The sequence below is a fragment of the Labrys sp. HAY1-8F genome, assembly GCF_056754975.1.
In genome coordinates this window covers 3,909,102-3,966,058 of sequence record NZ_JBPGWZ010000002.1, presented here as the reverse complement: position 1 = coordinate 3,966,058, position 56,957 = coordinate 3,909,102, and the positions used below count along the sequence as shown (strand labels likewise).

General features: G+C 64.0%; 52 protein-coding genes and 1 tRNA gene (2 of these 53 cut by a window edge). 26 read left to right on the top strand and 27 right to left on the bottom strand.

All coding sequences use genetic code 11. The features are described from left to right. The 5 genes from ACR9ZN_RS27360 to ACR9ZN_RS27340 form a co-directional block, all read left to right on the top strand. Positions 1-858, top strand: partial view of a glutamine synthetase beta-grasp domain-containing protein gene (locus tag ACR9ZN_RS27360; RefSeq protein ID WP_481273678.1) — the 3' portion only. 177 nt of this gene lie to the left of the window's left edge; only the last 858 of its 1,035 coding nucleotides appear in the window; its start codon lies off the left edge, out of view; its stop codon occupies positions 856-858. A 158-nt stretch (positions 859-1,016) separates the two neighbouring features. Then, positions 1,017-2,306: a dual-specificity RNA methyltransferase RlmN gene (gene rlmN / locus ACR9ZN_RS27355; protein ID WP_481273677.1), complete on the top strand. Its 1,290-nt coding sequence runs from the start codon at positions 1,017-1,019 to the stop codon at positions 2,304-2,306. Between the two features lie 5 nt (positions 2,307-2,311). After that, positions 2,312-2,821 (top strand): hypothetical protein, encoded by a 510-nt coding sequence (locus tag ACR9ZN_RS27350; RefSeq protein WP_454812432.1) that lies wholly within the window; start codon positions 2,312-2,314, stop codon positions 2,819-2,821. Between the two features lie 96 nt (positions 2,822-2,917). Continuing rightward, entirely contained in the window at positions 2,918-3,415 is a 498-nt protein-coding gene (locus ACR9ZN_RS27345) for a hypothetical protein (RefSeq protein WP_481273676.1), read from the top strand. A gap of 199 nt (positions 3,416-3,614) precedes the next feature. Further along, entirely contained in the window at positions 3,615-4,178 is a 564-nt protein-coding gene (locus ACR9ZN_RS27340; RefSeq protein ID WP_434959558.1) for an invasion associated locus B family protein, read from the top strand. Between the two features lie 194 nt (positions 4,179-4,372). On the opposite strand, the gene ACR9ZN_RS27335 is transcribed toward ACR9ZN_RS27340, so the two are convergent. The 3 genes from ACR9ZN_RS27335 to ACR9ZN_RS27325 form a co-directional block, all read right to left on the bottom strand. Then, complete coding sequence (locus ACR9ZN_RS27335; RefSeq protein WP_434959557.1) at positions 4,373-4,933, bottom strand: queuosine precursor transporter; 561 nt, start codon at positions 4,931-4,933, stop codon at positions 4,373-4,375. Positions 4,934-5,132: 199 nt separating this feature from the next. Further along, positions 5,133-5,756: a DUF1638 domain-containing protein gene (locus tag ACR9ZN_RS27330; RefSeq protein ID WP_481273675.1), complete on the bottom strand. Its 624-nt coding sequence runs from the start codon at positions 5,754-5,756 to the stop codon at positions 5,133-5,135. Positions 5,757-5,833: 77 nt separating this feature from the next. Next, positions 5,834-6,526, bottom strand: coding sequence for a corrinoid protein (locus tag ACR9ZN_RS27325; protein WP_434959555.1), 693 nt, complete (start codon positions 6,524-6,526; stop codon positions 5,834-5,836). A gap of 456 nt (positions 6,527-6,982) precedes the next feature. Here ACR9ZN_RS27325 and ACR9ZN_RS27320 point away from each other — a divergent pair, with 456 nt between their 5' ends. Continuing rightward, positions 6,983-7,663: a L,D-transpeptidase gene (locus ACR9ZN_RS27320; RefSeq protein WP_434959554.1), complete on the top strand. Its 681-nt coding sequence runs from the start codon at positions 6,983-6,985 to the stop codon at positions 7,661-7,663. A 111-nt stretch (positions 7,664-7,774) separates the two neighbouring features. Here ACR9ZN_RS27320 and ACR9ZN_RS27315 read toward each other — a convergent pair whose 3' ends face one another. Together ACR9ZN_RS27315 and ACR9ZN_RS27310 are read right to left on the bottom strand one after the other, a co-directional pair. Next, positions 7,775-9,127, bottom strand: coding sequence for an MFS transporter (locus ACR9ZN_RS27315; protein WP_481273674.1), 1,353 nt, complete (start codon positions 9,125-9,127; stop codon positions 7,775-7,777). 220 nt (positions 9,128-9,347) lie between these two features. Continuing rightward, positions 9,348-9,989: a PadR family transcriptional regulator gene (locus tag ACR9ZN_RS27310; protein WP_481273673.1), complete on the bottom strand. Its 642-nt coding sequence runs from the start codon at positions 9,987-9,989 to the stop codon at positions 9,348-9,350. A 287-nt stretch (positions 9,990-10,276) separates the two neighbouring features. Here ACR9ZN_RS27310 and ACR9ZN_RS27305 point away from each other — a divergent pair, with 287 nt between their 5' ends. Continuing rightward, the gene (locus ACR9ZN_RS27305) at positions 10,277-10,924 is read left to right on the top strand and encodes a VOC family protein (RefSeq protein ID WP_481273672.1); all 648 of its coding nucleotides are present in this window, start codon (positions 10,277-10,279) and stop codon (positions 10,922-10,924) included. A gap of 28 nt (positions 10,925-10,952) precedes the next feature. On the opposite strand, the gene ACR9ZN_RS27300 is transcribed toward ACR9ZN_RS27305, so the two are convergent. Next, entirely contained in the window at positions 10,953-11,636 is a 684-nt protein-coding gene (locus ACR9ZN_RS27300) for a DJ-1/PfpI family protein (protein ID WP_434959550.1), read from the bottom strand. A 65-nt stretch (positions 11,637-11,701) separates the two neighbouring features. Between ACR9ZN_RS27300 and ACR9ZN_RS27295 the strand changes: the two genes are divergently transcribed. The 5 genes from ACR9ZN_RS27295 to ACR9ZN_RS27275 all read left to right on the top strand — a co-directional run bounded on the left by ACR9ZN_RS27295 (position 11,702) and on the right by ACR9ZN_RS27275 (position 17,884). Next, on the top strand, positions 11,702-12,748 hold the full coding sequence (locus ACR9ZN_RS27295; protein ID WP_481273671.1) for a GlxA family transcriptional regulator: 1,047 nt from the start codon (positions 11,702-11,704) through the stop codon (positions 12,746-12,748). Positions 12,749-13,001: 253 nt separating this feature from the next. After that, positions 13,002-14,516 (top strand): sugar ABC transporter ATP-binding protein, encoded by a 1,515-nt coding sequence (locus tag ACR9ZN_RS27290; RefSeq protein ID WP_434959761.1) that lies wholly within the window; start codon positions 13,002-13,004, stop codon positions 14,514-14,516. Continuing rightward, the gene (locus ACR9ZN_RS27285) at positions 14,513-15,514 is read left to right on the top strand and encodes an ABC transporter permease (RefSeq protein WP_434959548.1); all 1,002 of its coding nucleotides are present in this window, start codon (positions 14,513-14,515) and stop codon (positions 15,512-15,514) included. Before ACR9ZN_RS27290 ends, ACR9ZN_RS27285 begins: the two co-directional genes overlap by 4 nt. Before the next feature lie 197 nt (positions 15,515-15,711). Beyond that, positions 15,712-16,671: an ABC transporter substrate-binding protein gene (locus ACR9ZN_RS27280; RefSeq protein ID WP_434959547.1), complete on the top strand. Its 960-nt coding sequence runs from the start codon at positions 15,712-15,714 to the stop codon at positions 16,669-16,671. 526 nt (positions 16,672-17,197) lie between these two features. Beyond that, positions 17,198-17,884, top strand: coding sequence for a hypothetical protein (locus ACR9ZN_RS27275; RefSeq protein ID WP_481273670.1), 687 nt, complete (start codon positions 17,198-17,200; stop codon positions 17,882-17,884). Between the two features lie 135 nt (positions 17,885-18,019). Here the strand turns inward: ACR9ZN_RS27275 and ACR9ZN_RS27270 are convergent, their stop codons facing one another. Beyond that, the gene (locus ACR9ZN_RS27270) at positions 18,020-18,796 is read right to left on the bottom strand and encodes an SDR family oxidoreductase (RefSeq protein WP_441773295.1); all 777 of its coding nucleotides are present in this window, start codon (positions 18,794-18,796) and stop codon (positions 18,020-18,022) included. A gap of 374 nt (positions 18,797-19,170) precedes the next feature. Between ACR9ZN_RS27270 and ACR9ZN_RS27265 the strand changes: the two genes are divergently transcribed. Beyond that, positions 19,171-19,542: a c-type cytochrome gene (locus ACR9ZN_RS27265; protein WP_454812419.1), complete on the top strand. Its 372-nt coding sequence runs from the start codon at positions 19,171-19,173 to the stop codon at positions 19,540-19,542. Positions 19,543-19,634: 92 nt separating this feature from the next. Further along, positions 19,635-20,111, top strand: coding sequence for an NUDIX hydrolase (locus ACR9ZN_RS27260; RefSeq protein WP_481273669.1), 477 nt, complete (start codon positions 19,635-19,637; stop codon positions 20,109-20,111). A gap of 3 nt (positions 20,112-20,114) precedes the next feature. Here ACR9ZN_RS27260 and ACR9ZN_RS27255 read toward each other — a convergent pair whose 3' ends face one another. Both ACR9ZN_RS27255 and ACR9ZN_RS27250 read right to left on the bottom strand, forming a co-directional pair. Beyond that, positions 20,115-21,458 (bottom strand): uracil-xanthine permease family protein, encoded by a 1,344-nt coding sequence (locus ACR9ZN_RS27255; protein ID WP_481273668.1) that lies wholly within the window; start codon positions 21,456-21,458, stop codon positions 20,115-20,117. Positions 21,459-21,510: 52 nt separating this feature from the next. After that, positions 21,511-22,863 (bottom strand): 8-oxoguanine deaminase, encoded by a 1,353-nt coding sequence (locus ACR9ZN_RS27250; protein WP_454812413.1) that lies wholly within the window; start codon positions 22,861-22,863, stop codon positions 21,511-21,513. 260 nt (positions 22,864-23,123) lie between these two features. Here ACR9ZN_RS27250 and ACR9ZN_RS27245 point away from each other — a divergent pair, with 260 nt between their 5' ends. Then, the gene (locus ACR9ZN_RS27245) at positions 23,124-24,023 is read left to right on the top strand and encodes a ketopantoate reductase family protein (protein WP_481273667.1); all 900 of its coding nucleotides are present in this window, start codon (positions 23,124-23,126) and stop codon (positions 24,021-24,023) included. A 584-nt stretch (positions 24,024-24,607) separates the two neighbouring features. Here ACR9ZN_RS27245 and ACR9ZN_RS27240 read toward each other — a convergent pair. Next, a tRNA-Val gene (locus ACR9ZN_RS27240) sits at positions 24,608-24,682 on the bottom strand. Positions 24,683-24,760: 78 nt separating this feature from the next. Further along, positions 24,761-25,126, bottom strand: a complete 366-nt coding sequence (cpdR, locus tag ACR9ZN_RS27235; RefSeq protein WP_105864233.1) for a cell cycle two-component system response regulator CpdR — start codon at positions 25,124-25,126, stop codon at positions 24,761-24,763. Between the two features lie 279 nt (positions 25,127-25,405). On the opposite strand from cpdR, the gene ACR9ZN_RS27230 reads away from it, so the two are divergent. The 5 genes from ACR9ZN_RS27230 to ACR9ZN_RS27210 all read left to right on the top strand — a co-directional run bounded on the left by ACR9ZN_RS27230 (position 25,406) and on the right by ACR9ZN_RS27210 (position 32,078). Beyond that, entirely contained in the window at positions 25,406-26,284 is an 879-nt protein-coding gene (locus ACR9ZN_RS27230; RefSeq protein ID WP_434959538.1) for an N-formylglutamate amidohydrolase, read from the top strand. Continuing rightward, a complete protein-coding gene (locus tag ACR9ZN_RS27225; protein WP_434959537.1) occupies positions 26,281-26,823 on the top strand; it encodes a gamma-glutamylcyclotransferase in 543 nt (180 codons plus the stop codon). Before ACR9ZN_RS27230 ends, ACR9ZN_RS27225 begins: the two co-directional genes overlap by 4 nt. 211 nt (positions 26,824-27,034) lie before the next feature. After that, entirely contained in the window at positions 27,035-27,595 is a 561-nt protein-coding gene (locus ACR9ZN_RS27220) for an HNH endonuclease (RefSeq protein ID WP_149255366.1), read from the top strand. Positions 27,596-27,900: 305 nt separating this feature from the next. Beyond that, positions 27,901-29,718, top strand: coding sequence for a cation:proton antiporter domain-containing protein (locus ACR9ZN_RS27215; RefSeq protein ID WP_481273666.1), 1,818 nt, complete (start codon positions 27,901-27,903; stop codon positions 29,716-29,718). 533 nt (positions 29,719-30,251) lie between these two features. Continuing rightward, positions 30,252-32,078, top strand: a complete 1,827-nt coding sequence (locus ACR9ZN_RS27210) for a peptidoglycan D,D-transpeptidase FtsI family protein (protein WP_481273665.1) — start codon at positions 30,252-30,254, stop codon at positions 32,076-32,078. Between the two features lie 312 nt (positions 32,079-32,390). On the opposite strand, the gene ACR9ZN_RS27205 is transcribed toward ACR9ZN_RS27210, so the two are convergent. The 8 genes from ACR9ZN_RS27205 to ACR9ZN_RS27170 form a co-directional block, all read right to left on the bottom strand. Next, complete coding sequence (locus tag ACR9ZN_RS27205) at positions 32,391-33,167, bottom strand: metallophosphoesterase family protein (RefSeq protein ID WP_481273664.1); 777 nt, start codon at positions 33,165-33,167, stop codon at positions 32,391-32,393. Between the two features lie 221 nt (positions 33,168-33,388). Continuing rightward, entirely contained in the window at positions 33,389-34,240 is an 852-nt protein-coding gene (nadC, locus tag ACR9ZN_RS27200; RefSeq protein WP_481273663.1) for a carboxylating nicotinate-nucleotide diphosphorylase, read from the bottom strand. Between the two features lies 1 nt (position 34,241). Beyond that, positions 34,242-35,801: an L-aspartate oxidase gene (locus ACR9ZN_RS27195; protein WP_481273662.1), complete on the bottom strand. Its 1,560-nt coding sequence runs from the start codon at positions 35,799-35,801 to the stop codon at positions 34,242-34,244. Beyond that, positions 35,798-36,781, bottom strand: a complete 984-nt coding sequence (nadA, locus tag ACR9ZN_RS27190) for a quinolinate synthase NadA (protein WP_434959531.1) — start codon at positions 36,779-36,781, stop codon at positions 35,798-35,800. The genes ACR9ZN_RS27195 and nadA overlap by 4 nt, the downstream gene beginning before the upstream one ends. Positions 36,782-37,122: 341 nt before the next feature. After that, a complete protein-coding gene (locus ACR9ZN_RS27185; RefSeq protein ID WP_441773306.1) occupies positions 37,123-38,067 on the bottom strand; it encodes an NUDIX hydrolase in 945 nt (314 codons plus the stop codon). Positions 38,068-38,189: 122 nt separating this feature from the next. Next, a complete protein-coding gene (locus ACR9ZN_RS27180) occupies positions 38,190-38,912 on the bottom strand; it encodes a metallophosphoesterase family protein (RefSeq protein WP_454812397.1) in 723 nt (240 codons plus the stop codon). 88 nt (positions 38,913-39,000) lie between these two features. Then, entirely contained in the window at positions 39,001-39,771 is a 771-nt protein-coding gene (locus tag ACR9ZN_RS27175; protein WP_434959528.1) for a metallophosphoesterase family protein, read from the bottom strand. A gap of 154 nt (positions 39,772-39,925) precedes the next feature. Continuing rightward, positions 39,926-42,487 carry a GcvT family protein gene (locus tag ACR9ZN_RS27170; protein ID WP_481273661.1) on the bottom strand — a complete coding sequence of 854 codons (2,562 nt, stop codon included), beginning with the start codon at positions 42,485-42,487 and terminating at the stop codon, positions 39,926-39,928. Between the two features lie 477 nt (positions 42,488-42,964). On the opposite strand from ACR9ZN_RS27170, the gene ACR9ZN_RS27165 reads away from it, so the two are divergent. Continuing rightward, a complete protein-coding gene (locus tag ACR9ZN_RS27165) occupies positions 42,965-43,282 on the top strand; it encodes an SH3 domain-containing protein (protein WP_454812395.1) in 318 nt (105 codons plus the stop codon). 98 nt (positions 43,283-43,380) lie between these two features. Next, positions 43,381-44,955, top strand: coding sequence for an acetolactate synthase large subunit (locus tag ACR9ZN_RS27160; RefSeq protein WP_481273660.1), 1,575 nt, complete (start codon positions 43,381-43,383; stop codon positions 44,953-44,955). A gap of 187 nt (positions 44,956-45,142) precedes the next feature. Here the strand turns inward: ACR9ZN_RS27160 and ACR9ZN_RS27155 are convergent, their stop codons facing one another. From ACR9ZN_RS27155 to ACR9ZN_RS27135, 5 genes are all read right to left on the bottom strand, one after another. Further along, positions 45,143-46,375, bottom strand: coding sequence for an MFS transporter (locus ACR9ZN_RS27155; RefSeq protein ID WP_454812391.1), 1,233 nt, complete (start codon positions 46,373-46,375; stop codon positions 45,143-45,145). Between the two features lie 119 nt (positions 46,376-46,494). After that, the gene (locus tag ACR9ZN_RS27150; protein WP_481273659.1) at positions 46,495-46,950 is read right to left on the bottom strand and encodes a hypothetical protein; all 456 of its coding nucleotides are present in this window, start codon (positions 46,948-46,950) and stop codon (positions 46,495-46,497) included. A gap of 148 nt (positions 46,951-47,098) precedes the next feature. Beyond that, on the bottom strand, positions 47,099-47,569 hold the full coding sequence (locus ACR9ZN_RS27145; RefSeq protein ID WP_481273658.1) for a carboxymuconolactone decarboxylase family protein: 471 nt from the start codon (positions 47,567-47,569) through the stop codon (positions 47,099-47,101). A 100-nt stretch (positions 47,570-47,669) separates the two neighbouring features. Next, entirely contained in the window at positions 47,670-48,293 is a 624-nt protein-coding gene (locus ACR9ZN_RS27140; RefSeq protein WP_441773315.1) for an alpha/beta hydrolase, read from the bottom strand. Positions 48,294-48,315: 22 nt separating this feature from the next. Next, positions 48,316-48,855: an HdeD family acid-resistance protein gene (locus ACR9ZN_RS27135; protein ID WP_481273657.1), complete on the bottom strand. Its 540-nt coding sequence runs from the start codon at positions 48,853-48,855 to the stop codon at positions 48,316-48,318. 258 nt (positions 48,856-49,113) lie between these two features. On the opposite strand from ACR9ZN_RS27135, the gene ACR9ZN_RS27130 reads away from it, so the two are divergent. Both ACR9ZN_RS27130 and ACR9ZN_RS27125 read left to right on the top strand, forming a co-directional pair. Next, entirely contained in the window at positions 49,114-50,676 is a 1,563-nt protein-coding gene (locus ACR9ZN_RS27130) for a trimethylamine methyltransferase family protein (RefSeq protein ID WP_434959519.1), read from the top strand. 545 nt (positions 50,677-51,221) lie between these two features. Then, positions 51,222-51,734, top strand: a complete 513-nt coding sequence (locus ACR9ZN_RS27125) for a TlpA family protein disulfide reductase (protein WP_441773318.1) — start codon at positions 51,222-51,224, stop codon at positions 51,732-51,734. A gap of 56 nt (positions 51,735-51,790) precedes the next feature. On the opposite strand, the gene ACR9ZN_RS27120 is transcribed toward ACR9ZN_RS27125, so the two are convergent. Further along, positions 51,791-54,220: a coiled-coil domain-containing protein gene (locus ACR9ZN_RS27120; RefSeq protein WP_481273656.1), complete on the bottom strand. Its 2,430-nt coding sequence runs from the start codon at positions 54,218-54,220 to the stop codon at positions 51,791-51,793. Positions 54,221-54,426: 206 nt separating this feature from the next. Here ACR9ZN_RS27120 and ACR9ZN_RS27115 point away from each other — a divergent pair, with 206 nt between their 5' ends. Next, complete coding sequence (locus tag ACR9ZN_RS27115) at positions 54,427-54,729, top strand: hypothetical protein (RefSeq protein WP_434959515.1); 303 nt, start codon at positions 54,427-54,429, stop codon at positions 54,727-54,729. Here the strand turns inward: ACR9ZN_RS27115 and ACR9ZN_RS27110 are convergent. Continuing rightward, entirely contained in the window at positions 54,723-55,877 is a 1,155-nt protein-coding gene (locus tag ACR9ZN_RS27110) for a helix-turn-helix domain-containing protein (protein ID WP_481273655.1), read from the bottom strand. The genes ACR9ZN_RS27115 and ACR9ZN_RS27110 overlap by 7 nt on opposite strands. A 138-nt stretch (positions 55,878-56,015) precedes the next feature. On the opposite strand from ACR9ZN_RS27110, the gene ACR9ZN_RS27105 reads away from it, so the two are divergent. Beyond that, positions 56,016-56,732, top strand: a complete 717-nt coding sequence (locus ACR9ZN_RS27105) for a hypothetical protein (RefSeq protein ID WP_454812380.1) — start codon at positions 56,016-56,018, stop codon at positions 56,730-56,732. A gap of 60 nt (positions 56,733-56,792) precedes the next feature. Here ACR9ZN_RS27105 and ACR9ZN_RS27100 read toward each other — a convergent pair whose 3' ends face one another. Beyond that, positions 56,793-56,957 carry the 3' portion of a TetR/AcrR family transcriptional regulator gene (locus ACR9ZN_RS27100; protein WP_481273654.1) on the bottom strand. Its footprint extends 492 nt past the window's final position, so 165 of the gene's 657 nt are visible here — the last part of the coding sequence; its start codon lies beyond the right edge, outside the window; the stop codon is at positions 56,793-56,795.

The window sequence follows — 56,957 nt, the reverse complement described above, 5'->3', positions numbered from 1 at the left end:
CTCAAGCCGGTCCGCATCGTCCCCGATCCGGAGCGCCTGAACGGCGCCGTCGTACTCTGCGAAGTGATGATGCCCGATGGCGTCACCCCGCACGCCTCCAACAGCCGTGCCACCATTCTCGATGATGACGGCGCCTGGTTCGGCTTCGAGCAGGAATATTTCTTCTACAAGGACGGCCGGCCGCTCGGCTTCCCAGAGCACGGCTTCCCCGCCCCGCAGGGGCCTTACTACACCGGCGTCGGCTACAAGAATGTCGGCAACATCGCCCGCGAGATCGTCGAGAAGCATCTCGACATCTGCCTGGCCGCCGGCATCAACCATGAAGGCATCAATGCCGAGGTCGCCAAGGGCCAGTGGGAATTCCAGATCTTCGGCAAGGGCTCCCACGCCGCTGCCGACGAGATGTGGATCGCCCGCTATTTCCTGCTCCGCCTGACCGAGACATATTCGATCGACATCGAATGGCACTGCAAGCCGCTCGGCGATACCGACTGGAACGGCTCGGGCATGCATTGCAACTTCTCGACCACCCACCTGCGCGAAGTGGGCGGCAAGGCCTATTTCGAAGCCCTGATGGCGGCGTTCGCGGCCAACAAGGACGCGCACATCGCCGTCTACGGCCCGGACAACCATCTGCGCCTCACCGGCAAGCACGAGACTGCCTCGATCGACACCTTCTCCTGGGGCGTGGCCGATCGCGGTGCCTCGATCCGCGTGCCGCACTCCTTCGTGCGCAACGACTACAAGGGCTATCTGGAGGACCGCCGTCCCAATTCTCAGGCCGATCCCTATGAGATCGCCTCCCAGGTGCTCAAGACCATCGCCTCCGTTTCGACCGCGGTGAAGGCCGCCGCCTGAGCCCGAGCGCTTCTCGACAAAACGGCGCGGGTCGCAAGATCCGCGCCATTTTATATTCGCTGTCTGGGAGTGCCGGAGCGCGCGGCCACCATGCATCTTTGCCGGTCGCCCTTTCGGCCGGGCTGTGCTATAGCGCCGACCAACATCAGGAATTTTGCATGTCGGCCCTTTCGCTCGAACAGGCAGCGAGCCCTCAGGCCATTCCCATGGGAATGGCCGATACCGTTGCCGCTCCACAAGCTCTGTCCGCCAAGCCCTCCCTCGCCGGGATGGACCGCACGGCCTTGAATGTAGCTCTCACCGCCGTGGGCGTGCCCGTCGGCGAAGTGAAGATGCGCGTCAACCAGCTTTCGCACTGGCTCTATGTGCGCGGCGCCAGCCGTTTCGATGCCATGACCAACGTGTCCAAGCATCTGCGCGCCCTTCTGGAGCAGTCCTATACGCTCGACCGCCCGGAGATCATCGCCGAGCAGATCTCGGCCGATGGCACGCGCAAATGGCTGATGCGCATGCCCTCCACCGGCCCCGCCGACAAGGGCGCCGAGATCGAGACCGTCTACATCCCCGACGAGAAGCGCGGCACGCTGTGCGTCTCCTCCCAGGTCGGCTGCACGCTCAACTGCTCCTTCTGCCACACCGGCACGCAGAAGCTGGTGCGCAACCTCACTGCGGCCGAGATCGTGGCGCAGCTCCTGGTCGCACGCGACCGCCTCGGCGACTGGCCGGGCCAGGAAGCACCGGAAGGAGCGATCGTGCCGCGTGACGGCGGGCGCTTCGTCTCCAATGTCGTGATGATGGGCATGGGCGAGCCGCTCTATAATTACGACAATGTCGCCATCGCCCTGAAGGTGATGTCTGACCAGGACGGCCTGTGCCTGTCGCGCCGCCGCATCACCCTGTCGACTTCCGGCGTGGTGCCGATGCTCGGCCCGCTCGGCGAGGACATCAATCCGGCGCTCGCCATCTCGCTGCATGCCACCAACGACAATCTGCGCAACGAGCTGGTGCCGCTGAACAAGAAATATCCGATCGCCGAGCTCCTGGATGCCTGCCGCAATTATGCCGGCCTCTCCAACGCCCGCCGCATCACCTTCGAATATGTCATGCTCAAGGGCGTCAATGACAGCCCGGCCGAGGCGCGCGCCTTGGTGAAGCTGCTTAAGGGCATTCCAGCCAAGATCAACCTGATCCCCTTCAATCCCTGGCCCGGCACCTTCTATGAATGTTCGGACTGGGAGACGATCGAGGCCTTCTCCGACATCGTCTTCAATGCCGGCTACGCCTCGCCCATCCGCACGCCGCGCGGACGCGACATCCTCGCCGCCTGCGGCCAGCTCAAGAGCGAAAGCCAGAAGATGCGGGCGCGCGATCGCCTCGCCATCGAGGCCGATGCCATGAAGAAGCTGGCAGTCGAGGCCTTCTACGCCCATGGGACGGACGGGGACTAACGACAATGGTCGTGCGATGGCTGGGTTTTTTCCTTCTAGTCATCGGACGGATCCTCGAAATTGTCGCCTCGACAGGAGTGGCAGCCCTTTCCGCAATGATTGTCGGCAGCAGCGGACTGGTGAACACCAATCTCGCCTCGGCCGTATTCCGTTACAGCACAACATTGAATCGAGAGGCTTTTGCAGTTCTCGAACATCCGTTTCTCAATTTTGACCGATTGCAGGGTGCCATATGGCAGGTGTGGTTGATGCCTGCTGCAATATGGGTCGTGCCCATTGCAGGCATTGCCATCATTGGTGAACTCTTCGGACTGCAACGTTGGGCTTTCTACAGTATCGGCACTGCGGCGGCTTTGTGCAGCGTTCCCGGCCTTGTCGGTTTCATTCCTCCGACCCCTGGGGACGTTGTGCTGCTTTTTATCGGTGTGGCCTGCACAGGAGCGATTGCTGGGCTGGTCTATTGGCTCATCACCGGCCGGCAAGCCGGCTTGATAGTGCGCTCACTCAAGCAATGATAAGCATGGCTTCCACCTTGGTTGGGTGGCACTGAGCGCGATTCATTCGAACACGCGTCGTCGCCACCCTATTGAATAATAGGTTTGCGTCCTGTGATGGTTACCCCCTCTCAGCCTCCTCGCCCCCGTGGCGTCATCAGCTTCGTCGACCGCCTGGTGCTGGTGGCCTTCGCTGCCGTCCTGGCCGCGATTGCAGCTCTGGTGGTCGGCGTGATGGGCCTCGCCAATCACGATTTCGGGCAGGAACTCGCCGGCACGGCAGAGCTGTTCGGCCTGAAGGCTCTGGCGACGCTGATCGATGGAACTCCCGTGGAAGACATCGGGGCCATGATCCAGCAAGCAGCAACCGCCGCCCTGGCCATCTGGCTGGTACCGATCGCCCTGGTCGCGGTGATCGGCGAGACCATGGGCAAAGCAAGCTGGATGTTCTACGCCATCGGCATGGCGCTCGCCTTCGCGGTGGCGCCGATGGTGATGAGCCTGAACATCCTCGCGATCATGCTGCTCTACCGCGCTTTGCTCGGCCTGACCGCCATCGGCATCGTCGCCGGCACGGTCTACTGGCTGGTAGCCGGACGGAGCGCGGCGGGTTGAGCGGAGCCAAGTTTGCACGCCATGGTAATTTCGGGACTATTTAACCATTTGCATACCGCGCCAGCGTAGGCTTCGACGCGTTCCGGTCGAACTTTCGCCGGAATCCCTGTCTTTCGTCGCAGTTGCGCGAGGCGCTCCGATTCACGATGATCGGCGCCACCGCTTTCTGCCCTCTTACTTCGGGATCGATCGAGCCAGCATGATGTCCTCAACCCTTCGCATCGCGCTCATCGCCACCGCCGTCGTCGCATTCACCGGTTCGGCTCTGGCAGCACCTCGCAAACCCAAGGCCGAAGCACCGGCTCCGGCAGCCGCCGGAGGCGCGCAGCCGACACCGCTCGGCCAGTTCGGCGATTGGCAAGCCTTCCAGAACGGCACGGCCAAGGGTAAGTCCTGCTTTGCCATCACCAGTCCGAAGGACCGCAAGCCCGCACGGCTGAAGCGCGATCCGGCCACGCTCTTCATCACCCGCCGCCCCGGCGAAGGCGTGAAGAACGAGCTGAGCATGATCACCGGTTTCACCATGAAGGATGGCGGCGACGCCACGCTGAAAGTCGGACGCTCCTCCTTCACGCTCTACACCAAGGGCAGCAATGCCTGGGTGAAGAACGCCGCCGAGGAAGGCACCGTGGTCAACACCTTGCGCAAGAGCCGCGACGCGGTCTTCACCGGCGCTTCCAAGCGCGGCAACAGGACCACCGACCGCTATTCCCTCGACGGGCTGCCGCAGGCCCTCGACGCCATCACCAAGGGCTGCCCATAGGACTCTGAGCGCAGACATCTCAGCGACATGCTTGCATGTCGCGGTGTCTGCTCCTTGGAACGGTCGCACGCAAAAGGGCGCCGCCTGACTTGGCCGCGCCCTTTTTGTAAGCTCTGTGTTTCCAAGAGCGGACAGTTGTCCGCGCTCCCGGGAACAGTGTGCCTGTTCCCGGGAACAGATATCGCTGTTCCCGGTCACACCGTCTTGGCAGAGAGCCTGTCGCGGAAGACGAGATAGCCGTAAACCGGCATCACCACGAAAACCATGGCGATCTTGATGGCATAGTCGGCAATGCCGAGGCTGACCCAGGGCACGTCCGTGCCGACGAAGGCGATCACCCAGAACAGCACGCTGTCGACCGTCGAGGCGAGGATGTTGGAGATGGAGGGTGGCACCCACCAGGCATGCTGGCGGAAGCGGTTGAAGACCTGAGCATCCACCATCTGGCCGGAAATGAAGGCGATGCCGCTGGCGATGGCGATGCGCGGATCCGCGGCCACGAAGGAGACGATCACCGCGATGACGAAGGATGCGATCACCACCTTGCGCGTCATCTCCACGCCGTGGCGGCGATTGCACAAATCCGTGATGAAGAAGGCGACCGGGAAGATGAAGGCGCCCCAGGTCAGGAAATCCGAGGATCCAGGCACGACATATTGCACGCCCCAGTTGGCGGAAGCGACAATCACGGCGTGAGCCAGCACATAGCGCCAGCGCAAATCGGCGAAATAGTTGAACACAGGGTTGGCGGTCACGACATACCTACGGGAAAGAGAAGATTTCTGGGGCGCTGCCTTACAGCAAAAACGGCCGTCGGTGTAGCCTCTCAATCGCAATTCCGCTTCCCCGGGCCGGCATGGCCGCCTTTTTCCGCGCTTACGCCGTAGCCGTTCCGCAGGCGGAGCAGAATTTCGCCCCCGGCGGCGCCCGGCCGCTGCTTGGTCGCGGCGCGGACTACGCCCCGGCCTTGCCCGTTTCCAGGAAACGCTCCACGCCCGCCAATCCGGTGTAGTGCACCTGGAGGGGCAGGCCGAGGCGAGCGGCCGCCTCCTCCGCCCTGCGCTCGAGCACCGGATCGGGAAATTGCACCAGGAACATCACTCGCTTGTAATGGCCGAAATACATCGGCAGCAATTGCGGATAGCGATCGAGCTTCAACCCTTTGATCACGAAGCGGTCGAAGTGCCGAACCAGGAAATCGGTGAGATAGAAGGTGCCGATCTCCTCCTCCTGCATGCGATCGAATATGTCGGCGCCGGCAAAGAAGGAATAGCAGTGCGGCCCGTCGATGCGCTCGACGCCCTCTTCGCGCAGGACGTCGTCGAGCAGGCCTCCGGTGCCGCAATCGCCGTAGAGCACCAGGATCTCGTCATATTTGGCGCGATTGTCGCGAATCTTGCGCCGGATGCCGTCGGGGATCTTCTGCGGATAATTATGCCAGATCGCCGGCAGGCAGGTGACCTCCATATGGTCCCAGCCATTGGCGGCTTTCACCGCCAGGAATTCGCGCGCCAGCGCCCCGCAGGCGATCACCAGCGTCGAGCTGGGGTCATCTGGTTTTTTCGAAGGACTGGTCATCGCCCACTCCCCGAGATCGGGCCTCGCCCATCAGGCAGAACAGCGTCATGCCGCCCTGCGCAGATCCGCTGTCGGGCTCAGCCCGCCATGCCCTGACGCTTGCCGATCAAGGACTTGGCCATTTCCACCGCGATGGCAGCATCGCGGCAATAAGCATCGGCGCCCACGGCTTCCGAGAAGGCCTCGTTCAAAGGTGCGCCGCCGACCAGCACGATGTAGTCGGAGCGGATGCCCTTCTCCTTCATCGTGTCGATCACCACCTTCATATAGGGCATCGTGGTGGTGAGCAAAGCCGACATGCCGAGAATTTCGGGCTGGTGCTTCTCGAGCGCCTCGAGATAGTTCTCGACCGGGTTGTTGATGCCGAGGTCGATCACCTCGAAGCCGGCGCCTTCCATCATCATGGTGACGAGGTTCTTGCCGATGTCGTGAATGTCGCCCTTGACGGTGCCGATCACCATCTTGCCGACCTTGGGAGCGCCGGTCTCGGCCAACAACGGGCGCAGCAGATGCATGCCGGCCTTCATCGAATTGGCGGACATCAGCACTTCCGGCACGAACAGGATACCGTCGCGGAAGTCGACGCCGACGATACGCATGCCTTCCACCAGCGCCTTGGTCAGCACGTCATAGGGCGTCCAGCCGCGCTTGAGCAGGACATTGACGCCCTCGACGATCTCGTCGGCCAGGCCGTCATAAAGGTCGTCGTGCATCTGCTCGACGAGCTCGTCATCGGGGAGCGTGTTGAGATCGAGATCGCCGTCGGACATGACTTGCTGTTCCTGCACTGGGTGAAGCACGGATTACTATAGAACGCTTCTTAATGCGAGGTAGCCTGACAGGGGCGCCTTGCGCTGTCGCACTGGGGACATCGTATATTCAAACTGCGACAACAGCCCAAAAGAGCGACGGCCTGTACCGCTCAAAGCGCCAACCATGTTCTTGCACGCGGGCAGGTTGTCGGCCCCTGGATGCCCGTCGCTCGGCTACGGCACGGCGCGTTTCGACAAGAGCGCCGTTTTGCCCTACCTCTTGCTATCCCTGCGCCTTTGCGATTCCCGCCGAGTCCGGCTATTCGCAAAACCCGGCGGCAAAAACGTGCGAGTTTGACAGGCGGTATTGGCTTGCGCGAACGTTGCATGAAATAGTAGGCCTACGTAACGGAATGTCGTGGCGCCGGCCTTTGGCGTGATTTCGATACTGATGGCTGTTTGGAAAAGGTTGTGATGCCCGATTTATCTCGTCGCGTTTTCGTTCTCGGTGCTCCATTGCTGCTTGCCGGCTGCGCCTCCTCACGTGCCACCGTCGGCTCCCTGTTCAACAGATCGAATGACAGCGGCTTCAACTATCGCGAGATCTATGCCGGCGGGATGGAGAACGGCCATGCCTATCCGCCCATCAATCTGAACGCGATCGATCCCAAATATCTGCGGCGCGTCGTGGCAGCCCCCGACGGCGAGACACCCGGCAGCATCGTCGTCGATCCCGACAACCGTTTTCTCTACCATGTCCATGACGACGGCACCGCCACTCGCTATGGCGTTGGTGTCGGCCGCGAAGGTTTTGGCTGGAACGGCAAGGCCACCATCAAGCGCAAGGCGGAATGGCCGCGCTGGACGCCGCCGCCGAGAATGGTCAAGCGCGATCCGCTGGCCGCCAAATTCGCGGGCGGCATGCCCGGCGGCGTCGAAAACCCGCTCGGTGCCCGCGCCATGTATCTCTATCAGGGCGACCGCGATACGCTCTATCGCCTGCACGGTACCAACGATCCCACCTCGATCGGCAAGTCGATGTCTTCGGGCTGCATCCGCCTGCTCAACCAGGACATCATGGCCCTCTATCACAACACCCCCGTGGGCGTGCGGGTGGTGGTACGGCCTTCGCAGGGCGGTGCCGAGGAGAGCTAAGCATCACACCGAAAAGTGGATGCCTATTTTCAAAAAAACGGTGCAACAACAATAGCATACAAGCACTAGACCCGATGCCGAAGTCGGGTCCGGTGCCGTAACCCGCCCTCCTCAGTCCGGCTTGCGCAGCCCGCTTGACACCGCCCCGATCAATGCGAGGCCGGCGCCAATCCAGGCGATCAGTTCCGTCTGCCCCTGCGCAACCTGGCTGAAGATGACGGCGGCGACCGCCGCCCCCATCGACTGGCCGAGCAGCCGGCCGGTCGATTGCAGGCCGCTGGCTCCGCCGCTGCGCTCGCGCGGCGCGCTGGTGATGATGATGCGGTTGTTGGGCGACTGGAACAGGCCGAAGCCGAAACCGCACAAGGCAAGCCGCCAGACGATGTCGAAGCTGTCGGGCCGCTCGCCCATGCTGGCGACCGCCGCCAGCCCTGCGGCCAGCAGGCAAAGCCCGGCAATGCCGAGTTTCTCGGGCGAGATCCTGTCGGAAAGCCGGCCCGAGATGGGGGCAATCAACGCCGTCATCAATGGCCAGGGCGTCATCAGGAATCCCGTCGCGGCCTCCGAATGGCCGAGCGAGCGCTGCAAGAAAAAGGGCAGTGCCACATAGGCCATGCTCTGTGAAGCGAAGGAGCAGATCGAGGTCGCCATCGACAGCGAGAATATCGGTCGCCGCAAGAGGTCGACCGGCAGCAGCGGCACCGTCAGTTTCAGCGAGCGCCGCACCAAGACGAGGGCCGCCACCGCCGCCCCGGCGATCATCGCCAGCGCCACCGGCATCGTTCCGGTATCGCCGAGACCATCGAGGCCGGCGATCAGAAGGCCGAAGGCGAAAGCGTTGAGGATGGCGCTGACCCAATCGAAGCGATGGCCGGAAGCCGGTGTCTGCGGCAGAGCCCGCGCCGCGACGAAAAGGGCGATGAGGCCGATGGGCACATTGACCAGGAACAGCCACTGCCAGTTCGCCACGGTCAGGATGGCCGAGGCGACGCTGGGCCCGGCGGCCGAGGACACCGCCACCACCAGAGCCGTGTAGCCGACCCCCGAGCCAAGGGAGGCCTTGGGGAAGATATAGCGCACCAGGGCGATATTGACGCTCATGATGCCGGCGCCCCCAAGCCCCTGCACGGCGCGCGCCAGCGCCAGCGCCGGCAGCGAGGAAGCCTGGGCACAGGCGAAGGAAGCCGCGGTGAACACGGCCAGCCCCGCCCAATAGACCCGCTTATAGCCGATGATGTCGCCGAGCGAGGACAGGGGCAGCAGCGCGATGGTGACCGCGAGCTGGTAGGCGGTGACCACCCAGATCGATTCCGCCGGGGAGACCGCGAGTTCGCCCGCGATCGAAGGCAGGGCGACATTGACGATGGCACTGTCGAGCACCGCCATGGTGAGCGCCATGGCGATGGTCAGGAAAGCCAGAAAGCGTTGGGGAATGGGCAGGCCATCCATGGTGGCGGCATTCATCAAATACTCACAGCGACAAGTGCCGATAGTATCGGCGTCTTCGAGACAATGAATTGGAAAAATCACCCGAAACGGCAAACAGGGCGCCGCAACGGCACCCTGCTTCTACGCTTTCTGGATTGCCGGGGAAGTGCCAGCTTTATCCTAGTATTATAAGCAACAGGCTTTGCGATCCCGCGAAGCCGCAGCCTTGGGTGGACGGCCTCGGCAGGCTTGCCCGTCAATTCTGTCCGCCGACGATGTCGCGGGCGGCCTTTTCGATGATGGCGCGGATCCGCTCGGCCTCGGCCTGCGTCCAGGGACCACGATGCATCTGCAGGGCGTGCCGGAACGTATGCAGAGCTTCACGCACCATCTCCGGCGTGGAGCGGGCGGAGAAGGCGCTGGCAGCAAGATCCATACGCGCCATCACGCCATCGACCGCGTCGCGGTTTTCGGCGAGGAAGGCCTCGCCTTCCGGGGTGATGGTGTAGAGCTTCTTGGTGCCCTCCGTGACTTCGCCACGGATGTGGTCCTGCTCCTCCAGGAGCGTCAGCGTCGGATAGACCGCGCCGGGGCTCGGTGCATAGGCGCCGCCGAACTTCTCCTCGATGGCGCGGATCAGCTCATAGCCATGGCGCGGCTTCTCGGCGATCAGCGCCAGGATGACCAGGCGCAGATCGCCATGGCCGAAGACGCGGCTACGCCCGCCGAAGCCCCTACCGAAGAAATCGCCCGGGCCATCGCCCTCGAAACCGCCGCGTCCCCAACGCCCCCCACGACCCGGGGCACACTCCCGCTGTTCCTCACGGCCCCATCCGCGAAATCCGCCGCGGCCCGAGAACTCGCCGCGACCGCGGCCTTCATGATGTCGTCCAAACATTCGTTATACCTTTCGTTCTATCTTTAAGATGATTCTTAAGATATATCGAAAGATAGATTACGCAAGAGCCTTTTGAAAATTTTGAGCCTTCGAAAATCTTGGCTACCGAATGCAAGCATGATCGCCCTACCTGTCCCCATCCCATCCCCCTTGGGTTCTCCTGACGACGATGGCGGGATGATTGACAGCCCAAACTTGCTGCGGCAGTCTCAAGGCGCTGCGTAGGGCGCACCGGTGCACCGTCGGAAGGGCAATGCCCGCCTACAATCGAAACCACGATTGCGCCTATGCCGAACCTCGAAAATCTCAAGAAGCAGGCCAAGCAATATCTGCGTTGGCATCGCGAGCATTATCATCCGGTCGCCGCCGAGATCAGGGCCGCCTTGCCGCGGTTCCGTCACCTCGACGACCACCAGATATTGGAGGCGAATTTCCAGCTCGCCGACGCTCTGGAACTCGTCGCTCGCCAATTGGGATTCGAGGGATGGGAGGCGCTCAAGACAGGAGCCCCTACCATTACGAACCTTCCGGAAAAGACCGCGCCGCAAGCCTTTTTGAGTTCGATTGCGGCGCAACTCTTCGTCGCCGACGTCACCGCCTCATGCGCGTTCTTTATCGGCAAGCTCGGTTTCAACCTGGATTTTGCCTATGGCGATCGGCCTTTCTACGCGCAGGTCATACGCGACAGAGCGCGGCTCGCCCTGAGGCTGGTGTGCGAACCGGTCTATGTCGGCGATGTCAGGCAGCGCGAGCATCTGCTCGCCGCCGCCATCACGGTCGACAGCACAGCCGAGATCAAGCAGCTCTTCCTGACTTTCCAGGCTGCGGGCGTGGCCTTCCATCAGCCGCTCAGAAAAGAGCCCTGGGGAGCCAGGACCCTCATCGTCCAGGATCCGGACGGTAACCTGATCTTGTTCGCCGGCCCGGCTAGCTGAGCCGTTCCGTCCAACCGGATGGCCGCGCTCACGCGGCCTTGGCGGCAAGCAATCTGGCGACGATGCGCTCCCGCTCTTCAACATAGCTGGAGGCGGAGGCGCGCGCCGCCTCGATCGCGCCTGCCGGCGCCGTCGCGGGGGATCCCGCATCGAAGGGTGGCGCCGGCGCATATTCGAGCTTGAGCTGCACGGCCTCGGCCTCCTCTCGGCCTCGCAGCCGGGCGATGATATCGAGTGCGAAGTCGATACCCGCCGTGACGCCACCACCGGTGATCAGCCGGCCATCGACGACGATACGCTCGGCCACCGGTACGGCGCCGAGTGGCTCTAGCAGATGATGCGAACCCCAATGCGTCGTCGCCCGCTTTCCCTCCAAAAGCCCCGCGGTTCCCAGAACGAGCGCGCCAGTGCACACAGAGGTAATGAAGCGGGCGCTCCAGGCCTGGCGGCGCAGAAAATCGAGGATCATTTCATCTTCCATCAAGGCATTGATGCCGGCTCCGCCCGGCACGCACAGCACGTCGAGGATCGGACAATCCTGCAGCGTCGTCGTGGGCTGGACGGGCCAGCCGCAGGTCGCCGTCACCGGATCGAGATCCTTCCAGATCAGATGCTGGACAACGCCCGGCATCGCGGCGAAGGCGTCGAAAGGCCCGGCCAGGTCAAGCAGCTGGACCTTGGGAAAGACGAGAAAGCCGATCTGCAGCATCATGGCGGTACTCCGTTCCAAATCTTGATATTGACAGAGCCATTGTAGAGCGGCAGATTTTGGCGCAAATGTCGTTTGAACCACACTTTACGCCAAATCCGATCGATGGGCCGCCGCATGGCCGGACGCCGCGCGCGGTGGATCTGCTCGCCTTCCCGGGATTTCAGCTCCTCGATATCGCCGGCCCCATGCAGGTGTTCGCCTCGGCCAACCGCCTGCTGGAGGATGACGGACGGCTTCCGGCCTATCGCCTGCGTATCGTCGCCAAGCAGGGCCAGGTCCCTGCCTGGGCCGGGCTGACGCTGAAGGCCGAGCCCCTGCCGGAGGTCAGCGAAGCCTGCGACACGCTGGTGATCGCCGGTGGGCGCGCCGTACATCAGGCCGTCGAAGACGCCGAACTCGTCGCCTGGATGGTGGCCAAGGCCACAACCGCCAGACGGGTCGCGGCTGTTTGCACCGGGGCGTTCCTGGCCGGCGCCGCCGGCCTGCTCGATGGCAAGCGCGTCGTGACCCATTGGGATTCCTGCGCCCTGCTCGCCGAGCGTTTTCCGGCAACACAGGTGGAAAGCGATCCGATCTTCATCGAGGACGGCAATCTGTGGACCTCAGCTGGCGTCACCGCCGGCATCGATCTCACTCTGGCCCTGGTCGAACGCGATCTTGGGCGCGCCATGGCGCTGGCGGTGGCGCGCGAACTCGTGGTCTTCCTCAAGCGGCCGGGCGGGCAGTCGCAATACAGCGCCGCCCTGGCGCTCCAGCATGGCACCTCCCGTTTCGAAGCCCTGCATAGCTGGATGCGGGAGAATCTCGACGCCGACCTGTCCGTCCCCACCCTCGCCGCGCAGGCCGGCATGAGCGAACGCAGCTTCCAGCGTCGCTACCGGGAGGCCACCGGCGTGCCGCCGGCCCGCGCCGTCGAAAGGCTGCGGGTCGAACAGGCACGCACGCTGCTCGCCGACACCGCCTTGCCTCTCAAGCAGATCGCCGCCCGCTGCGGCTTCGGCTGCGAGGAGACCATGCGGCGCGGTTTCGCCCGGCACCTGGCCACCACGCCGCAATCCTATCGCGAGCGATTTTCTGGCGGGCATGCGCTTGGAGCGCGGACATCTCAGTGACATGCTAGCATGTCGCGGCGTCCGCCTTTGCTTTCTTCCTAGATCGGCGTTTCCAAAAGCGGACAAGATGTCCGCGCTCCCGCAATGCCCGATTGACAGAACCCGCCGTCCAGTTAATCTGACAATTGCGAGGTACGTAACTCATTCGCCCGTGCAGATGGCGAAGGGGACGTTGGCGGGAAACGAAAACCAGGAACCGGATTTGTCTCAGGCGGAAGCGAGCAAGGCTGCCGCGCAGAACCAGACCGTCCCGGTGCTGGCTGCCAGTGGCCTGTCCAAGAGCTTTGGCGCCATCGAGGTGCTGAGCAACATCGCGCTCGACCTCAAGGCAGGCGAGGTTCACGCCATCATCGGCGAAAACGGTGCCGGCAAGTCTACCCTTATGAAGATCCTCGCCGGCCATCTGCAGCCGAGCCGGGGCACGCTCGCCATCGATGGCGAGCCGGTGCATTTTTCCGGCCCGGTCGATGCCGAGCATCGCGGCATCGTGCTGGTGCATCAGGAGATCCTGCTCGCGCCCCACCTCACCGTGGCTCAGAACATCTTCCTCGGTCGCGAGGTCCGCCGCGGCCTCATGGTCGACGACCGGGCCATGAACCAGGAAGCCGCGCGGGCAGTTCGCGAGCTCGGGGCTGAGATCGCGCCGACCAGGCTGGTCGAACGCCTCTCCATCGCCCAGCGCCAATTGGTCCAGATCGCCCGCGCCCTGGCGGTGCCGCACCGCGTGGTGATCTTCGATGAGCCCACGGCCTCCCTCACCGCAGTGGAGACGCAGGCCCTCTTGAAGGTGATCACCGCCATCCGTGCCAGGGGTGCGGCGGTTCTCTACATCTCGCACCGCCTCAACGAGGTGAAGGCCATCGCCGACCGCGTCACCGTGCTCCGCGACGGCAAATGGATCGCCACCAGGCCCACGACCGAGCTCCAGCCCATCGACATGGCGCAGTTGATGGTGGGGCGCGACATGGCCAATCTCTATCCGCCCAAGGATATCGCGGATGCGGACTTGACGGTCTCGAAGGAGCCCCTGCTCGCGGTCGAGCATTTCAGCGTGCCGGGCTTTGTTGCCGAAGCCAGCTTCAGCCTGCAGGCCGGCGAGATCCTCGGTTTTGCCGGCTTGGTCGGCGCTGGACGCACCGAGCTGTTCGAAGGGTTGCTGGGTCTGCGTTCCGCTACGGGCACCCTCAGGCTCGAGGGTCGACCTGTGCACTTCGGCGAGCCCCGCCAGGCCATGGAGGCCGGCATCGTCTACCTCTCGGAAGATCGCAAGGGCAAGGGCCTGTTGCTAGCGCAGGATCTGCGCACCAACCTCACCTTGGCCGCGCTCGATCGCTTCACCTCGGGCGCCTTCATCGACAAGGCGCGTGAATGGAGCGCGCTCAACCAGGCCTTCCAGGATTTTGATATCCGGGCCCGCTCCAAGACCCTGCTCGCCGGCCAGCTTTCTGGCGGCAATCAGCAGAAATTGCTGCTCGCCAAGATGATGCTGCTGGAGCCGAGGATCGTCATCATCGACGAACCCACTCGTGGCATCGACATCGGCACCAAGGAACAGATCTACCGTTTCATCGCCGCCCTCGCCGCCAGGGGCAAGGGTGTGATCGTGATCTCCTCCGAGATGCAGGAACTGATCGGCGTGTGCCATCGCATCCTGGTGATGCGCGGCGGGCATATTGCCGGCGAGGTCAAGGGCGAAACCATGACCGAGGCCGAAATCGTGGTGCATGCCACCGGCGTTTCCAGAGAAGAAGCGAGAGCACAGATATGAGCGGAGAGCTCGCCCCCACCAAGGCTGCAAGCCGCTTCCAGGATTTCGACCTGCGCGCCATCGCGCCCTTCGCGGCACTCGCCGTGCTGATGGTGCTCGGCTATTTCGTCAATGCCCGCTTCATCGACCTCGACAACCTCACCAATGTCCTGGCCCGCAGCGCCTTCATCGCCACCATCGCGGTCGGCGCCACCTTCGTGATCACCGCCGGCGGCCTCGACCTCTCGGTCGGCTCGATGGCGGCCCTGGTCTCGGGCGTGATGATCCTCTTCCTCAACAAGGCCTATATCGGCGACGGCTATGCCCTGCTCGCCATCGGCATGATCCTGGCCTTGCTGCTCGGCGCCCTGTGCGGCGCCGCCAACGGCCTGGGCGTCACCGCCGGGAGGCTCGAACCCTTCATCGTCACGCTCGGCACCATGGCGATCTTCCGTTCGCTGCTGATCTGGCTGGCCGACGGCGGCTCGATCGCCATGAAATCGATGGAACTGCGGGCCGATTACCGCCCAGTCTATTTCGGCACCATTCTCGGCCTGCCCTTCCCAGTCTGGGTGATCATCGCGGTGGCGGTTATCGGTGCCTTCCTGCTCTACCGCACCACTTTCGGGCGGCACGTCATGGCCGTTGGATCCAACGAGGATGTCGCCCGCTATTCCGGCATCTCGGTCGGGCGCGTGCGCATGCTCACCTACATCATCCAGGGCCTGTGCGTCGCCATCGCCGTGCTGGTCTATGTGCCCAGGCTCGGCTCGACCACCTCCACCACCGGCCTTGGCTGGGAATTGCAGGCCATCACGGCGGTCGTGGTCGGCGGCACGGCGCTGCGCGGCGGTGTCGGGCGCATTTGGGGCACCATTTGCGGCGCGCTGATCCTGGAAGTGATTTCCAACATCATGGTGCTGTCGAATTTCGTGTCGGAATATCTGGTCGGCGCCGTGCAAGGCGCCATCATCATCATCGCCATGCTGGTGCAGCGCTCGCTCGCCCGGAGGAGTTGAGCCACCCCACCCACATGGAGTGGGCGGCACAAACCCGCGCCCAAATGCGTTTTGCGATTAGACGGACTCACTTCGAATCGCAAAGACGCTCTGGCTAATCCTTCGGATTGGCTTGGAAACAAAGAATTAGAGCAGAGAAGCGTTTCCGCTAAAACGCGCTTTGCTCTAGGGGAACGAAAAGCGCTAGGGAGGATATCATGCGCAAATTGCTGACTGGCCTGATGACGGCTGGTCTCTTCGCACTTGCCGGCACAGCGGTCCAGACGACGGATGTCAAAGCCGCCGACAGCAAGACCATCGCCGTCTCGATCCCAGCCGCCGATCATGGCTGGACGGGCGGCGTGGTCTATCACGCCCAGCAGGAGGCCAAGGCGCTGGAAGCGCGCTATCCAGGCCTCAAGGTCATCGTAAAGACCTCTCCCGACGGCGCGGCGCAGGCCAACGCCCTCGAGGACTTGACCACGCAGGGTATCAACGCCCTCGTCGTACTGCCGCATAATTCCGACGAGCTGACCGACCCGATCCGCCAGGTCAAGGGCAAGGGCGTGTTCATAACCGTGGTGGACCGCGCCCTGCGCGATCCAATCCAGGATCTCTACGTCGCCGGCAACAATCCGGGCCTGGGCACCGTCTCGGCCGCCTACGTCAAGGAAAAGCTCGGTGGCAAGGGCGACGTCGTGGTGATCCGCGGCCTGCCCATCGTCATCGACGAGCAACGCGTCAATGCCTTCAACGAGGGCCTGAAGGGCTCCGAGGTCAAGGTGATCGACAGCCAGTTCGGCAATTGGAGCCGCGACGATGCCTTCAAGGTCATGCAGGACTTCCTGACCAAGCACCCCAAGATCGATGCGGTGTGGTGTCAGGATGACGACATGGCTGTGGGCGTGCTGGAGGCGATCAAGCAGGCCGGCCGCAGCGACATCAAATTCGTGCTCGGCGGTGCCGGCATGAAGGACATGATCAAGAAAGTCATGGATGGCGACGCCACCATCCCGGCGGACGTGTTGTATCCGCCTGCCATGGTCGCTGTCGCGATGGATCTCACCGCAGCCGGTCTCTACGACAAGCTGCCCGTGCGCGGCTCCTATATTCTCGATGCCACGCTGGTGACCAAGGACAACGCCAAGGATTTCTACTACCCTGACTCGCCGTTCTGAGCGAGAATGACAAACGGGAAAGCCGCCCTCCCGATGCGGGGCGGCTTTTTTATTGCGCTGATTAAGGTACAATAATACCTAATTAAACAATACCTATTAGGGATTACAGTCATACCTCGATGCTACAATCTAATACTTAAGTATCATTGGAGAGGTAGAGCCCAGCCCCCCAATTCCTCCCCATAAGTGTCACATTCTAGCCGCAATTTATCCATGACGACACTCGGCCGCGTCGCACAGAAACAGCCGAAGACAGGAAGCATAATCATGCTTGAACTGCTTTTCTCAGGCAATTAACTCAAGGGAATATAAAAGTATATTTTGAAATACTCCATGTACAAAAAATAAAACGACGCGCTTTATCGCGATAAATCGATTTATTCTTTATGAATTCACGTTGCGATTTACTATTTTTTAGCATATTTTGTTAGCAACAGTCAGCTTCCGGCCGATCGAGAAAGCACCCAAGGCTCCTTTCCCCGGAGTTCTCAGCTGAATGTTCGAGTTTTCTCAGGTGGAGGTCGACATGCCCAAACAATTTCGGAAGGAATGGCGCAAGGTTGCAATGTTTGCTGGACTAGCGACTACTTTGTTTCTTGTCGCTCCGCAGACGGCCCTGAGCGGTGGTTTCGGCAATAACGGCGGAGGTCTCGGCAATGCAGTCGGCGGCCTCGGCAACGCTGTTGGCGGCGCCGTGGGTGCGGTCGGTGGTGCCGTCGGCGGTGTCAATGTCGGCGTCAGCGCCAAGGTGGGTCCGGTCAATGCCAACAGCAACACCAGCCTCAACAGCAACGGCTTGAATTCCAACACGACGGCCAGTGTCGGCAATGCCGCGACGGCTAATGTCAATGCATCGGCAACGCCCAATAATGGTGTCAACGCCAATGTCGGCGTCAACTCCTCGGTCGCTGATGCCAATGTCAATGCCTCGCTCAACAACGCAACGGGCGTCAATGTCGGCGTCGGCGTGAACGTGCCCGGCACGAATCCCGGCATCCCGGGGACACCTGGTACGCCGGGCACTCCGGGAAATCCTGGTACCCCGGGCGTCCCCGGCACAGGTGTGAATATCGGCAACGTCTCCAATCAGTTCGCTTCGATGAGCAGCGCCCAGCGCATCGCCCTCAAGAAGCGCTGCAAGATGGTTCTCGGCGCCACCGACGAATATGACGCTCAGCTCATCAAGCTGTGCCAGATGCTGGCCAAGCTCTGAGCCCATCCAAGAGGTCGAACCGAATTGAGCGCACGACGAGGGGCTGGCCTTCAAGGCCGGCCCCTCCTTTTGAGGGGCATGGGGAACCGGGGAAAGTGATGCATCAATCGATCGCCCTGCCGTTCCGACAGCCCCTCAGAACGATCCGGCAAAATTGCCGCCATCCATCAGAATATTCTGGCGGGTGACATAGCCGGCCTGCGTTCCAGCCAGAAAGGCGCAGACCGCGCCCAGTTCGTCCGGATCACCGAACCGCCCGGAAACCTCACCGTCCTGCCATTCGGCGAGCACTTCCTCCGCCGTCTGCCCAGGCCTGGCCGAGGCTGCGGCGTTGTCCCGCAGCCGATCGGTGCCGAAAGAGCCCGGCAGGATGTTGTTGATCGTCACATTATGGCGGGCGACGTCACGTGCGAGACCGGCGACGAAACCGGTCAGCCCACTGCGGGCACCGTTCGACAGGCCGAGATAGGAGATGGGAGCCTTCACCGTCACCGAGGTGATGTTGACGATGCGCCCGAAGCGGCGCGCGATCATGCCATCCAGCGTCGCCTTGATCAGCTCGATCGGTGCCAGCATGTTGGCATCGAGCGCCGCCAGCCATTGCTCGCGGCCGAACTGGCGGAAATCTCCCGGCGGCGGGCCGCCGGCATTGTTGATCAGGATGTCGGGCTGCGGACAGGCTTCCAGCAGCTTGCTTCGTCCCTCCACGCTGGCGACATCGGCAATCACAGGCGTGACCGTCGCGCCCGTCGCGGCGCGGATCTCGGTCGCGGTCCTCTCCAGCGTGGCAGGCGTGACGCCATTGATCACCACATTCACGCCCTCCCGCGCCAGGGCCAGCGCGCAAGCCTTGCCAAGACCTCGACTGGAGGCGCAGACGATGGCGGATTTTCCTTCGATACCAAGCTTCATGATGCTCTCCAGTGCCTCTTGATACCCGGCCAGGACGACGCCGGATAAAGGCAGGCTTTTTCGCAGGGGTAACGGCAGCCGACAAGCCCATGGGACGCGGCGGACACGCAAGGCTGCAGTTCTTGCCATGCTCCGCCTCGAACATGCGAACTCCTCCCGAGACAAGCCCTCGACAGACAAGGTGTCCCGCTTGACATCAAAAACATGAGGATTTATCACATTACAAAAGCGACAAATCCTCATGTTGCGAGCACCACATGGCAACCCCTTTCGATTTTTCGCAAAACCAGCCGCGCTCCATATCGACCACCGGCGCCAAACGGCTGCGGTCTCTCTTTCCAGGCCGGGCTCCGCCATGGCTTGGATGGCTTGCCTTGCTGGCCTCCCTGCTCCCCGTCGCCTCTCCGGCAGGGCAAGCCGCGTCGAGCGTCACCGGCAATCCCGCCCGTGGGCAAACCGTGTTCGAGCAGCATTGCAGCGGCTGCCATGCCCTGGGAGAAAATCGCTTCGGTCCCCGCCTCGGCGACGTCTACGGCCGGCGGGCCGGCAGCATCCCTGGCTTTCGCTACAGCCAGGCCTTGCAAAGACAACCCCTGACCTGGTCTGCAGCCACGCTCGACCACTGGCTCTCCGGGCCCGCACGCTTCCTGCCGGGGGCACGCATGACCATCTCGATCAACGATGCCGCCACCCGCGCCGACGTCATTGCCTATCTGTGCTCCCGCCCCGCTTCCGACCAGGAATAAAAACACGGGAGCGTTGCCCTGGGGTGTCGCTCGAAGCGGAAGGCGCCTATAGCTATCCCTTCGATACGCAGACGGTTCCAGGGAAATCAGAGATGGCATCGGATCCGGCCACAAGCGACAATCCGCGCCGCCCGGTCGCCGCCGTGCTCGCCGTGGTGCTGCGCGGCGAGGAATTTCTGCTGGTTCGCCGCGCCAATCCACCGGACCAGGGCCTGTGGGGCTTTCCGGGCGGCAAGATCGAACCCGGCGAAGGCATGCTGCAGGCGGCCCTGCGCGAACTCGAGGAGGAGACCGGCGTCAAGGCCCGCGCCGTAAAGGCCTTCGCAGCCCTCGATTCCATCGATCCTCGTCCGGCCCATGAAGGTGGCCACCACTATGTGCTGGTTGGCGTGCTCTGCCACTGGCAGGCCGGCGAGGCCGTCGCCGCCGACGATGCCCTGGAAGCGCGCTGGTTCGACCTGCCGGCCCTTCTGGCGAACCAGGCTTACGCGAGCACCGATGTCGACACGCTCGCCCAGGAGGCCTTGGTTCTGGCGAAAGCATCGACCTCCGGGCGCATCACGCCTTGACGCTCAGTCTGCCGCCCCCAGCAGCGCAGGCAGCCGCACCAGCACGATTTCGGCAGCCATCACCACCACGGCCCCGACCACGATGGAATGTGAGGTCATCTCGGCAAGGAGCGGCGGCAGCCCCTTGAACGAACTCGATAGCGCGGGAATGCCAAGACCGGCCATCAGGCCGAGCGGTGCCACCAGATTCTTGATGGCGCTGCCCCTTTCCTGGCTTGCAAGCTGGATGCCCGTCATGATCACCGTACCCGCCGCCGGCAGGAACAGGCCTCCGATGACGGCAGCCGGCGTCGCCACCAGCACGGCAGCCATCTTCGGCAGGAAAGCCAGCACGATGAAGATGATGCCGGCGATACGCACCACATGCCGGCTCGCCACGCCGGTGATCTTCACCACGCCCAGGTTCTGGGCATAGGCCGTGGTGCCGAAGCCGCCGATCAAGGCGGCCAGCATGGAACCTCCCGCCTCGCCGGCAATGCCCATATTGACGCGCCGGTCATCCAGCGGCGTGCGGGTCAGCCGCGCCGTTGCTTCATACATGCCCATCGCCTCGACCACCGCGACCAGGAAGACGATGCTCATGGTCAGGGTGATGCCGAGGTCGAAATGGAGCGGGCCATAGGGGAGGAATTGCGGCAAGGCGAGCCAGGGTGCCGTCGCGACCGCTGAAAAATCCAGCAAGCCGAGAGCCAGGGCGGCGCAATCGCCCAGCACCAGCGCGATCAGAAAGCCGAACATGCGCAACCGGCCACCGAGCGCGGAACAGACGAGGACGGCAGCCGTGGTCAGGCAGCCCAGCACCAGGCTCGGCAGCGTGCCGAAAGTCGGCATGCCCGGTCCGCCGAAGAACTCCTGGAAAGTGAACCCCGCCAGGGCGATGCCGACCAGCGTGATGATGGTACCGGATACCGCCGGCGATAGCAGGCGGCGCAGCCTAGCGAGTTGGCCCGCGGCGGCTGCGAGAAAGACCAGGCCAGCACCGATCAGCAAGCCGAGGCTGGCCGAGGCGATGGTCCCGGCTTTGTAGTAACCGATGGCGAGCGGCGAAAAGGCCGATGACGGCCCCTGCACGATGGGCAGGCGCACCAGCTTGGTGCTCTGCACCACCGTCACGATCCCGGCAGCCAGGAAGGTCGCGGTGACCAGATTGGTGGCCAGACTCGCGGAAAAACCGCCGACGGAAGCGACGAAAATCGGGTCGAGCCAGGCATTGGAAACCAGGGCCTGCTGCAGGCCCAGCGCCAGCCCGCGCCGGGCCGGCATCACTGCCTCGACATCGCCGATGGCGCCGTCATCGGCAGCCCGGTCCGCGTGTTCGCCAAGCCGATCTTTGATCAGACCTGTCATTGTAGTTGCTCCTCCCAAGAAGTGCACGGAGCGACGAGGCTGTATTGTTGTTTTAGGCAGCCAGTCGCTGGATCCGGCGGGCATGCTTTGCATGCTCACGCAGGACGTCCTCCAGACCGGTGAGCACCGGCTTGCCGGCCTCGACCAGGATCTCGCCATTGACGATGGCGGTGCCGGCGATGGCGGGGCCGCAGCGCAGCCAGGCCTCGACCGGATCGGTGTGGGCTCCGGCAAGTGCGACGTCCGACATCTCCCACACCACCAGATCGGCGCAGGCCCCCGGCCTCAGATGACCGATCTCATCATCCCAGCCCAGGCACGCCGCACCGCCGCGCGTGGCCATGTCGAGGGCATCGCGGGCCGACATCGAATGGGGTCCGTTACGGAAACGTCCGAGCAGCAGGGCGGTGCGGGCCTCCAGCCAAAGGGAAGCATGATCGGTCGAGGCCGAACCATCGCAGCCCAGGCCGACGCGCATGCCGCGCGCCCGCAGCCCCATGGCATCGGCAGCCCCGCCGCCGATCAGCATGTTGGAGCAGGGGCATTGGCAGGCGCACACCCCAGCTTTCGCCAGTCGCCCGATCTCGTCCTGCGAGGGGTAGATGTAGTGGGCGACCCAGGAACGCTTGCTGGCCCAGCCGACGCGCTCGAAATATTCCGTGGGCGTGCAGCCATAGACTTCCTGGCAGTAGATGTCCTCCTGTGGGTCCTCGGCCAGATGCGTATGCAGGCGAAGATCATATTTTTCGGCGAGCCGGGCCGATTCCACCATGATCCGTTCAGTCACCGAGAACAGGGAGCACGGCGCCAGCGCCACCCGGTTCATCGCGCCGGCCGAGGCATCGTGATAGGCTTCCACCAGTCTCACGCTGTCTTCGAGAATGGCCTCCTCGCCCTGCACCACCGAGGCCGGCGGCAGGCCGCCCTGCTCGACCGAGCGGGTCATCGAACCGCGCGTCGCATAAAAGCGGAAGCCGATGTCCCGGCTGGCCCTCAATTGCGCGTCGATCAGGAAGGGCTTGGGATGGACATACATATGATCCATCGAGGTGGTGCAACCGCCCATCAGCAGTTCGGCCATGGCGATATAGGTCGACAGATAGACCGATTCCGCGTCGAGATCGGCCCAAAGCGGATAGAGGCCGGTCAGCCACTCGAACAGGGTGCCGTTGGTCACCGGCGCGTAGGAGCGGGTGAGGTTCTGATACATGTGGTGGTGGGCGTTGATGAGGCCGGGCGTCACCAGACGCCCGCGCGCCGACACCACTTTCGTCGCGGCCGGTTCCTCACCGCTCTTGCCGATGGCCTGAACCCGTCTATCCTTGATCGCGATCCAGCCGCTGGCAATCTCCCAGCTTCGATCGACATAGATATAGGCGTCACGCACCAGTAGATCCGCAAGCATGCAGCTCCTCCCCGTCAGTTCCCATGCATATCCGAAGGCGCTTTCGCCACCTTCGCGCTATGAGCCCTGTCCCGGGAGGTGCGAACTCCGGATCGTCATCGAAAAGGCTGAGCGGGCTTGCTCGCAATGCTGTGCACGAATGCAAAGCTTCTTCCATGCTCCCCAGTTTTTCACCTGTGTCAACTTTTTTTTCTTGAGATTTGCTTTGACGAGGCGAACGCCCCAGCACATTCGCCCGCCGCTTCCGAGGACTTCGAATCATGAAGATTGCAGTGATGGGGGCCGGCGCCGTCGGCTGCTTCTTCGGTGCCCTGCTCGCCCAGGCCGGCCATAACGTCACCCTGATCGGACGCCCGGCCCTGGTCGAGGCCGTCAGGGATGGCGGGCTGCTGCTCGAGAGTGGCGGCGAGCGCCGGCACGTGCCCGTTCTTGCCGATACCAGGCCCGAGGCGGTCGCAGGAGCCGAACTGCTGCTGTTCTGCGTGAAATCCTTCGACACCGAAGCGGCGGCGGTCGCCATCGCTCCTCATATCGGTGCCGATTGCTCGGTCTGGAGCCTGCAGAACGGCATCGACAACGCCGACAGGCTCGCCCGTATCCTCGACAGGCCGGCCGTGCCCGTTGCCGTCTATGCTGCGCTCGAGGCGCCGGGCGCCGGCTATGTCCGCCACAAGGGCGGTGGCAAGATGGTGATCGGCCCCTCCCCGCGCAGCGAGGAGTTCGCAGCCCTGTTCGCCGCCGCCGGCATTGCGGCCCGTGTTGCGCCGGATGTCGCCAGCACGCTGTGGACCAAGCTCGCGGTCAATTGCGCACTCAATGCCATCTCGGCGCTCGCCGCCCTGCCCTATGGCGGGCTGATCGGGCGCGAAGGCGTGGATGTGCTGCTGAAGGGGATCCTGGCCGAGTGCCGTACCGTGGCCGGCGCCCATGGCATCACCCTGGCCCCAACGCTGGAAGATACCGTGTTCGGCCTCGGCACCAGCATGGCCGAGCAATATTCCTCCACCGCCCAGGACCTCGCCAGGGGCCGGCGCACGGAAATCGACGATCTGAACGGTGCCATCCTGCGCCGGGCCGCCACGCGCGGCCTCGAAGCGCCGCTGAACCAGGCGCTATGGACTCTGATAAAACTGCGCGAGAGCGTTTCCAAGAAAGGTTGACCGTCTTTTCGATCGGGAAAACGCGTCAAAACATTTTGCGATTCGACGTGATTCCATGAAATCGCAGAATGCGTCGGGCCAATTGCGCTGTCGGTCCCGCGCGCGATCGACAAGGAAAACCCCGCCTCGTCGGCGGGGTCATGATGCTCGGGGATCTCTGGAAGCCGGTCTCTCCTGGGGTAGTGACCGGCTACGAGAATAGAATTGATCATCGGGTGTGATTTTATCGTGACGCCCCGATCTCCGGATCCAGGCCCCCTCCGCCCGCCCCGAACAGACATACGTCCAGTTCCAGCCGCCATCGATGATGAGACGCCTAGTGAAATCGGAATCCCGACGATCACGCGGCCGCTATTCCGATCCCGCTCGGCGCTGAATATCCAACCGCTGCTCCAGGCCTTCGGTCTGGAGGATTTTGTTTGCACACAAGCAAAAAGCCCGGCGCGTGCCGGGAGGCGCAGGCCGACAGAAGGCTCCCGGCCTTTCGACAGAGTCGGGGAACGCTGCACCGGCGGGAGTCCTGGCAAAAACAAAAGGCACCGCGTTTGCGATGCCTTGGGTCTTCAGTTCTTTCTGGTAAGCGATGGTGGGCGCGACAGGGATTGAACCTGTGACCCCTACGATGTCAACGTAGTGCTCTCCCGCTGAGCTACGCGCCCATCGCTTGCGGAGGCCGGCCTGATAGCAGGTTGAATCAGGCCATGCAAGCCATTCGTCCCGCTATTTTGAAAAGAAGTTCAGGCAGCCTTCAGGAGCTTGTCGACTTCGTTGACCAGATCCTTGAGATGGAAGGGCTTGGACAACACCTTGGCGTCGCGAGGTGCCTGCGAATCGGGGTTGAGCGCCACGGCCGCGAAACCGGTGATGAACATCACCTTGATGTCGGGATCGAGTTCGGTGGCCCGGCGGGCCAGCTCGATGCCATCCATTTCCGGCATTACGATGTCGGTGAGCAGCAATTCGAACGGTTCTTCCCGCAGCCGATGATAGGCGGACAGGCCGTTATCGTAGGACATCACCTCATGTCCGGCATTCTGCAGGGCGCGCACCAGGAAGCGGCGCATATCATTGTCGTCTTCGGCAAGGAGAATCTTGTTCATGATGGCGTCCCGAATCCCCGGCAGGGCCGGAGCATGTTCGAACTCTATAAACCGTCGTCAGGGTAAACGCCCCGTTTACATCGCAATAGAGTTAATCCCGAATTCGTGATGCCGCCAGTGGCTGTTGTGCGGGACGGGTGAAGTAAAAATCATGCGGCGGGGCTTGTGATGCTTGCCCGCCCGTGATTTTGTCGAATGATGTCGGCATCGTTCGAACCGGCCGCACCCTCGAGGTGCCGCGGCCGACGAGGCCGCAACCCGCCGCTGGAGTATGTGCACGGCATGGACATCGAGCTCAGCCCTCCTTTCGACGTGGTCGAGCCTGCGGCCTATGCGGCGCCTTTGCTGTTCAACTCGCCCCATTCGGGACGGGTCTATCCGCGCGCCTTCCTGGAGGCATCCCGCCTCGATCCGCTGTCCCTGCGCCGCTCCGAGGATGCTTTCGTCGACCTCCTGCTCGCCGATGTCGCTGCCAGCGGCTCGGCGGTGATGAGCGCGCGCTTTCCCCGCGCCTTTCTGGACGTCAACCGCGAACCCTACGAACTCGACCCGCGCATGTTCGACGGCAGGCTGCCGAACTATGCCAATACCCGCTCCCTGCGCGTGGCCGGCGGCTTGGGCACACTGGCGCGCGTGGTCAGCGAGAACCAGGAGATCTACGCCCGCCGCCTGCCGGTGGACGAGGCACTGCGCCGGATCGAGGAGCTCTACAAGCCCTATCACCGCACGCTACGCCGCCTGCTCGGCCAGATCCACCGCGAATTCGGCGTGGCGCTGCTGGTCGACTGCCATTCCATGCCGTCCTGCGGCCTGGCACGCGAGGACAGGCCCCGCGCCGACATCGTGCTGGGCGATCGCTACGGCACGAGTTGCTCGCATCTGATCATGGATTGCGCCGACGAGGCCCTGCGCAACCTCGGTTATTCGGTGGCACGCAACAAGCCCTATGCCGGCGGCTACATCACCGAGCATTACGGCAATCCCGGCGCCGGCTTCCACGTCATCCAGATCGAGATCAACCGTTCGATCTACATGAACGAGCAGGATTTTTCCTTGGCTCCGGCCTTCGACCGCCTGAAGCAGGATCTCACCGTGCTGCGCGATACGCTCGCTGGCCTGCCCTTCCACTATCTCGATGCATTCCACCTGGCCGCCGAGTGAACCAGCCCGTTTCGCCTGCCCCCGAAGCCAATTGGGTCTTCGGCTATGGTTCCCTGATGTGGAATCCCGGCTTTGCCTTTGAAGAGCGTCAGAATGCGCTGATTCGCGGCCTGCACCGGGCCCTGTGCATCTGGTCGCATGTCCATCGCGGCACACCCGAAAAGCCCGGCTTGGTGCTCGGCCTCGATCGAGGCGGCTCCTGCCGGGGGGTCGCCTTCCGCGTCGCTTCCGAGAACTGGGACGCGACGGTGGACTATCTGCGCCGGCGCGAGCAGGCCACCAGCGTCTATATCGAGATCCTGCACGAGGCCCGGCTCGAGGACGGGCGTCATGTCCGCGCCCTCGCCTACCGGGCCGACCGGGCGCACCATCAATATTGCGGCAAGCTGCCGGACCGCCAGCTCCTGGAGGTGGTGCGCGGCGGCGTCGGGCTTTCGGGCGCCAATCCCGATTATGTGCTGGCCACCCACGACCATCTCGACGAACTCGGTATTCCCGACCGCACCTTGGCCTGGCTCTCGCACCAATTGCGGGGGTGAGGCCGTCGCATCCGGGGAAGGTCGTTTTCCTTCACCTTTTGCCCCTAACAGCCTGGAAAAGAGTAAGGGCAAGGGGGCCACCGATGGCTCTACCCCCTTCACAAGACCGACACGTTAATCCTACATTGTGTTGGACGAACAGCCGAATCGGCCTTTTCGGCTGGACTGATGGTGACGGGAGCGCTTCGTGACAGCGCATGTTTCGCCTGCTGTGTTTCATACGTCGGTCTCGCCCGAGGCGTGTCCCGCGCTCGTGCTGAACGCCGATTACCGGCCGCTGTCCTATTATCCGCTCTCGCTCTGGTCCTGGCAGGATACGGTGAAAGCGGTCTTCCTCGACAGGGTCAACATCATCTCCGAATATGACAAGGTGGTGCGAAGTCCCACCTTCGAGTTCCGATTACCTTCGGTGGTGTGTCTCAAGACCTACGTCAAACCCAGTCGAAACCCCGCCTTCACCCGCTTCAACGTCTTCCTGCGCGACTGCTTCACCTGCCAATATTGCGGCACGCGGTCGGATCTGACCTTCGACCACGTCATCCCCCGCTCCCGGGGCGGACAGACCACCTGGGAAAACGTCGTCGCCGCCTGCTCGCCCTGCAATCTGAAAAAGGGCGGCGCCATGCCCGCCGAGGCTGGCATGCATCCCAACCAGAAGCCCTACGCCCCCTCCCTCAGCGACCTGCACCAGAACGGCCGGCATTTCCCGCCGAACTATCTGCATGAGAGCTGGCTCGATTACCTCTATTGGGATACCGAACTGGAGCCTTGATCGGCTTCATTCGCCGGGGCATGCTTTGCGCGTCGCGACTGCTTCGTTCCGCGCTTTTGGCGTGATTTGATCGCGACCTTTCCGATTGTTAACAAGCGCTCACTATGGAACTCTCCTATGGTGAAGCGGCCGCAAGGCAATCACCATACAAATGCGGGGCAAAGTGCGATTTCCTTAAATCGCCCTTTTCTCTAATTCTTTGTTTCAGCGCGTTTTCCTAATCGAAAAGTCGACCAACTTTTCTGGAAAACGCTTCCGGTGCTGTAAGCACTCGCACGCTCGTTACGACCGCGAAGGGAGGTTCCATGCCGCACGAGACACCGTTGATTGCAACGATCGTGGCGGGCCTGGGACTGGCATTCATCTTTGCGCTTGTCGCACAGCGGTTACGACTGTCTCCGATCGTCGCCTATCTGCTTGGCGGCGTGGTGATCGGCCCCTTCACGCCCGGTTTCGTGGCGGACCAGAATCTCGCCAATGAGCTCGCCGAGCTCGGCGTGATCCTGCTGATGTTCGGTGTCGGCCTGCATTTTTCACTGAAGGACCTGCTCTCTGTCCGCGCCATCGCCGTTCCCGGCGCGCTGGGCCAGATCGCGGTGGCGACCCTGCTGGGCATGGGTTTTTCCTGGGTCATGGGCTGGGGCCTCGGCACGGGCATCGTCTTCGGCCTCGCCCTCTCGGTCGCCAGTACCGTGGTGCTGCTGCGCGCCATGCAAGAGCGCAAGCTGATCGAGACCGAGCGTGGCCGTATCGCCGTCGGCTGGCTGATCGTCGAAGACCTGGTGATGGTGATCACCCTGGTGCTGATCCCTCCGCTGGCCGGACTTCTCGGCGGCCATGCGCCGGGCGAGGTCGCGCCTTCAGGCCTCGCCGCCAATCTCGGCCTCAATTCGATCGCCGCGACCCTCCTGGTCACCGCCATCAAGGTCGCCGCCTTCGTGGCGCTGATGCTGGTGGTCGGGCGCAAGGTCATCCCCTGGGTCCTGCATTTCGTCGCCCATACCGGTTCGCGCGAGCTCTTCCGCCTGGCCGTGCTGGCGATTTCGCTCGGGGTCGCCTATGGCGCGGCCGTGCTCTTCGGCGTCTCCTTCGCGCTGGGCGCCTTTTTCGCCGGCATGGTGCTGGCCGAATCCCCGCTCAGCAAGCAGGCCGCCAATGAGACGCTGCCGCTGCGCGACGCCTTCGCCGTGCTGTTCTTCGTCTCGGTGGGCATGCTGTTCAACCCGGCGATCCTGATCCAGCATCCCCTCGGCGTGCTCGCGACCTTCGTGATCATCGTGATCGGCAAGTCGATTGCCGCCTTCCTGATCGTGCGCGGCTTCGGTTATTCCAAGGGCGTCGCACTCACCATTTCGGCGAGTCTCGCCCAGATCGGCGAATTCTCGTTCATTCTGGCGGTGCTCGGTGTCAAGCTGCAGATCATCCCCGGCACGGCGCGCGATCTGGTGGTGGCGGGCGCCCTCATTTCCATCGTGATCAACCCGATCCTGTTCATGGCGCTGGACCGCTTCGTGCTGCGTCCCGAACGCCAGCCAACCGCCCCAGCCAAGCCGGAAGTCAAACCTGAGGCCGAGCCCGAGGCACAGCCTCAGCCGGAGGCCTCGCCGGGTGCGTCCGTCGCGGAAGCCGCGCCCGCTCCGGCGCCCCTGCCCAAGGATGATGACATCGAAGTGGTCCAGCCGACCAAACTCAGCCAGCACGCCATTTTGGTCGGCCATGGCCGCGTCGGCAGCCGGGTGGCCAAGGCCCTGCACCAAGCCGGCGTGCCGCTGGTGGTGATCGAGGAATCGCAGAGCGAGGTCGAGAAGCTGAAAGCCGAAGGCATCGAGGTCTATTCCGGACCGGCCGGCGACTACGAGACGCTGGAGCTGCAGAATCTGGCCGGCGCGAAATGGCTGGTCGTCGCCATCCCCGACGCCTTCGAAGCCGGCCATCTGGTGGAGCAGTCCCGCACGCTCAACCCGTCCATCCGCATTCTCGCCCGGGCGCATAGCGAGGAGGCGGTGGACTATCTCCGCGGGCTCGGGGCCGATGCGATCCTGATGGGCGAAGAGGAAATCGCCCGCGGCATGATCCGCGACCTGCTGCAGCCCGAGGAAAGCCAGCCCGGTCAGGCGGCCTGACTATGCCGGGACTCCGGATCCCCGGGTCAAGCCCGGGCACGACAGAACGACACTCGTTGCGGCAAATATCTATGCTTACCCCCGCTAAACACAGGCTACCCTCGGCGGTTACCTCCCCGTTAAGACCTCGATAACCGTACGAATTGTTAATGAGTTGATACCCTTTACCTGCATTTCCTGCGGCTTTATTGCTATTCCATGAATAGAATGAACCATTTTTAGACACCAACGCCCTTTTGGATAGCGGGCGACCTCCACGCGCCCCGTATCATCAACGTCAAATCAAGATGCGGCAGGAACCGCCGGGCGCGAGCCCGGCAGATGGCGGCTGCCTGCCAAAGCGTTTTGCGATTGGAGGCAAGAACGCTCTAGCCAATCCATCAGGTTGGCTTGGAAACAAGGAGCCAGAGCAAACAGGCGTTCGGCCATGGACGCGCTTTGCTCCGAGCAGGGTTTGAGATCCTGCGGATTCCTCCTGATCGATCCCATGGCTCGATCAGGAGGAATCTGCATACGCATTGGGAAAAGCGACGATGCAGACCTCTTCCGTCGACGAGGCAGACCAAGGCCAGGAGGTCCCCACGGGCCAGCCGCCTTTCGAAGCTCCGACGGAGAACCACCCTGCTAGGCCGGCCGAAAGACGCAGGCGGCGTCCCCTAGTGCCCACCAAGCTGCAGAAAAGCGCCGGGCGCATCATGCTGATCGTGGTGGGCTTCGTCTGCATCTATATGGCGATTCTGGCGCGGTTGGTGCAGTTCGGCACCGCGCCGGACGAGCAATATGACGCGCGCCGCTCGGCAGCCGATCAGTTGGCTGCGGCACGCCCGGATATCCTTGACCGCAATGGCCGGATCCTGGCCACCGACGTGCAGGTGCCTTCGCTTTACGCCGAACCGAGGAAGATCATCGATGTCGACGAGGCGACCGAGCTGCTCACCGCCCAGATGCCCGAATTCGATGCACGCGATCTCAGGGCCAAGCTTGCCTCGGGCAAGGGCTTCATCTGGCTCAAGCGCGAGATCACGCCCGAGCAGCGCAATCGCATCTATGCACTCGGCCTGCCGGGCATCGGCTTTCTCAACGAGGCCAAGCGCATTTATCCCAACGGGCCGACGGTGAGCCATGTGCTCGGAGCCGTGAACATCGACAACCAGGGCATTGCCGGCATCGAGCGATATATCGACCGCAAGCGCGGCCTCTCCGAGCTGCAGGCGCTCGGCTACGCCTCCGACCCGCACGATCTCAAGCCTGTGCGCCTTTCGATCGATCTGCGAGCCCAGGCGGTGATGCGCGACGAACTTGTCGCCGGGATGGAGCACTACCAGGCCAAGGCGGCGGCCGGCGCCATCATGGACGTCAATACCGGCGAAATGATCTCGCTGGTGTCCTTGCCCGATTTCGATCCCAACAACCCGGCCGAGGCATTGGATCCCAACCGGATCAACCGCATCAATGTCGGCGTGTTCGAGATGGGCTCGACCTTCAAGGCCCTGACCACCGCCATGGCGATCGAATCGGGCAGATTCACTACCGCTTCCATGCTCGATGCCCGCACCACGCTCAAATATGGCCGCTTCACCATTCATGACGACCACGCCCGTCGGCGCATGCTGAGCCTGCCGGAGGTGTTCACCTTCTCCTCCAATATCGGCTCGGCCAAAATGGCCCTCGCCCTCGGCGTCGACGCCCACAAGGCCTTTCTGAGGATGATGGGCCAGACCACTCGACTGGTCACCGAACTGCCCGAGAACGCCATGCCGATCCTGCCCAGGCGCTGGAGCGAGATCAACACCATCACCATCGCCTTCGGCCATGGCATGGCCGTGGCGCCGCTGCAGGCGATGATGGCGGTGGGGGCGATGATGAATGGCGGCCATCTGATGAAGCCGACATTCCTGGCGCGCAACGAAAGCGACGCCCTGGCGGGCTCCAAGCTGGTCCTGAAGAAGCACACCTCCGACGTGATGCGCTACATCATGCGCCTCAACGCCACCGACGGCTCCGGCAAGAAGGCCAATGTGCCGGGGCTCGGCATCGGCGCCAAGACCGGCACGGCCGAAAAGGTCATCAACGGGCGCTATTCGAAGAAGCTCAACTTCACCACCTTCATGGCGGTATTTCCCTTCGACAAGCCGAAATATCTGGTGCTCGTGCTCTATGACGAGCCCAAGGGCCTGCCCGAGACCTATGGCTACAGTTCCGCCGCCTGGAATGCCGGGGTTACCACCGGCAAGATCCTGGAGCGCATCGGCCCGCTGCTCGGCGTCAAGCCGCGCTTTACGGAGATTCCCAACCCCGTGCCGCCGCTCTACGCCCCTCGCGGCGAAGACCATCCGATGGAGTGGCTGGTCACGCATTGAGCGCAGAAAGGGTGTCCAGTCGCCACCGTAATCCTGCCAATGCCGCACTGCCCCTCACCTCTATCCCAGTCCACTCCAAGTGGAGTGGACGATACCCGCAAGCGGGGCGAGGCGGCTCAAGCGTCGCAATCCATTCTCAGGCCTTTCATCTCGCTCAACGGTTGAGCGAGACTAGACATTTCCAAGGGGACTCGTCATCGAGGTCCCCTCGTCCCGTTCTTACGGGGAGAGGATAGAGCTGAGGGGCAGCACAGGACCGGCTTAAACATACGGAAGGCATGTTCCTGCCCGATCAACCTCTTCGTATCATTCTCAGGGAAAATGCGTGCCGGGCGGCGCCGGGATGGAGGCGAACACCTCGGCCACGTCATCCTCGAAGATCGCCGCCGTCAGCTTGCCGCCGTAGCAGGCGCCGGTGTCGAGATTGATGCGGTTGGTGCGGAAATCCGGCTCCTCCACCGAGGTGTGGCCATGCACGATCTTCTTCTCGAAGAGCTGGCCCGAGGGTAGAAACTCGTCGCGGATCCAGATCAGGTCATATTCCTTCTGCTTGGCCAGCGGCACATCCGGCCGCACGCCGGCATGCACGAAGAAATAATCGCCGAAGGTGAGGCTCAGCGGCCGCTTGCGCATGAAGTCGAGATGGTCGGGCAGCATCCTGGTGCGGAACTCCGCCCTGAGACGCTCGACATCCCGCTTCGAATGCGGGTCGGCCCCCTTGATGTCGACGCCATAGCTGCCGACGGTGGCCATGCCGCCCCATTTGAGCCAGACGTCGGCATCCGGGTCGCCGGCGAGGAAGGACATCAGCAAGGTTTCGTGATTGCCCCTGAGCACATGGAGCTCGCAACCTGGCAGGTTGCCCATCAGCCGGGCCACGACACCGCGGGAATCGGGGCCGCGATCGACGAGATCGCCGAGGCTGATGACGATGTGGCGCCGGTCCGGCTTGGCCTGGGCCCGAGCTTGCGCCCTGGCCAGGATCTCCTCCATCAGCGCGAGATGGCCGTGGACGTCGCCGAAGGCAATAATGGTTGTCCCCGCCGGCACACGCGGCGGGATGGGAAAGGGTACGACACGATTCTGCATGAAGGCAGCATATCAGCCACGCTTGCCGCAGCAAGGGGATGCGGCAATGCCGCTCAGCCTCCACTGCGGTTCACCTCAGCGTCTTCGGGTTTGCTCGACCTTTGTCATTGCCGGGCTTGACCCGGCAATCCAGCCCCTTCGCGCTTATTCCGGATAGCCGGGTCAAGCCCGGCTATGACAAAACGGGGTGTTACCTCTTTGAGTGAACAGCATTCGGCCGCTCAGGCTCGATAATCCAGGCCTATGTCGAGGATCGGCGCGCTATGGGTGAGCCAGCCGATGGAGATGAGGTCGACGCCCGAGGCCGCGATTGCCGGCGCCGTCGCCGCCGTAACCCGGCCTGAGGCCTCGGTGAGCGCCCGTCCGCCGACCATGGCCACCGCCTCGCGTAATTCATCCGGGCCCATATTGTCGAGCAACACGGCATCGACGCCAATGGCCAGCGCCTCCTCGAGCTGGGCCAGCGTATCGACCTCCAGCTCGATCTTGACCATGTGGCCCGCCGCGGCCTTGGCCCGCTCGAGCGCCGGGCGGATGCCGCCGGCGATGGCGACATGGTTGTCCTTGATCAGGATGGCATCGTCGAGCCCGAAGCGGTGATTGCCGCCGCCGCCGGCCCTCACCGCATATTTCTCCAAAGCGCGCAGGCCGGGCGTGGTCTTGCGGGTGCAGACGATGGTGGCCTTGTGCCCCCTGACCGCCTCCACCACCAAGGCGGTGGCGCTGGCGATGCCGCTGAGACGGCAGAGGATGTTGAGCGCCGTGCGCTCGCCCGTCAGCAAGGCCCGGGCCGAACCGGTGACGGTGGCGATGATCGAGCCAGGCGATACGCTGGCGCCATCGCCGCGCTCCACCGCGATCACAGCAGAAGGATCGAGCAGGCGGAAGGCGGCGGCGGCAATGTCGAGGCCGGCGACCACGCCGTCCTGGCGTGCGGCCAGCACGGTGGTCGCCTTGAGGCCGACAGGCACGATGGCATCGGTGGTGAGGTCGCCGGCACGGCCGAGATCCTCGACCAGGGCCGCGCGGACGACAGGCTCGAACAGCAGGGGGGGCAGGGGAGAAAGGGGCATGTCAGGCGCTTTCTGCGAAAGGAAGGGAGAGGGCGACCTCACGGGCCGTCGAGAGGGTCTGGTCGAGCGAGAGGAGAGATGGCGTCGCCTCCGGCAGGCTGGTGGGGAAATCCGTGCGGCAATGCGCCCCCCGGCTTTCCCGCCGACATAGCGCGGAGACGGCCAGCATCAGGCCGACCAGGGCGGGGCCCGAGCCAGGGCGTGTGCTGGTGGCCAGCGGTAGGAGTTCGGCGATCGCCGCCTCTAGTCCGGCCCGGTCCCTCACCACGCCGAGCGCACGCGATAGAATCGGACGCGTTGACTCGGCATCCCCAGTGCGAAGGTCAGCAGCATTCGCGGCAATGGAAGTTCCCGCGAATCGGCGGCTGGCGGCCGGTGCGCTCCTCACGCTGTCGGCGACCCAGGCGGCGCAGACCGCAGCCTCGGCCAGGGAATTGCTGGCGAGGCGATTGGCGCCGTGCAGCCCGGTGCAGGCCACTTCGCCACAAGCCCATAGACCCGGCAGGGAGCTTCGGCCCTGTCCATCCACCGCAATGCCGCCCATGTGATAGTGCTGGGCCGGGCGCACCGGCAGCGGCTGCAAGGCGGGATCGAAGCCGGCCTGCCGGCAGAGCCGGTCGATACCCGGGAAGCGGCGTGCGAACCCCGCGCCGGGCTGCTGGCGGGCATCTAGGTAGACTTGGTGCCCGCCCGACAGATGCTGCCAGATGCCGCGGGCGACTTCGTCGCGCGGGGCCAGTTCGGCGCCCGGTAGATGGCGGAGAAAGCGCTCGCCGGTCTCGTCGATCAGCACGGCGCCCTCACCCCGCACGGCTTCGCTGACCAGCCCCATCGGCCGCGCCGCGGTATCGAGCGCGGTTGGATGGAACTGCACGAATTCGAGATTGGAGAGCAGCGCCCCGGCGCGAGCCGCCAGGGCGAGCCCCTGCCCCTGGCTGGTGCGAGGATTGGTGCTATCGCTGAAGAGGCCGCCGATGCCGCCGGTGGCCAGCACCACGCGTGCGGTGGGAATGGTCATCGCCTCGCTGTTCGGGCCGACGCAGACGACGCCGGCGATGGTGCCGTCCTCGACGATGAGGCGCCGTGCCTCGACGCCCTCCAGCACGGTGATCGAGGGCGTCTTACGCACTGCGGCGACCAAGGCGCGCACGATCTCTCGTCCCGTGGCGTCGCCATCGGCATGTACGATGCGGCGGCGGCCATGGGCGGCTTCGAGGCCGAGTTGGAAGTCCTCGCCGTTCCTGTCGAAATTGACACCGAGAGCGGCGAGCCGACGCACCGCATCCGGAGCAGCGTCGAGGATGGAGCGAGCCGCCACCGCCGCCACCAGGCCACCGCCGGCCGCCAGCGTATCCTCGAGGTGAAGTGCAGGTGTATCATCATCAGCCAGGCTTGCGGCGAGCCCGCCCTGCGCCCAGCCGGTCGAGGTTTCCGCGCCGAGCGACGCGCGGGAGAGCAGCACCGCCGGTTCGGGGGCGAGTGAGAGCGCCGTCATCAGCCCGGCGAGGCCGGCCCCGACCACCACCGGGCGGTCGCGATAGAGTTGGGGATGATCGCTCATAGCTCGAGCATCCTCTCGACGGCCCGGCGCGCGGCAACCGCAATGGCAGGATCGATGGTGACTTCGTGCCGGTTGGTCTCCAGCGCCTGGCGGATATTGGCGAGCGTGATGCGCTTCATATGCGGACAGAGATTACAGGGGCGCACGAAATCGACGGTGGGGTGCTGCACGGCCACGTTGTCGCTCATCGAGCATTCGGTCAGCAGCACCACGCGGGCAGGCTTGTGCTCGGCGACATAGTCGGACATCAGCGCGGTCGAGCCGGAGAAATCGGCTTCCGCCACCACCTCCGGCGGGCATTCGGGATGGGCGAGGACGATCACGCCGGGATGGTCTTCCCTGAGCTGGCGCACCTCGGCCGGCGAGAAGCGCTCATGCACCTCGCAATGGCCCTTCCAGGCGATGATCTCGACATCGGTCTCGGCCGCGATGTTGCGGGCGAGATATTCGTCGGGAAGCATGATCACCCGGGGCACGCCGAGCTTTTCGACGATCCTCTTGGCATTGCCCGAGGTGCAGCAGACATCGGACTCCGCCTTCACCGCCGCCGAGGTGTTGACATATGTGACGATGGGCACGCCGGGATAGGTCTGGCGCATCAGGCGCACATCCTCCGGCTGGATCGAATCGGCCAGCGAGCAGCCGGCGCGAAGATCGGGGATCAGCACCGTCTTGTCCGGATTGAGCAGCTTGGCGGTCTCGGCCATGAAATGCACGCCCGCCAGCACGATGACATCGGCGTCGGTATCGACAGCCCTGCGGGCCAGGGCCAGGCTGTCGCCGACCACGTCGGCGACGCAGTGGAAGATTTCCGGCGTCTGGTAGTTGTGCGCCAGGATGACGGCGTTGCGCTCGCGCTTGAGCGCCAGGATGGCGTCGACGTCATCGGCGAAGACGGGCCATTCCATGGCGGGAATGACGCGCTTGACCCGCTCATAGAGCGGCGCGGTGCGGGTGAGAACGGCAGCATCGGGGCTCATATTTATACTCCCATTGAGCATATGTTGGGCATATGCTTAATCTGAGTATAAGCAATGTCAAGCGAATTATGTTCATTTGGAGCATAAGAGATTGGAGCAAAACCGAGAGAGCGAACCGCGACTCCCTTCTCCCCTGGTGGGGATCGTCCACTCCACTTGGAGTGGACTAGGAGCCCCGAAGCGGCGGATGAGGGGTCTAGCCCCCCATCCAGAGATTACACCTTTGAGCGAGCACCAAGGCTGGCAAGGTCGCAAGACCCCTCATCCGTCATTGCTTCGCAATGCCACCTTCTCCCGCAAGGGGAGAAGGGGACCGCGCTAGACTCAGTGAGGGGACACTCCTACCCCCGCGCCAGCGGCAGCTTGGTGCCGGCGGCTACGCGCTCGGCCAGCACGGCCTGGCGGAAGCGGAACAGCTTGGCCGGGCGGCCGATGGTCTCGGCGGCGATCTCGCCGGTCTCCTCCACCAGTTCCTGCTGCTCGATCAGGCGGCGGAAATTCTGCTTGTGCACCAGGCGCCCAGCCAGGGCCTCGACGCTGCGCTGGAGCTGCAGCAAGGTGAAGGTGGCGGGCAGCAATTCGAACACCACCGGGCGGTATTTGATCTTGGCTCTCAGACGGGCAATGCCGGTGGCGAGGATGCGGCGATGGTCGGCATGCATCGGCCTGCCCGGCACCGCTTGCGAGGCCGGCACCGCTTGCGCGCCCGCAACGCCGTTCGTGGCAGCTTCCGGTACCAGCCCGGCCTCGTAGAGCAGCTCGTAGCGCTGCAGCACGAGCTCCTCGTTCCAGGCAAAACCCTCAAGCCCGAAGGTGATATCGACCCGCTGGGACCTGATCTCCCGCATGGCCGCACTGTCGACCGCCCCGGCCCAGGCACGCAGCGGCGCGACGATTCCCGTCTGGAAGAAGGCCGGCAGGCCGGCGCGATGGTCCTCCCAGGGGAAATACTCATACCAGTCGCGCCAACCGGTTTCCTCGCCTCCACCGGCATTTTCCCGCGTCAGGCCTAGATAGGAGATCGAGATCGCCCGCTGCATGTCCTGCGCCCCGCGATCGTTGTCGGCGAAGGTATAGAGCTGCTCGACATAGCCGAGGGGATGGCCGGTCTGGCGTTCCACCCAGGCACGCAGCCCGGTCTGCAATGAGCGATGGCCGGCCTCGAAGGGACCGGAGGGCAGGCCCCTGCCCTCGCGCACCGTCATCACCCGCGGCCGCCCTGCGGTCACCGCCACGAGGACGGCGATCAGGTCGGCGGTGACGAGGTTGCCGGTCTCTGGCGGCACGATCGATTTCTCCTGGTGACAAAGCCGATATCTGGTGCGGAGACTCGCAGTTGCACCCGGCCGGGGCAAGCAATCGGCAGCTTTTGACCAAAGGTTTCAACAGGTGAAGCGACGCAGCGCCCTCAATAAATCGTAGCCTCCGTCCCCTCCAGCAGCACGGCGGTCAGAGGGCCGCCGAAACAGGCGCCGGTGTCGAGATTGATGCGGTTGGGCCTGAAGGTCGCGATATCGACCGGCGTGTGGCCATGCACGATGCGCTTGCCGAAATCGCCATCCCAGTCGAGGAACTCGTTGCGGATCCAGAGCAGGTCCTCCTCGTCCTGCCGGTCGGGCGGGCGGCCGGGGCGGACGCCGGCATGAACGAAGAAATAATCACCGCAGGCATAGCTGAGCGGCATTTTCGCCAGAAAGGCGAGGTGATGCTCCGGTATCGCGTCGAGAAAGGCGCGGCGCAGGTCGTGAAGCGTCGGGCCTGCGGCCAGGGCCCGCTCCAGATCGACGCCGTAGCTCGCCAGCGTGCGCAGGCCGCCATTGTGCAGCCAGGCCTCGGCATCCTCGCCGCCACGGATGAAGTCGAGCATCATGGCTTCGTGATTGCCCTTGAGCACCACGAGCTCGCAGCCCGGCAGTCCAGCCGCGAGGCGATCGACCACACGGGCCGAATCCGGGCCGCGATCGACGAGATCGCCGACAGAGACGACGATGTGCCGTCGCTCCGGCAAAGACGCCAGGCGCGCCTCGATCTGTTCGAGCAGGATCTCCAGCTTGTCGTAGCAGCCGTGCACGTCGCCGAAGGCGATGACGCTGACATCGTCGGGGATAGCGGGCAGATGGAATGACCCCATGATGCGCTCCCTCCATGCGACACCATAAGGGGCGTGCGGGCCGCGCGGCAAGGGGCGGCAATGCCCCGGGAGCGCGAGCCTCAGGGGCTCAGAATACCACGGCCTCGATGCCCTCGAACCGTACAGCCGTCAGGATGCCCGAGGCATAGGCCTTGGTGTCCAGATTGATGCGGTTGCGGTTGAAGTCCGGCTTGCGCACCGGTGTGTGGCCGTGGACGATCTTCTTCTCGAAGCGTTGCGTGGAATGCAGGAACTCCTCGCGAATCCAGACGAGGTCGCGATCGTCCTGCTCGGCCAGCGGCACGCCGGGACGCACGCCGGCATGGACGAAGAAATAGTCGCCGATACTGTAGGAGGTGGGCAGGCCGCGCAGGAAATCGAGATGCGCCTGCGGTATGGCTGAAAGCATGTCCTGGCGCAGGCGGTCCGGCGTCTTCTCCACCTTGTAATTCTGCCGGCTGGCAATGCCATAGCTCTGCAGGAAGGCGTCGGCGCCGAAGAAGCTGCGCCAGGCATCGCCGATCGGCTTGTCGTCGAGAAAGCCGAGCAGCGCGTCCTCGTGGTTGCCCAGGAGCACCACCAGCTCACAGCCTCGCACGCCGTTCATCAGCCGCTCGATCACGCCGGCGGAATCGGGGCCGCGGTCGATGAGATCGCCGACGCTGACCACGACATGCTTGAGGCCCGGCAGCAGCGACGCCCGCCTTTCGATGCGCGTGAGCAGGGGTTCCAGCAAATCGAGCCGCCCGTGGATATCGCCGATGGCGATGACGGAGGTCTCAGGCGGCATGCTGGGCGGTTCGGGAAAGCGCTCGATCTTCTTCTTGGCTATCGGTTTGGCTATTGGTTTCTTGGGCATGGCGGGCTCCCTCTCCCACACCGGGAGAGGGTTGGGGATTGAGATCCCTTACTTCCGCGTGCCGGCCCCAAACGTCAACAAGAGGGGGCAATTGTGACGTGGAGAACTCGAAGTGGAGATGACCCTCCCAGGATGAGGAGGGTCAGGTTTCCCCTCAGCTTCGCGGCTTGGCGTTTGCGGGGTCGTAGAGCGGCTTATAGCCGACGCCGGCCACCTCGACCGGATAGGTCTCGCCGAAATACTCGACCTGGAACTTGCGACCCTCCTGCGCATAGGCATGCGGCAGATAGGCGAGCGCGATGTTCTTGCCGATGGTCGGGCCATAGGCGATCGAATAGGTGTAGGACCGGCGACCGAGTTCGTCGACCAGCGTCTCGCCGGTCTCAGGGTCCATCACCGGCAGGATGCCGACGGGGTAGCGAGCGACGCCCTTGGCATCGACATTGTCCGTGATCACCAGCGTACACAGCATGGCCGGCTGGTGGGCGCGGGCGCGGTGCTCCAAATGCCTGGCCTTGCCGCAGAAATCGGCCTCCTTGACCTTGGGGCGCTGGAGATCGGTTTCGATCAGGTTGTACTCGGTGTTGAGCTCGGCATTCTGCAAGCGCAGGCTCTTTTCCATGCGGCGGGAATTGGCATAGGTCTCCACGCCGACTGCCATCACCCCGGTGGTGCGCAGCGCGTCCCAGACGGCAAGGCCGTCCTCGTAGCGCATGTGCAGTTCCCAGCCCTGCTCGCCGACATAGGAGATGCGGAAGGCGGAGACGTCCTTGCCCCCGATGTGGATCTGCTTGATGGCGGCAAAGGCGAAGTTCTCCGGATCGAGCCCGGTCGGGTCTTCCACCACCTTCTTCAGATTGACGCGGGCATTCGGGCCCCAGATGCCGATGGTGACGTATTTCTCCGAAGTATCGGTGACGGTGACGTCGAAGCCCTTGTCCTGGGCAACGCGGCGCAGATAGTTGAGATCGCGCGGGCCGGCATCGGCGCCGTCGACCACGCGGCAGCGGTCCGCCATGCGGAACACGGTGAGGTCCGCGCGCACCATGCCGTTTTCGTCGAGGAAATGGGTGTAGATGCCCTTGCCGATATTCGCGTCGCCGCCGATCTTGGCGGCGCAGACCCATTCCATCAGCGCGACATGGTCAGGCCCCTCGACATCGATCATGGCGAAGTGCGAGAGGTTGATGATGCCGCAATCCTCGCTCATGGCGAGCTGTTCGGCATTGGAGACGCGCCAGAAATGGCGGTTGTCCCATTCGTTCGCGCGCACCGGCACGCGGTTTCCGTATTTCTCGAGCAAATGCTCGTTGGCGGCGTAGCCATGGGCGCGTTCCCAGCCGCCGAGCTCCATGAAATAGCCGCCGAGCTCCTTCTCGCGCTCATAAAAGGGCGAGCGCCTGATATTGCGGCCGGTGTCATAGGGCTCACGCGGATGCACGGCCGGATTGTAGATCTTGCGGGCCGCCTCGCCGCAACGCCCCTCGATGAAGCCTTCCTCCAGCATGTGCGGGGAGAAGCGGGCATAGTCGATCTTGTTGTGGTCGATCGGCGTGCGCCCGTCTGTCATCCAGTCGGCGATGAGCTTGCCCATGCCGGGGCCATCCTTGACCCAGATGGCGACCGCATACCACAGGCCCCGCACCTTCTGGCTTTCGCCCATGGAGGGGCCGCCATCGGTGGTGACCTGCAGAAGGCCATTGAAGGAATGGCCCTCATTGTAACCCAGCTCGCCGAGAATCGGCGTCAGCTCCATGGCGCGTTCGAGTGGGCCGATGATCTGCTCCATGTCGAGGTCGCGCTGCGAGGGCGACAGGCGCGCCTCGTGCTTTTCGAGAAGGTCACGCGGATGGCACAGGCGCGGATTGGTCTCCTCGTAATAGCCCCACTCGATCTGGCCGCCTTCGGCGGTCGTCGGATCGCCGGTGTCGCGCATATAGGCGGAGTTGCCCTGGTCGCGCATCAGCGGCCAGCCGATCTCCTTGCCGGTGCCGGCGAACTCGTTATAGGGCCCGAAGAAGGTAAGCGGATGATCGACCGGCATCACCGGCAGGTCCTCGCCGGCCATCTCGGCGATCAGGCGGCCCCACAGGCCGGCACAAACAACGACATGATCGGCCTCGATAGTGCCGCGGCTGGTGACCACGCCCTTGATGCGGCCGTTCTCGATGATGAGCGACTGAGCCGCCGTGTTGGCGAAGACCTGGAGCTTGCCGGCGGCCTCGCCCTGGTCGACGAGCTTGCCCGCCACCGTCTGCGAGCGTGGGATGACAAGGCCGGCATCGGGATCCCACAGGCCGCCCTGCACCAGATGCTCCTCGATCAGCGGGAACTTCTCCTTGATCTCGGCCGGCTCGATCAGGCGGGCACGGGTGCCGAAGGCTTTGCCGGAGGCAACCTTGCGCTTGATCTCGTCCATGCGGGCATCGTCGCCCACGCGGGCCACCTCGATGCCGCCGACGCGGGCGTAGTGACCCATCTTCTCGTAGAAATCGATGGAATAGAGCGTGGTCCAGCAGGACAGGAAATCGTGGCTGGTAGCATAGCAGAAGTCGGAGGCATGGGCGGTGGAGCCGATATCGGTCGGGATGCCCGACTTGTCGATGCCGACGATGTCGTCCCAGCCCCGCTCGATCAAATGATGGGCGATCGATGCGCCGACGATCCCGCCCAACCCGACGATGACGACCTTCGCCTTTTTTGGAAACACTGCCATTTGCCTGCGACTCCGGATGCGTTGCGGGAAACCCTAGCGCCTCAGCCGCCGCGGTTGCTGCCTCAGTGCGACCTTCTCCCAAGGCCACGCGACCACAACCGCAGGATGCGGCGCCGATGCCATCCCGTTGCCGATTAGCTCTATAGAAGACGCGCTGGAACGATGTCGCATATGGGCCGGGACATGGCCAGAAAACGACGTCGACGAGAATCCTGTCGCCGAGGTTGATCGCCAGCTGAACTATTCCCTTCTCCCCCTGCGGGAGAAGGCGCCGGCAGGCGGATGAGGGGTCTCGCAACTTGTTCAGGTCGTGCTTGCGAGTGAGCATCAGAAAAGTCAGGTCGCGAGCCCCCTCATCCGGCGCTTCGCGCCACCTTCTCCCACAGGGGGGAGAAGGAGAGAACGCCCTGTGCGCACTGTCACGGCGGTATCCCGTTGCCTGTGGCTTGGTCGGGCATCCACGCACCGGGCCCTGCCATGAACCGCTCCCTTCGTCCTCCCTTGCTCGCCGTCTGCCTCGCTTGTCTCTGGCCGGCCGCAGGCTCCGCCATGGAGCTATGCCATCTGCGCAAGACACCGGATGGTTTTGTCGCCCTGCGCGCCGGTCCCGGCCCGCAGCACCGCCTGATCGCCCGCATGAAGCCCGAGGACGAAGTGCAATATGGCCAGGGGCGCACAGGCAAATGGGTCGAGGTCACCTGGTGGCGCGGCGATTCGCGCCTTGAGGAGGATGGCTTCAGCAAGGGCATCCATGGCTGGGCCTTCTCGCCGCTGATCGCCAAGGATTGCGGGTGAGCCCCAAGCGGGGCGCCGTGCCGTTATGCTTGAGATGACGGGGCGTTTGCGCCTAAGGGTGAACGTTCCAGCCTTCTTTCAGCCTACGGACGCCCACCATGCATGAGCCCCTCCCCTTCTCCGATACCATGAACGGCGCCGAAAGCCTGGTGCGCACGCTGGTCGATAGCGGCGTCGAGGTCTGCTTTGCCAATCCCGGCACCTCGGAAATGCATTTCGTCGGCGCGCTCGACCGCATCGAGGGCATGCGGCCGGTGCTCGGCCTGTTCGAGGGCGTGGTCACCGGCGCGGCGGATGGCTATGCCCGCATGACCGGCAAGCCGGCGGCGACGCTGCTGCATCTCGGCCCGGGCCTGGCCAATGGCCTCGCCAATCTCCACAATGCCCGCAAGGTGCCGGTGCCGATGGTCAACATCATCGGCGACCATGCCTCCGCGCATCAGCGTTTCGATGCGCCGCTGACCTCCGATGTCGCCGCCTTCGCCCGCCCGGTCTCGCATTGGGTGCATTCCTCCCCCAACGCCCGCAGCGTCGCCGCCGATGCCGCCCGCGCCGTGCAGGCGGCCCGCACCGCGCCCGGCCAGATCGCCAGCCTGATCCTGCCGGCCGATACCGCGTGGCTCGTTGCCGACAGGCCGGCCGCGCCGCTCCCTGTCCTCGGCCCCGCACCCGTTTCGGACACCGCCGTGACGCAATCGGTGGCGGCGCTCGACGCGGGCGGTCCGGTTGCCTTCCTCTTACGCGGCGAGGCCCTGCGCGGCCGCGGGCTGGCGGCAGCGGGCCGCATCGCGGCCAAGACCGGGGCCCGGCTGATCTGCGACACCTTCGTGCCGCGGGTCGAACGCGGCGCGGGGCGCATCAAGGTGGAAAGGCTGCCCTACCGCCCCGGTCCCGCCCTCGATTTCCTCAAGGGCACGCAGACCCTCATCCTGGTCGGCTCACAGGCACCGATCGCCTTCTTCGCCTATCCGGGACAGCCGAGCGAGCTGACGCCGTCCGGCTGCCGGCCTCTCGTGCTCGCCTTTCCGCATGAGGACGGCACCGGCGCCCTCGAAGCCCTAGCCGAGGCGATCGGCGCGACTGCGCCCGGCAAAGCCTCCGCGCACGCCCCGCCTGCCCTGCCTGCGGATGGCCGCATCACCGCGGAGGGCATCATGCGCATCGCCGGGCATTTCCTGCCCGAGAACGCCATCATTTCCGACGAGACGATCTCCTCGGGCTTTCCCTTCTACCCGCTCAACGAAACGGTCGCGCCGCATGACAGCCTCCAGCTCTCGGGCGGGGCGATCGGCGACGGCATGCCGGTGGCCACCGGCGCCGCCATCGCCTGCCCCAGCCGCAAGGTGGTGTCACTGCAGGCGGACGGCAGCGCCATGTACACGCTGCAATCGCTATGGACGCAGGCGCGCGAGCGGCTCGACGTCACCACGGTCATCTATGCCAACCGGGCCTACAAGGTGCTGATGGACGAGGTCGCGGGCGTGGGCCTCGGCAGCATCGGCCCCAGGGGGCAATCCATGTTCGATATCGGCAATCCCGATCTCGATTGGGTGAAGCTCGCCGAGGGCATGGGCGTGGAGGCAGTGCGGGCGGAGAGCCATGCCGCCCTCGCCGACGCCTTCAAGGCCGCGATGGGACAGCGCGGGCCGAGGCTCATCGAGGCGGTGCTCTGAGCGGTTCTCATCGAAAGAAAGAGCAGCGAAGAAGCCCGGCAGACGTTCGTCTTGCGGAGCTGAACGCGGAATTTGGCGTGCCGATCTCCAGATCGGCATACTTGGAAACGACGCGCTCCGGCAAGAAGATGCCGATCTCGCTCCATCACTTGATGGAGCTGAGAAGATCGGCACACGGTCTTACCCGCTACACCCGCCCGCTCAGGTGCCTTACCTTGCGCAGTTCGGGGAACCAGTACCACCACAGGCCGGCTACTGCGATCGTGGCGACACCCCCAAAGATCACGGCGGGCACGGCACCGATCAGCCCCGCCGAGATGCCGGCACGGAACTCGCCAAGTTCGTTGGAGGCACCGACGAAGACCTGGTTGACCGCGTTCACCCGGCCGCGCACCGCATCGGGTGTCCAGAGCTGGATCAGGGTCTCGCGCACATAGACGCTGACCATGTCGAGCCCACCGAAAAGCGCGAACGCCAGGATGGAAAGCCAGACTGCCGTCGAGGCGCCGAATAGAGCAATGGAGGCACCGACCAGCGCCACACAAACGAACATGATCACGCCGGCATGATCCCTGATCGGGTGGCGCAACAGGATCGCCGCCACCACGATGGCGCCAACGCCGGGTGCCGCCCTGAGCATGCCGAGCCCCCAGGGACCGACATCGAGGATGTCGCGGGCATAGACCGGCAGCAGCGCCGTAGCGCCGCCGAGCAGCATGGCGAAGAGATCAAGCGAGATGGCACCGAGCACGATCTTCTCGCCCCAGATATAGCGAAAACCCGCCAGCAGCGTCTCGAAACTCGGCTTTTCCTTCGCCGCCTTCAATTGCGGCGGCGGCGCGATGGTGAAGGTCAGCAAGGCGGCGAAGCCGAGCAGCACCAGGGCCGTGCCATAGGCGGCATTGGCCGAGACGCCGTAGAGCAGGCCGCCGGCAACCGGACCGATCACCGTTGCGATCTGCCAGGACGAGGTGCTCCAGGCAATAGCGCTGGCGAGGTCCTCCTCCGGCACCAGATTGGGCATCAGCGACTGCTGCGCCGGGCCGAAAAAGGCCCTGAGCGTGCCGAATACCACCAGCGTGACGAAGATCGGCAGCGCCGTCTGGCTGCCCCATAGCCCGAACAGCATCAGCGCAAGGGCGCAGAGCGCTTCGCCGGCCAGGCAGATCGTCATGATGCGCACGCGGTTGAAACGATCCGCCACCGCACCGGTGACTAGCACCAGGAGGAAGGCCGGCAGGAACTGCACCAGCCCGACAATGCCGAGATCAAAGGGATCGCGCGTGAGGTCGTAAACCTGCCAGCCGACCGAAACGCTCATGATCTGGGCGGAGAAACTGCCGAGGAAACGCGCCAGCCAATACCGCGCAAAACCGCCGTGACGGAAGGCGCCTGCGCGCGAAAAAGAAAGATCTGGCATACCGGGAACCGAAAAAAGGAGGCCTCCTTGTAGAAAGACAGCGGGTTGGGGGCAAGATCCCGCGGACGAAACCTAGCCGAACCAGGCGCGCCCTTCCGGCCTCGCCGGTAACAAGCAGATCACCGTATGACGTTGATATCGCAGAGCAGATCCACCTTCGAATTTTCGGGATGGTTCCACGTCATCTGGCCGATCGTCTTCGCTGCGATGAAGGGAGCCGAAAGCAGCGCACCGCGAGAATTGGCGACTCGCAACCCGTATCCACCGTGCTCCTGCACGACCTTGACCGTCCAATCCTCCTCGCGCAGATCCGGAAACAGCAGAAGGGTGGTGCCTGTGGTTCCTTTCAGTTTTGCGCCGCCTTTGCCATCAAGGACGAACTCCATGGCATTGTCGCCCTCGCGGCAGATCATGGTTCTCTGGGGCGGTTGATCGGCGCAGACGGATTGAGCCCAGCATGCTCCGACGATCGCCAACGGGGCGATTATCGACAAGAGCAGTCGCCGGCGGCTCAGGCTGGGATATTGCAGCTTTGCCGAATGCAGGAAGGCACCTAGCCGGATAGACGCTTTCACCGCGGGATTCGCCGCCTGCATCGCTAGTCCTTGAGTATCGTACCGAAAAGTGAGCGCCAGTTTTCGGCAAAAATGCTGCGGATGTCGATCCTGGTTTTGGACGCAGCGAGCCGAAACTCTCGCCGCGTCCGTCTGTTTGCCTGCGCATCTAGGCGGCGGCCGCCTTGGCGGATTTCACCACCGCCGGATCGATCCAGCCGCCGAAACCGACGGCGATCCGGTTCCAGCCATTGATGACGTTGATCAGGAGGGTGAGTTTGACCCGCTCCTCCTCGCTGAAATGCGCCTTCAGGGCCTCATAGGCCGTTTCATGCGCATGCCCCTCGGAAAGCCGCGTCAAGGCCTCGGTCCAGCCGAGCGCGGCCCGCTCGCGATCGGTGTAGCAGGGCGCCCCGCGCCAGGCCGGCAGCAAATAGATGCGCTGCTCGGTTTCGCCGTTTTCGCGGGCGAACACCGTGTGCATGTTGAGGCAATTGGCGCAGCCATTGATCTGGGAGGCACGGATCTCCACGAGCTCGCACAGACCCGGATCGACATTGGCGGCGATGACGAACGAAACGCGCTGCCACTCCTTCATCAGGGTGGGGGCAGCGGCAAGGGGGTTGAGCTTGGCGGTCATGGTCGGTCTCCTTGTTGGTACCGAGGTCATGACGATCTGGGATTCGGCTTTGTGACATTCCGGTGGGCTTTTCTGTCACCGACGCCGGTTCCGGCAGCCTTCACACAGTGGCCTCGCCTAACCTTTCCCGCAGGAAGCGGCGGGTGAGTTTCACGCCCGTCGGCGAGATGGTGTGGCCGACGCCCCGCAATATATGGCTTTCCACCGTCATGCCGGCCTCTTGCAGCATGGACCGCGCCCGCCGGGTTTCCTCGGATGGCACAGCGCCGTCGGCGCTGCCATGCACCAGCAGCACCGGCGTGACCCGGGCTGGCGTGAACGGCTCGGGAGCCACGAAGCGGCCGGAGAGCAGCACCATGGCCCCCACGGGCCAGCGGCCGCGGGCCAGGGCGTCGAAAGCCAGGGTTGCGCCCTGCGAGAAGCCGACCAGGGCGACGCGCTCCAGCCGGTTCCCCAGGCCATGGGCGACAACGAGGGCGTCGATCAGTTCATCGAAGGCCGCCCGCGCCGCCATGATGCGCGCCAGCCGATTTTCCGGCGTGACGCCCTCCAGGCTGTACCATTGCCGGCCCGGTCCCTGCTCATAGGCAAAAGGCGCGTCCGGGGCGATCACCGCCGTCTTGGGCAGTGATCGCCGCAGCACGGCCGCCAGCGGGTCGAGATCGTAGCCGAAGGCGGCGACGCCATGCAGAAGGATGACCAGACTGTCCGGCGTCGCCTCCATTGCAGCATTCCACCCGGCAATCTCAGCGGCTTCCGCCCACCCTGCTCCGCAGCGCCATGCCCGTCATCACCGAGGCGAAGCCGTAGAACAGGAGTTCGACGCCGAGAAGAATGCCGAGCAGCGAGGAGGCCGACTGCTGGAAGTCCGAGAAGATCAGAACCGCCAGCAGAATCGAAATCAGGCCGGACAGCAAAAGCCAGGTCCAATTGGCGGAGGAGCGGATGTTGAAGGCGATGATCACTTTGGCAAGCCCGTAGATCAGGAACATCGACCCCAGCAGGGCCGTCAGGGAGACCACGCCGGCCAGGGGATTGAGCAACAGGGAAGCCCCGAGCAGCAGTGCGAGAATGCCCATGAGCGCCGTCATCAGGAAGCCGCCCCAGGCCCGGATTACGGTGGCATGCACCAATTGCCCGACGCCCAGCACGATGAAGGCCCAGGCTGCCCACACCACCACCACCAGCGAGGCGAAGCCTGGATGGATCAGTGCCAGGATACCGCCGATCACCGCGATCAGGCCGAGAATGACGAACCAGGGCCAGGACCGCTGCAGAACTTCCATCGTCGTCTCCCCCTTTGCCGTTGAAGAACAATGGACAACATAGCATTGCCGCCGCGGGATTCGAGCTTTCGACGACAATATGGTTTCAGCGGCCCTTCACCCCGCCTCGAGCCTTTGCCGGTTCACCAGCAACCGCCTCCAATATCCTGCCTCCGCCGCACACGTCGCTTTCCGGCAATTCGGCGGCGTGCTTGAGCCGCAGGCGGGCGACGCATTCCCCTATTCAAGTCTCAGGTCCAGAATTCTCGGGAGAACACCATGACGGACGCAGCCGACAACGCCACGCATACCGAAGCTCCGTCCGCCTCGCGCCGCGGGCGCGACGCCCGCCGGGCCGCCCGCGTGCAGCGCGGCGGCGTCTCGGTGCCCTATATCACCCGCAATATCCCCCTCACGGAGGTGCTCTCCGAAGAGGCGATGCAGATCATCGAGCACAATGCCGAGACGCTGCTGGAGGAAGTGGGCATCGAGTTCCGCGAATATCCGCGCGCGCTCGAACTGCTCAAGGCAGCCGGCTGCGACATCAAGGGGGAGCGGGTGCGCTTTCCGCGCGGCCTTGCCCGCAAGCTGATCCAGACGGCGCCCTCGCAATACACCCAGCATGCGCGCAATTCGGAACGCAATGTCGTCATCGGCGGCAACAACACGGTGTTCGCACCCAATTACGGCTCACCCTTCGTGCATGACCTCGACAAGGGCCGGCGCTACGGCACCATTGAGGATTTCCGCAATTTCGTGAAGCTGGCCTATGCCAATCCCTATGTGCACCATTCGGGTGGCACGGTGTGCGAGCCGGTCGACCTGCCGGTGAACAAGCGCCATCTCGAGATGATCTATGCGCATATGCGCCTCAGCGACAAGCCGTTCATGGGCTCGGTCACCGCACCCGAGCGTGCCCAGGACACGGTCGACATGGCCAAGATCCTGTTCGGTGAGGATTTCATCCAGCAGAACACGGTGTGCACCAGCCTGATCAACGCCAATTCGCCGATGGTGTGGGACAACACCATGCTCGGCGCGGCCGACGTCTACGCCCAGAACAACCAGGCCTGCATCATCACGCCCTTCATCCTCTCCGGAGCCATGAGCCCGGTGACGGTGGCTGGCACCCTCACCCAGGTGCTGGCCGAGGTCCTGGCCGGCGTCTCCTTCCTGCAATTGGTACGCCCCGGCGCGCCGGCCATCTTCGGCACCTTCGTCTCCACGCTCTCGATGCAGTCGGGCGCGCCGACCTTCGGTACCCCGGAAGCCGCCCTCGCCATCTATGGTGCCGGCCAGCTCGCCCGCCGCATGAAGCTGCCCTTCCGCTCCGGCGGTTCGCTCTGCGCCTCCAAGGTCCCGGACGCCCAGGCAGCCTATGAAAGCGCCAATACGCTGCTGCCGGCCATGTTCGGCGGCGTGAACTTCATGCTGCATTCGGCCGGATGGCTGGAAGGCGGACTCTCGGCTTCCTATGAGAAGTTCGTGATGGATTTCGACCAGCTCGGCGCCATGCACGTGCTGGCCAAGGGCGTCGACATGTCCGAGAACGGCCAGGCCATGGATGCCTTCCACCAGGTCGAGCCGGGTGGCCACTTCCTCGGCTGTGCCCACACCCAGGCCAATTTCGAGACCGCCTTCTACCGCTCCACCATCTCCGACAACAATTCGGTGGAACAGTGGGAAGCGGAGGGCAAGCAGGATGCTGCCCAGCGCGCCAACAAGATCTGGAAGAAGACGCTGGCCGACTACGAGGCTCCCGCCATCGACCCCGGCATCGACGAGGCCCTGCGCGACTTCATCGAGCGCAAGAAGGCTGCCGTTCCCGACGCGAATTACTGAGGGTGCCTCTCTCATCCCTCTCCCGGCCGGGAGAGGGGGTATTTTGTAGAGGTCACACCGCCCCTCACCGTACCTCTCCCCGTAAGAACGGGGCGAGGGGGCGCAAGCGTCGCGATCGATCCTCGGACCTTTCATCTCGCCCGACGATTGCGCGAGATGGGACGCTTTCGGTTTGGAATGCGCGGTCGAAACCCCCTCGCCCCGTTCTTACGGGGAGAGGTACGGCGAGGGGCTACGCGACTTCAGCGGTAGGGGAGCGATACCAGCCCGCCAAAATTTGACTTGTCGACTGTCATTACGAGCGTAGCGAAACACCGCAAGACGCGCTTCGGCTGTTCCTCGACACTCTCATTAAGAATTGCTGCGTCGGAACTTGTTGCCCTGCGGATAGTCCAAGCCTGTTCGCAATCGCCTCCGGTCAGTTGCCAAAGTCACTGCCCAACCTATGGTGACCCAAGCCTCTTGCGATTTGACGACGTCGCCGTGAATCGCAGGAACATCCGGAAACAAAGAGCCTGAGCAAAGCATCGCATGGGAAAATCGTCATGATTGGCCGCAGGGCATTCCTGGCGAGTATCGCCGCCAGCCTGGTGACATCCGCCCGTGCCCAGGAAGCGGCTGCGCCAGATGCGAGCGGCACCGTGCTCGGCTCCTTCCAGGTAGAGCCCCTGTCCGGCCTGGCCGATATCCCCGCCCCCACGCTCGAAGCGCTGCAGGACCAGGTCACCGTCCTGAATTTCTGGGCCTCCTGGTGCGAGGCCTGTCGGGAGGAGCACCGCTATCTCGTCGACCTCCAACGCAAGGGCATCCGCATTGCCGGCGTCGCCGTCCAGGATCGAAACGAGGCGGTGCTGCACTATCTGGAGAAGGCAGGAAATCCCTACGGCCTCGTCGGCATCGACAACAAGCGCGAGCTCATCACCATGCTGTCCTTGCGTTCGATCCCGCAGACCTTCCTGATCGGCCGGCGTTGCGAGGTCGTCTGGCAGACGGATGAGGGTCTCGACAACGCGCTGGTGGCCGAGCTCCTCGGCAAGATCGAAGCCATCAATGGTTAGCCTTGCCGTTCTGAGGCCCTGTGGATTGCTTCGTCGCGATCAAGCCTGCGCCTTCCTCACAGAGCAGCCACCTTGCGCCGGATCTCGGTGATCTCGTCGGCATGATCGCCGCTCTCGGAGAGAAGGCCGATCAGCGCTTCATAGGCGTCGGCCTGGTTTTCGACCGTGGCCCCGCGCAGGTGTGCCAGCTTCTCCAAAAGCTCGATCTGGCGGCGGCGCGTGGCAATGGCAGGTTCGGTGCGGCCCAAGCCCTGTTCGGCCCTGGCGATCTTGTCGAAGATGCGGGCACGCCGGCTCAGGAGGCTGTTGTTCTCAGGGTCGTCGGCGAGGCTCCTGTCGCTCGCTTCGAGCGCCTTGCCGAGATGGGTCAGCGCCGCCTGGTATTTGCCGGCCTCCAGATAGGTGTCGCCGATATTGATGCTCGATACTGCCAGGAAATCCTGGTCGAACCTCTTTTCGCCGAGCTTGTCGAGATGGGCGAGATTGGTCGCCTCCGCTCGCTTGTAATGGATCAGCTTCATCATGGTGGAGCGCGCCGCATGGCCCATCGCCACCTGGATCGCCGACATCGCCTCATAGGAGCCGCCCTTATCGGGGAAGCGTTCGAGCAGCGTCGCTCCAACCTCAGCCCCTTCCTGGTAGCTGGCCTGCGCGCCCTTGTCGTCACCGACATGGCGCTGCTCGTCGCCGAGGTCGCGCAGAGCCCAGACATAGTCGTCGAGTTCATCGAAGCCCGACGGTTTCTTGTCCTTCAACTCGCGCCGGATCTCCACGCGCTTGCGGGCCTGGTCGAGTGCTTCCTTTTCCCGGCTGGCCGTATCGAAGGCGTCGGAAAGGTCGCGATGGGCTCGTGCGAGATCGTCCAGTCGGCCGGCCCGCTCGGCGGGATCGCGCACCAACGGCTCGCGCAGGGCGACCTCGCGCTCCAACAGACCGATGCGCGGCGCCTCGATGCCGGCCTCCTCCAGACGCTTGGCCGTTGCATGCAGTGCATCGGCGATCTGCAGGCGCAGGCGTGCCCTCTCCTTCTCATCCAGCCCGTCGAGCGCCCGCAAGCGAGCCTCGTCGGCATAGCCGATCAACAGGCGCGCATGGGCGTCGACATCGAAGCTGCGGGCATCCCGCCGGCCGAGGTCGAACAGGTTTCGCGCCGTCGCGAAAAAGCGCCAACTCCGCTCCCCATCGAACGGCGCGTCCGCCAGTTCGGCCAGGGATTGACGATAGCGCCGCATCGCTGCCTCGATCTCCCCCTTCGCCTGGTAGCGGGCGGCGATCATGTCGCGCAACTGTGCCCGGCGCTCGGGCTCGGCAAGAACGGCGAGCAGCTTCGTCTCGATGGCTTCGGCCGCGGCCACCTCCTGTTTGTCGATGCGCTCGCCCGCCAGCGTCACGCCAGCCAGGATGAGTTCGTCGCCACTGCCCAGGGCCGGTTCGCCCTGCGTCCTCGAACGCAGCCGCGCCAGTCCCTCGACGAGAGTGACGGCGGCGCGGTCCGGCTCGGTCTTGCCCTGCGCCCTCGCCCTGACCCGGTAGCTGGCGACGAGAGCCTGGACCTGAATGGCATCGGGGCGCGGCGAACCCGGCGCCGGCTCGGCCAGGGCGGCGAGAGCCCCAGCGTCGGCGAGGGCCAAGGCTGTCTTGTCGGTGAGGTTGCGTTCGTCGGCCCGGGTCGTCAAGGCGCTCACCAGGGACCTGCGCGCCTTTGGATCGGCGGGCGCGACGATGGTCCAGCGGCGGCAGATCTCGACGAGGCGGTCATACCGGCCCTTGTCATAGTAATTGTCGCGCAGTGCCTCGACCAGGAGCGGGAAGCGAGCCGGATCACGCGGAGCCCGTTCGAGTCGGGCAGAAAAGGCTTCAATCGCCGCCCGCAACATGGCGGCCTGGGCCTTGCCGACATCACGATCGTAGTCCTCGATCGCCTCGTCGAGATCGAAGACCGCCCGGCGGGCGATCAGGCCTGCCAGCAGGTCGGCGTCATCCACCGTCAGTCCGGCCTGTCCACCACGCGCGCCACCGCTGCGCAGGCTATGGATGTCGGCGAGTGCCGTCTCGACGAGTGCCGTGATCCTGGCGTCGGCCTCCTCCCCCTCGGCATCGATGGTGGGAATGCTGAGCAGGCGTGCCAGGGCCGCGACCATCGGATCGCCCGCCTTGCCGGCCTTGGCGAGGAAATCGGCCAGGGAGGCGGCGATGGCCGCCTGCTTGCGGTCATCGCCGCCCAGCACGATCAGTTCGAGCCTGGCAAGGTCATCCGCGGGATTGGCCTCAAGAACCTTGCCCAGGCGCTCGATTCGAGCCTGCCGATCCTTTTCGTCCATGTCCTGGAGGATGGTGAGCGCCGTCTGATAGGGCAGGCCCAGCGCGGTCGTGCTCGTCGCCGCACAGGCGGCCGGGCTCCCTGGACAGGGTGCAGCGACGACCGGTGACGCCACGAAGGTCAAGCCCAGAACCAACCAGACGCCAACTCGCCACCCGGATCGCATGCCACCCCTCCGCAACCGCAAGACGTTACGTCATCCTGGCTATGAAAGGAAACAGGAGCGTGACCCTGGTTCAGGGGGCAGCAAGCCGTATCTCCAAGCTGTGTTTTCTCGGTGTCGAATCGCACGGAAACGGCGATGTGGCAGTGGCATTGTCATCCCATCAGAGCAAGCGCAGCCCGCGCAAGAACAGAGATGGGAACGAGACGATGTTGAAGAAGATCCTGACCGGAACCCTGGTTGCCGCCACGCTGGCCGGTACTGCCATTGCCACCACCGGTTCTGCCGAAGCCCGTTATGGCCGTGGTGGCGCCTTCGCCGCCGGCGCTGGCATCGGCCTGCTGGGCGGCCTGCTCGCCGGCTCCGCCTACAACAACAGCTATTATGGCGGCGGCTATTACGACGAATATCGCCCCGTCTACTATCGCCAGTATCGCCGCTGCACCATCCAGAAGCGCTGGGTCGAGGACTACTATGGCGGCCACTGGGCTCGCGTGAGGGTCTGCTACTGAGTTGCGTTGCGTTCGAGTTGCGTCAAGTCGCGTTGCGTCATGTTGAGTTGCGTCATGTTGAGTTGAGTTTTGGGGCCCCGCCACAGCGGGGCCTTTTGCTTGTTCGCCTCGGCATTCCCGGCCGGCGCGGCACGCTGCCCTCGCCGCCAGGCGACGGGGCTTACGCCGGTAAGGCGCAGGAATTCGCGGTTGAAATTGGACTTGCTGAGAAAGCCGGCCTCCATCATCACCTGGATGATGGAGGTATCGGTCGAAGCGAGCAGGCGGCAGGCCTCCTCGATCCGGTATTTGTTGACGTAATGCGACACGCTCATGCCGTGAATGCGGTTGACGGCCGAGGAGACCCTGCGTGCCGGCAGGTTCAGGCGCCGGGCAAGCCGCCCGAGATTGAGATCGACATCCTTGTAGAGCTGGCGTTCCGCCATCAGCGCGTCGAGCGCCTGGGCGACCACCTTGTCCTCGTCGCTGCCCGGCCGGATCGGCGGTTCGGCCGCCGGGAGCTCGGCCTCCTCGGCCGGCGCCGCCGATCCCGCCGAGGCGGCGGCCACTCCCAGCACCAGCAGCACCACGACATTGCCGCCGGACACCATGGCCTCGGAAATGACGCCTCCCATCCAACGCATGTCGAGGCTGATGGCGATATCCATCAGCCCGGAGAGCAGGCAGGCCACGGCGGTGATCTGCAGCGCGCGATAGGACCGCAGCACGCCGTCCAGCCGGGGCGCTATCAGCACGTCGGGGCCGGCCAGCGCCAGCCGGGACAGGGCGAGGCCATAGCCAAGAAAGGCCAGGATTACCACGAGGTCGATCGACATCGATGAGATCGTAAAGAGCAGTCCGACCAGGCCAGCGGGCATGAGATGGGGCCAGACCTTGGCCCAGCGCAGTATCGGACCTTCGCCGGTGAGACCGCGGAAGGCAAGCCAGGCCAAGGCAGGCGTCAGCGCGGCCAGCATGGCCTGCAGCGAGATGAAGGTCCTGATCCCATAGCCCCAGCGCAGGCCGAGCAGCACGGAGAGCACGGTGAAGCCGAGCAGGAGCAGGAAGAAGGCATTGTCGCGCCAGGGACGATCGTCCTGCCGCGCCATCTGCACCAGCAGGATGGCAAAGAGCAGCGCGCTGACGAAGGGCAGGGGCACGAAGGTCATGAGGTGCTTCCAGAATGGGAGGAATCTACACCATTTCTGTCCTCGATCACGTTCGGATTCGTCCCCGATCGCAATCGAGGTCGCCGGATGAGGCGATTTCCGGCTCCGTCTTCCTGTCGCGCCACACGGGAGACAGCCATGAAAGCACTATTGGTCGCCGCCGCCCTGTTCATTACTGCCGGCTGGATGGCTCCAGGCGGAGCGCGCACCAGCCTCGGTGAAGTGGATGCCGGCTCAGTGAGGTCGGTGGTTATCACCGGCCCGGCGGGCCTGATCCAGCTGACCGCCAGCCGCAACGGCCCCTATCGCGCCGAGTTGCGCAGCCGACCGGATGGCTGGTTCGCCTTCTGGCGATCGAGCTGGAGTGCGGGTGGCTGCGAGAACGCCGGCTCGATCCGCCTGGTTGGCTCCGAGCTGCGGGTCGACACCGGCAATCGCGCCTGGTTCGGCGCCTCCGATTGCCGTCTCGAACTTGACGCCACCCTGCCCGAGGGTGTCGCCGTCTCCATCGAGCAGAATGCCACCTCCAGCCAGCTGTCGGGCAACTTCGCCTCGCTCGACGTCGACAGCAGGGCCGGCGACATCGCGCTGGAAGGCCATGCGCGCATTGTTTCGATCGAGGGCAATGCCATCCGAGCCCGCCTCTCCTATGCCCGCGTCGACCAGGACGAAAGCATAACCCTTGGCGGCAACGCGATCGATGCGGAGCTGCGCTTTGCCGGCGCGGCGGCGGTGAATTATGCGGTGAGCGGCCATGCCTCGCTGGTCGACAGCACCCTGCCGAACAGACCGGGCGTAAAGCCGGCCATCGCCATCAAGGGTGATTTCCTGCGGGTGCACATCGCCGGAGGGTGAGTGCCGACAGGACGGGTTTTCGCCCTCTTCGGCGTCCCCGCGATGTAAGGGCGAAGCCCTCTACTTCCTTACGCCATAGGCGGCCATGAACACCCTCACGGCTGACTGTGCCACCTCACGGATGCGATCCTTGGTCGGCGGCGTGTTGTTGGCCATGAAAAACATCGGCTTCAGCAAGGGGCCGTGCGACATTTCCAGGAACTGGGCGGCGGCAAGCTCGGTATC

Coding starts and splice junctions, on each gene's coding strand:
- rlmN (WP_481273677.1), top strand. CDS start 1,017: ATGTCGGCCCTTTCGCTCGAACAGGCAGCGAGCCCTCAGGCCATTCCC.
- ACR9ZN_RS27350 (WP_454812432.1), top strand. CDS start 2,312: ATGGTCGTGCGATGGCTGGGTTTTTTCCTTCTAGTCATCGGACGGATC.
- ACR9ZN_RS27345 (WP_481273676.1), top strand. CDS start 2,918: ATGGTTACCCCCTCTCAGCCTCCTCGCCCCCGTGGCGTCATCAGCTTC.
- ACR9ZN_RS27340 (WP_434959558.1), top strand. CDS start 3,615: ATGATGTCCTCAACCCTTCGCATCGCGCTCATCGCCACCGCCGTCGTC.
- ACR9ZN_RS27330 (WP_481273675.1), bottom strand. CDS start 5,756: ATGACCAGTCCTTCGAAAAAACCAGATGACCCCAGCTCGACGCTGGTG.
- ACR9ZN_RS27325 (WP_434959555.1), bottom strand. CDS start 6,526: ATGTCCGACGGCGATCTCGATCTCAACACGCTCCCCGATGACGAGCTC.
- ACR9ZN_RS27320 (WP_434959554.1), top strand. CDS start 6,983: ATGCCCGATTTATCTCGTCGCGTTTTCGTTCTCGGTGCTCCATTGCTG.
- ACR9ZN_RS27315 (WP_481273674.1), bottom strand. CDS start 9,127: ATGAATGCCGCCACCATGGATGGCCTGCCCATTCCCCAACGCTTTCTG.
- ACR9ZN_RS27310 (WP_481273673.1), bottom strand. CDS start 9,989: ATGTTTGGACGACATCATGAAGGCCGCGGTCGCGGCGAGTTCTCGGGC.
- ACR9ZN_RS27305 (WP_481273672.1), top strand. CDS start 10,277: ATGCCGAACCTCGAAAATCTCAAGAAGCAGGCCAAGCAATATCTGCGT.
- ACR9ZN_RS27300 (WP_434959550.1), bottom strand. CDS start 11,636: ATGATGCTGCAGATCGGCTTTCTCGTCTTTCCCAAGGTCCAGCTGCTT.
- ACR9ZN_RS27295 (WP_481273671.1), top strand. CDS start 11,702: ATGTCGTTTGAACCACACTTTACGCCAAATCCGATCGATGGGCCGCCG.
- ACR9ZN_RS27285 (WP_434959548.1), top strand. CDS start 14,513: ATGAGCGGAGAGCTCGCCCCCACCAAGGCTGCAAGCCGCTTCCAGGAT.
- ACR9ZN_RS27280 (WP_434959547.1), top strand. CDS start 15,712: ATGCGCAAATTGCTGACTGGCCTGATGACGGCTGGTCTCTTCGCACTT.
- ACR9ZN_RS27275 (WP_481273670.1), top strand. CDS start 17,198: ATGCCCAAACAATTTCGGAAGGAATGGCGCAAGGTTGCAATGTTTGCT.
- ACR9ZN_RS27270 (WP_441773295.1), bottom strand. CDS start 18,796: ATGAAGCTTGGTATCGAAGGAAAATCCGCCATCGTCTGCGCCTCCAGT.
- ACR9ZN_RS27260 (WP_481273669.1), top strand. CDS start 19,635: ATGGCATCGGATCCGGCCACAAGCGACAATCCGCGCCGCCCGGTCGCC.
- ACR9ZN_RS27255 (WP_481273668.1), bottom strand. CDS start 21,458: ATGACAGGTCTGATCAAAGATCGGCTTGGCGAACACGCGGACCGGGCT.
- ACR9ZN_RS27250 (WP_454812413.1), bottom strand. CDS start 22,863: ATGCTTGCGGATCTACTGGTGCGTGACGCCTATATCTATGTCGATCGA.
- ACR9ZN_RS27245 (WP_481273667.1), top strand. CDS start 23,124: ATGAAGATTGCAGTGATGGGGGCCGGCGCCGTCGGCTGCTTCTTCGGT.
- ACR9ZN_RS27230 (WP_434959538.1), top strand. CDS start 25,406: ATGGACATCGAGCTCAGCCCTCCTTTCGACGTGGTCGAGCCTGCGGCC.
- ACR9ZN_RS27215 (WP_481273666.1), top strand. CDS start 27,901: ATGCCGCACGAGACACCGTTGATTGCAACGATCGTGGCGGGCCTGGGA.
- ACR9ZN_RS27210 (WP_481273665.1), top strand. CDS start 30,252: ATGCAGACCTCTTCCGTCGACGAGGCAGACCAAGGCCAGGAGGTCCCC.
- ACR9ZN_RS27205 (WP_481273664.1), bottom strand. CDS start 33,167: ATGCAGAATCGTGTCGTACCCTTTCCCATCCCGCCGCGTGTGCCGGCG.
- nadC (WP_481273663.1), bottom strand. CDS start 34,240: ATGCCCCTTTCTCCCCTGCCCCCCCTGCTGTTCGAGCCTGTCGTCCGC.
- ACR9ZN_RS27195 (WP_481273662.1), bottom strand. CDS start 35,801: ATGAGCGATCATCCCCAACTCTATCGCGACCGCCCGGTGGTGGTCGGG.
- nadA (WP_434959531.1), bottom strand. CDS start 36,781: ATGAGCCCCGATGCTGCCGTTCTCACCCGCACCGCGCCGCTCTATGAG.
- ACR9ZN_RS27180 (WP_454812397.1), bottom strand. CDS start 38,912: ATGGGGTCATTCCATCTGCCCGCTATCCCCGACGATGTCAGCGTCATC.
- ACR9ZN_RS27175 (WP_434959528.1), bottom strand. CDS start 39,771: ATGCCCAAGAAACCAATAGCCAAACCGATAGCCAAGAAGAAGATCGAG.
- ACR9ZN_RS27170 (WP_481273661.1), bottom strand. CDS start 42,487: ATGGCAGTGTTTCCAAAAAAGGCGAAGGTCGTCATCGTCGGGTTGGGC.
- ACR9ZN_RS27165 (WP_454812395.1), top strand. CDS start 42,965: ATGAACCGCTCCCTTCGTCCTCCCTTGCTCGCCGTCTGCCTCGCTTGT.
- ACR9ZN_RS27160 (WP_481273660.1), top strand. CDS start 43,381: ATGCATGAGCCCCTCCCCTTCTCCGATACCATGAACGGCGCCGAAAGC.
- ACR9ZN_RS27155 (WP_454812391.1), bottom strand. CDS start 46,375: ATGCCAGATCTTTCTTTTTCGCGCGCAGGCGCCTTCCGTCACGGCGGT.
- ACR9ZN_RS27145 (WP_481273658.1), bottom strand. CDS start 47,569: ATGACCGCCAAGCTCAACCCCCTTGCCGCTGCCCCCACCCTGATGAAG.
- ACR9ZN_RS27140 (WP_441773315.1), bottom strand. CDS start 48,293: ATGGAGGCGACGCCGGACAGTCTGGTCATCCTTCTGCATGGCGTCGCC.
- ACR9ZN_RS27135 (WP_481273657.1), bottom strand. CDS start 48,855: ATGGAAGTTCTGCAGCGGTCCTGGCCCTGGTTCGTCATTCTCGGCCTG.
- ACR9ZN_RS27130 (WP_434959519.1), top strand. CDS start 49,114: ATGACGGACGCAGCCGACAACGCCACGCATACCGAAGCTCCGTCCGCC.
- ACR9ZN_RS27125 (WP_441773318.1), top strand. CDS start 51,222: ATGATTGGCCGCAGGGCATTCCTGGCGAGTATCGCCGCCAGCCTGGTG.
- ACR9ZN_RS27120 (WP_481273656.1), bottom strand. CDS start 54,220: ATGCGATCCGGGTGGCGAGTTGGCGTCTGGTTGGTTCTGGGCTTGACC.
- ACR9ZN_RS27115 (WP_434959515.1), top strand. CDS start 54,427: ATGTTGAAGAAGATCCTGACCGGAACCCTGGTTGCCGCCACGCTGGCC.
- ACR9ZN_RS27110 (WP_481273655.1), bottom strand. CDS start 55,877: ATGACCTTCGTGCCCCTGCCCTTCGTCAGCGCGCTGCTCTTTGCCATC.
- ACR9ZN_RS27105 (WP_454812380.1), top strand. CDS start 56,016: ATGAAAGCACTATTGGTCGCCGCCGCCCTGTTCATTACTGCCGGCTGG.